General features: G+C 71.3%; 51 protein-coding genes and 2 tRNA genes (1 of these 53 cut by a window edge). 17 read left to right on the forward strand and 36 right to left on the reverse strand.

Features of this window, described 5'->3' with window-relative positions; translation table 11 throughout:
- Positions 1–138: 138 nt before the first annotated feature.
- A complete protein-coding gene (locus AB0I68_RS02880; RefSeq protein WP_363175730.1) occupies positions 139–714 on the reverse strand; it encodes a hypothetical protein in 576 nt (191 codons plus the stop codon).
- 241 nt (positions 715–955) lie between these two features.
- On the opposite strand from AB0I68_RS02880, the gene AB0I68_RS02885 reads away from it, so the two are divergent.
- The 3 genes from AB0I68_RS02885 (at position 956) to AB0I68_RS02895 (ending at position 4,807) form a co-directional block, all read left to right on the forward strand.
- Positions 956–2,140: a histidine kinase gene (locus AB0I68_RS02885; protein ID WP_363175731.1), complete on the forward strand. Its 1,185-nt coding sequence runs from the start codon at positions 956–958 to the stop codon at positions 2,138–2,140.
- The gene (locus AB0I68_RS02890; RefSeq protein WP_363175402.1) at positions 2,137–2,790 is read left to right on the forward strand and encodes a response regulator transcription factor; all 654 of its coding nucleotides are present in this window, start codon (positions 2,137–2,139) and stop codon (positions 2,788–2,790) included. Before AB0I68_RS02885 ends, AB0I68_RS02890 begins: the two co-directional genes overlap by 4 nt.
- A 193-nt stretch (positions 2,791–2,983) precedes the next feature.
- Entirely contained in the window at positions 2,984–4,807 is a 1,824-nt protein-coding gene (locus AB0I68_RS02895) for a glycosyl hydrolase family 18 protein (protein ID WP_363175732.1), read from the forward strand.
- Positions 4,808–5,004: 197 nt separating this feature from the next.
- Here AB0I68_RS02895 and AB0I68_RS02900 read toward each other — a convergent pair whose 3' ends face one another.
- From AB0I68_RS02900 to AB0I68_RS03020, 25 genes are all read right to left on the reverse strand, one after another.
- Complete coding sequence (locus tag AB0I68_RS02900; protein WP_030153784.1) at positions 5,005–5,451, reverse strand: DUF2550 domain-containing protein; 447 nt, start codon at positions 5,449–5,451, stop codon at positions 5,005–5,007.
- Positions 5,452–5,581: 130 nt separating this feature from the next.
- Positions 5,582–5,956, reverse strand: a complete 375-nt coding sequence (locus tag AB0I68_RS02905) for a F0F1 ATP synthase subunit epsilon (RefSeq protein WP_008738187.1) — start codon at positions 5,954–5,956, stop codon at positions 5,582–5,584.
- Between the two features lie 129 nt (positions 5,957–6,085).
- Positions 6,086–7,528, reverse strand: a complete 1,443-nt coding sequence (atpD, locus tag AB0I68_RS02910) for a F0F1 ATP synthase subunit beta (RefSeq protein WP_363175403.1) — start codon at positions 7,526–7,528, stop codon at positions 6,086–6,088.
- The gene (locus tag AB0I68_RS02915) at positions 7,528–8,445 is read right to left on the reverse strand and encodes a F0F1 ATP synthase subunit gamma (protein ID WP_363175404.1); all 918 of its coding nucleotides are present in this window, start codon (positions 8,443–8,445) and stop codon (positions 7,528–7,530) included. The genes atpD and AB0I68_RS02915 overlap by 1 nt, the downstream gene beginning before the upstream one ends.
- 20 nt (positions 8,446–8,465) lie before the next feature.
- Entirely contained in the window at positions 8,466–10,061 is a 1,596-nt protein-coding gene (gene atpA / locus AB0I68_RS02920; protein WP_266625406.1) for a F0F1 ATP synthase subunit alpha, read from the reverse strand.
- Positions 10,062–10,190: 129 nt separating this feature from the next.
- The gene (locus AB0I68_RS02925) at positions 10,191–11,006 is read right to left on the reverse strand and encodes a F0F1 ATP synthase subunit delta (RefSeq protein WP_363175405.1); all 816 of its coding nucleotides are present in this window, start codon (positions 11,004–11,006) and stop codon (positions 10,191–10,193) included.
- Entirely contained in the window at positions 11,003–11,542 is a 540-nt protein-coding gene (locus tag AB0I68_RS02930; RefSeq protein ID WP_030857149.1) for a F0F1 ATP synthase subunit B, read from the reverse strand. The genes AB0I68_RS02925 and AB0I68_RS02930 overlap by 4 nt, the downstream gene beginning before the upstream one ends.
- 43 nt (positions 11,543–11,585) lie before the next feature.
- Positions 11,586–11,819, reverse strand: a complete 234-nt coding sequence (atpE, locus tag AB0I68_RS02935) for an ATP synthase F0 subunit C (protein ID WP_030857147.1) — start codon at positions 11,817–11,819, stop codon at positions 11,586–11,588.
- Positions 11,820–11,895: 76 nt separating this feature from the next.
- Positions 11,896–12,720: a F0F1 ATP synthase subunit A gene (gene atpB / locus AB0I68_RS02940; RefSeq protein WP_363175406.1), complete on the reverse strand. Its 825-nt coding sequence runs from the start codon at positions 12,718–12,720 to the stop codon at positions 11,896–11,898.
- Between the two features lie 225 nt (positions 12,721–12,945).
- Entirely contained in the window at positions 12,946–13,383 is a 438-nt protein-coding gene (locus tag AB0I68_RS02945) for a hypothetical protein (protein WP_363175407.1), read from the reverse strand.
- 283 nt (positions 13,384–13,666) lie between these two features.
- Positions 13,667–15,001, reverse strand: coding sequence for an MraY family glycosyltransferase (locus tag AB0I68_RS02950; RefSeq protein ID WP_363175733.1), 1,335 nt, complete (start codon positions 14,999–15,001; stop codon positions 13,667–13,669).
- Between the two features lie 104 nt (positions 15,002–15,105).
- On the reverse strand, positions 15,106–16,335 hold the full coding sequence (glyA, locus tag AB0I68_RS02955; protein WP_363175408.1) for a serine hydroxymethyltransferase: 1,230 nt from the start codon (positions 16,333–16,335) through the stop codon (positions 15,106–15,108).
- A gap of 206 nt (positions 16,336–16,541) precedes the next feature.
- Positions 16,542–17,198: a protein-tyrosine-phosphatase gene (locus tag AB0I68_RS02960; protein WP_363175409.1), complete on the reverse strand. Its 657-nt coding sequence runs from the start codon at positions 17,196–17,198 to the stop codon at positions 16,542–16,544.
- Positions 17,195–17,842 carry an L-threonylcarbamoyladenylate synthase gene (locus AB0I68_RS02965; RefSeq protein ID WP_363175410.1) on the reverse strand — a complete coding sequence of 216 codons (648 nt, stop codon included), beginning with the start codon at positions 17,840–17,842 and terminating at the stop codon, positions 17,195–17,197. Before AB0I68_RS02965 ends, AB0I68_RS02960 begins: the two co-directional genes overlap by 4 nt.
- Before the next feature lie 49 nt (positions 17,843–17,891).
- The gene (prmC, locus tag AB0I68_RS02970) at positions 17,892–18,737 is read right to left on the reverse strand and encodes a peptide chain release factor N(5)-glutamine methyltransferase (RefSeq protein ID WP_363175411.1); all 846 of its coding nucleotides are present in this window, start codon (positions 18,735–18,737) and stop codon (positions 17,892–17,894) included.
- 73 nt (positions 18,738–18,810) lie between these two features.
- Positions 18,811–19,890 (reverse strand): peptide chain release factor 1, encoded by a 1,080-nt coding sequence (gene prfA / locus AB0I68_RS02975; protein WP_363175412.1) that lies wholly within the window; start codon positions 19,888–19,890, stop codon positions 18,811–18,813.
- Positions 19,891–20,001: 111 nt separating this feature from the next.
- Entirely contained in the window at positions 20,002–20,220 is a 219-nt protein-coding gene (gene rpmE, locus AB0I68_RS02980; protein WP_030153765.1) for a 50S ribosomal protein L31, read from the reverse strand.
- A 197-nt stretch (positions 20,221–20,417) separates the two neighbouring features.
- Positions 20,418–21,524 carry an LCP family protein gene (locus AB0I68_RS02985; RefSeq protein WP_363175413.1) on the reverse strand — a complete coding sequence of 369 codons (1,107 nt, stop codon included), beginning with the start codon at positions 21,522–21,524 and terminating at the stop codon, positions 20,418–20,420.
- A 330-nt stretch (positions 21,525–21,854) separates the two neighbouring features.
- A complete protein-coding gene (gene rho, locus AB0I68_RS02990; protein ID WP_363175414.1) occupies positions 21,855–23,981 on the reverse strand; it encodes a transcription termination factor Rho in 2,127 nt (708 codons plus the stop codon).
- 434 nt (positions 23,982–24,415) lie between these two features.
- Positions 24,416–25,342, reverse strand: coding sequence for a homoserine kinase (gene thrB, locus AB0I68_RS02995; protein ID WP_363175415.1), 927 nt, complete (start codon positions 25,340–25,342; stop codon positions 24,416–24,418).
- A gap of 329 nt (positions 25,343–25,671) precedes the next feature.
- Complete coding sequence (gene thrC, locus AB0I68_RS03000) at positions 25,672–26,742, reverse strand: threonine synthase (RefSeq protein WP_363175416.1); 1,071 nt, start codon at positions 26,740–26,742, stop codon at positions 25,672–25,674.
- A 6-nt stretch (positions 26,743–26,748) separates the two neighbouring features.
- Positions 26,749–28,053 (reverse strand): homoserine dehydrogenase, encoded by a 1,305-nt coding sequence (locus AB0I68_RS03005; RefSeq protein WP_363175417.1) that lies wholly within the window; start codon positions 28,051–28,053, stop codon positions 26,749–26,751.
- 157 nt (positions 28,054–28,210) lie between these two features.
- A complete protein-coding gene (lysA, locus tag AB0I68_RS03010) occupies positions 28,211–29,602 on the reverse strand; it encodes a diaminopimelate decarboxylase (RefSeq protein ID WP_363175418.1) in 1,392 nt (463 codons plus the stop codon).
- Positions 29,603–29,621: 19 nt separating this feature from the next.
- Complete coding sequence (gene nrtL / locus AB0I68_RS03015; protein WP_363175419.1) at positions 29,622–30,560, reverse strand: ArgS-related anticodon-binding protein NrtL; 939 nt, start codon at positions 30,558–30,560, stop codon at positions 29,622–29,624.
- A 68-nt stretch (positions 30,561–30,628) separates the two neighbouring features.
- Complete coding sequence (locus AB0I68_RS03020; RefSeq protein WP_363175420.1) at positions 30,629–31,123, reverse strand: response regulator; 495 nt, start codon at positions 31,121–31,123, stop codon at positions 30,629–30,631.
- An 81-nt stretch (positions 31,124–31,204) separates the two neighbouring features.
- On the opposite strand from AB0I68_RS03020, the gene AB0I68_RS03025 reads away from it, so the two are divergent.
- The 5 genes from AB0I68_RS03025 (at position 31,205) to AB0I68_RS03045 (ending at position 37,459) form a co-directional block, all read left to right on the forward strand.
- A tRNA-Arg gene (locus AB0I68_RS03025) sits at positions 31,205–31,276 on the forward strand.
- 738 nt (positions 31,277–32,014) lie between these two features.
- A complete protein-coding gene (locus AB0I68_RS03030; protein WP_363175421.1) occupies positions 32,015–34,084 on the forward strand; it encodes a hypothetical protein in 2,070 nt (689 codons plus the stop codon).
- Positions 34,085–34,202: 118 nt separating this feature from the next.
- Positions 34,203–35,378: a hypothetical protein gene (locus AB0I68_RS03035; RefSeq protein WP_363175422.1), complete on the forward strand. Its 1,176-nt coding sequence runs from the start codon at positions 34,203–34,205 to the stop codon at positions 35,376–35,378.
- 299 nt (positions 35,379–35,677) lie between these two features.
- The gene (locus AB0I68_RS03040) at positions 35,678–37,144 is read left to right on the forward strand and encodes an ATP-binding protein (protein ID WP_363175423.1); all 1,467 of its coding nucleotides are present in this window, start codon (positions 35,678–35,680) and stop codon (positions 37,142–37,144) included.
- Positions 37,145–37,386: 242 nt separating this feature from the next.
- A tRNA-Ser gene (locus AB0I68_RS03045) sits at positions 37,387–37,459 on the forward strand.
- 260 nt (positions 37,460–37,719) lie between these two features.
- Here the strand turns inward: AB0I68_RS03045 and AB0I68_RS03050 are convergent.
- Complete coding sequence (locus AB0I68_RS03050) at positions 37,720–40,200, reverse strand: helicase-associated domain-containing protein (protein WP_363175424.1); 2,481 nt, start codon at positions 40,198–40,200, stop codon at positions 37,720–37,722.
- A 561-nt stretch (positions 40,201–40,761) separates the two neighbouring features.
- On the opposite strand from AB0I68_RS03050, the gene AB0I68_RS03055 reads away from it, so the two are divergent.
- Together AB0I68_RS03055 and AB0I68_RS03060 are read left to right on the forward strand one after the other, a co-directional pair.
- On the forward strand, positions 40,762–41,346 hold the full coding sequence (locus tag AB0I68_RS03055; protein ID WP_363175425.1) for a tetratricopeptide repeat protein: 585 nt from the start codon (positions 40,762–40,764) through the stop codon (positions 41,344–41,346).
- Positions 41,343–42,617, forward strand: coding sequence for a glycosyltransferase (locus tag AB0I68_RS03060; protein ID WP_363175426.1), 1,275 nt, complete (start codon positions 41,343–41,345; stop codon positions 42,615–42,617). The genes AB0I68_RS03055 and AB0I68_RS03060 overlap by 4 nt, the downstream gene beginning before the upstream one ends.
- Positions 42,618–42,693: 76 nt before the next feature.
- Here AB0I68_RS03060 and AB0I68_RS03065 read toward each other — a convergent pair whose 3' ends face one another.
- Together AB0I68_RS03065 and AB0I68_RS03070 are read right to left on the reverse strand one after the other, a co-directional pair.
- Positions 42,694–43,191, reverse strand: a complete 498-nt coding sequence (locus AB0I68_RS03065; protein ID WP_363175427.1) for a hypothetical protein — start codon at positions 43,189–43,191, stop codon at positions 42,694–42,696.
- A 361-nt stretch (positions 43,192–43,552) separates the two neighbouring features.
- A complete protein-coding gene (locus AB0I68_RS03070; protein ID WP_363175428.1) occupies positions 43,553–44,821 on the reverse strand; it encodes an alpha/beta family hydrolase in 1,269 nt (422 codons plus the stop codon).
- 236 nt (positions 44,822–45,057) lie between these two features.
- On the opposite strand from AB0I68_RS03070, the gene AB0I68_RS03075 reads away from it, so the two are divergent.
- Complete coding sequence (locus AB0I68_RS03075) at positions 45,058–46,038, forward strand: XdhC family protein (protein WP_363175429.1); 981 nt, start codon at positions 45,058–45,060, stop codon at positions 46,036–46,038.
- Positions 46,039–46,080: 42 nt separating this feature from the next.
- On the opposite strand, the gene AB0I68_RS03080 is transcribed toward AB0I68_RS03075, so the two are convergent.
- Positions 46,081–46,404, reverse strand: a complete 324-nt coding sequence (locus AB0I68_RS03080) for a plasmid stabilization protein (RefSeq protein ID WP_363175430.1) — start codon at positions 46,402–46,404, stop codon at positions 46,081–46,083.
- 131 nt (positions 46,405–46,535) lie between these two features.
- Here AB0I68_RS03080 and AB0I68_RS03085 point away from each other — a divergent pair, with 131 nt between their 5' ends.
- On the forward strand, positions 46,536–46,937 hold the full coding sequence (locus AB0I68_RS03085) for a DUF6479 family protein (RefSeq protein WP_363175431.1): 402 nt from the start codon (positions 46,536–46,538) through the stop codon (positions 46,935–46,937).
- 86 nt (positions 46,938–47,023) lie between these two features.
- Here AB0I68_RS03085 and AB0I68_RS03090 read toward each other — a convergent pair whose 3' ends face one another.
- Together AB0I68_RS03090 and ligD are read right to left on the reverse strand one after the other, a co-directional pair.
- The gene (locus tag AB0I68_RS03090) at positions 47,024–47,917 is read right to left on the reverse strand and encodes an ATP-dependent DNA ligase (RefSeq protein ID WP_363175734.1); all 894 of its coding nucleotides are present in this window, start codon (positions 47,915–47,917) and stop codon (positions 47,024–47,026) included.
- A complete protein-coding gene (gene ligD, locus AB0I68_RS03095; protein WP_363175432.1) occupies positions 47,917–48,816 on the reverse strand; it encodes a non-homologous end-joining DNA ligase in 900 nt (299 codons plus the stop codon). The genes AB0I68_RS03090 and ligD overlap by 1 nt, the downstream gene beginning before the upstream one ends.
- Positions 48,817–48,847: 31 nt before the next feature.
- Between ligD and AB0I68_RS03100 the strand changes: the two genes are divergently transcribed.
- A complete protein-coding gene (locus tag AB0I68_RS03100) occupies positions 48,848–49,927 on the forward strand; it encodes a Ku protein (protein WP_363175433.1) in 1,080 nt (359 codons plus the stop codon).
- A gap of 265 nt (positions 49,928–50,192) precedes the next feature.
- Here AB0I68_RS03100 and AB0I68_RS03105 read toward each other — a convergent pair whose 3' ends face one another.
- Positions 50,193–51,050, reverse strand: coding sequence for a nuclease-related domain-containing protein (locus AB0I68_RS03105; RefSeq protein ID WP_363175434.1), 858 nt, complete (start codon positions 51,048–51,050; stop codon positions 50,193–50,195).
- Positions 51,051–51,232: 182 nt separating this feature from the next.
- On the opposite strand from AB0I68_RS03105, the gene AB0I68_RS03110 reads away from it, so the two are divergent.
- The 3 genes from AB0I68_RS03110 (at position 51,233) to AB0I68_RS03120 (ending at position 53,983) form a co-directional block, all read left to right on the forward strand.
- The gene (locus tag AB0I68_RS03110; RefSeq protein ID WP_363175435.1) at positions 51,233–51,835 is read left to right on the forward strand and encodes a hypothetical protein; all 603 of its coding nucleotides are present in this window, start codon (positions 51,233–51,235) and stop codon (positions 51,833–51,835) included.
- A 100-nt stretch (positions 51,836–51,935) separates the two neighbouring features.
- Positions 51,936–52,730, forward strand: a complete 795-nt coding sequence (locus tag AB0I68_RS03115; RefSeq protein ID WP_363175436.1) for a hypothetical protein — start codon at positions 51,936–51,938, stop codon at positions 52,728–52,730.
- Positions 52,727–53,983: a HAMP domain-containing sensor histidine kinase gene (locus tag AB0I68_RS03120; RefSeq protein ID WP_363175437.1), complete on the forward strand. Its 1,257-nt coding sequence runs from the start codon at positions 52,727–52,729 to the stop codon at positions 53,981–53,983. Before AB0I68_RS03115 ends, AB0I68_RS03120 begins: the two co-directional genes overlap by 4 nt.
- A gap of 131 nt (positions 53,984–54,114) precedes the next feature.
- Here the strand turns inward: AB0I68_RS03120 and AB0I68_RS03125 are convergent, their stop codons facing one another.
- Genes AB0I68_RS03125 through AB0I68_RS03135 form a run of 3 tightly spaced genes read right to left on the reverse strand, consistent with a single transcriptional unit; the run spans position 54,115 to position 56,109 of the window.
- On the reverse strand, positions 54,115–54,390 hold the full coding sequence (locus tag AB0I68_RS03125; RefSeq protein ID WP_363175438.1) for a hypothetical protein: 276 nt from the start codon (positions 54,388–54,390) through the stop codon (positions 54,115–54,117).
- 10 nt (positions 54,391–54,400) lie between these two features.
- Positions 54,401–55,117 carry a helix-turn-helix domain-containing protein gene (locus tag AB0I68_RS03130; RefSeq protein WP_363175439.1) on the reverse strand — a complete coding sequence of 239 codons (717 nt, stop codon included), beginning with the start codon at positions 55,115–55,117 and terminating at the stop codon, positions 54,401–54,403.
- 29 nt (positions 55,118–55,146) lie between these two features.
- Entirely contained in the window at positions 55,147–56,109 is a 963-nt protein-coding gene (locus tag AB0I68_RS03135) for a diiron oxygenase (RefSeq protein ID WP_363175440.1), read from the reverse strand.
- 184 nt (positions 56,110–56,293) lie between these two features.
- Here AB0I68_RS03135 and AB0I68_RS03140 point away from each other — a divergent pair, with 184 nt between their 5' ends.
- Positions 56,294–57,398 carry the 5' portion of a ferritin-like domain-containing protein gene (locus tag AB0I68_RS03140; protein WP_363175441.1) on the forward strand. It continues 38 nt past the right edge of the window, so 1,105 of the gene's 1,143 nt are visible here — the first part of the coding sequence; its start codon is at positions 56,294–56,296; the stop codon falls past the right edge of the window.

Genomic DNA, 57,398 nt, shown 5'->3' on the forward strand with positions numbered 1-57,398 from the left:
GGGGGTCGCCCCCGGGCCGGCACAGCATTTTGGCCCGTACGGCCAACAAGGAGCTCGGCGACGTCCTCTGGGTACCGGGCGGCGAGCGCTAGGGGGTGTCCGGCGGCCCGGGCCCGGCCAGGATCCGCCGGACACCCCCTAGCGGCGGCGCTCGGCCACGGCGGGCTCCTTCTGCGCGTCCGCCACCGGGGGCTTGCGCGGCCAGATGGTGTACGTGGCGGCGACGACGGCCTGGATGCCGAGCACCCGCAGAGCGGCGAACTGCCAGGTCTGCAGGCCGCCGGTGTCGGCCGCGTCGCCGACGTACCAGATCGCACCCTGGAGCAGCCCGAGCGCGACGACGGCGCCGACGAGGGTGCGGGTCCACAGCTTCCACTCGTGGACCGCCCTGGCCTTGCCGTACTTCGGGCCGGGCGGCTTCGGGCCCCCGCCGAAGCGGTACGCCGCGTGCCGGTCGAGCCACTTCACCGTGTAGTGGCCGTAGCCGGCGGTGTAGCCGATGTACAGCGCGGCCAGGCCGTGCGTCCAGCTCGGCTCGCCCCCGTTCTTCAGGTCCAGGGTGGTGACCGCCAGCAGGACCAGCTCCAGCAGCGGCTCGCACAGCAGGACCGCCGCCCCGAGCCGGGGCATCTTCGCGAGGTAGCGCAGCGCCAGTCCTCCGGCCAGCAGCACCCAGAAGCCGATCTCGCAGGCGATGATCAGGGCGACGAGCACGGGGATCTCCATTCCGCTCCGGCCGGCACTTCCACGGCGACCACTGCATCCAGGCTCCCGCCCGCTCCGCGCCCCTTCGTCATCACCGGTGACGAACCGTGACTGCATCCTTCGGTGTAGTGCCACGGCGCCCGGTCTCCGCCCCGGCGGCGAGGCCCGGCCCTCGCCCACCCTGTTGGATAGGACCGTGACCCCGACCCCGACCCCGGCCCCAACCCCGGCCCCGGCGACTGCGCGCGCCGTGATCTTCCGCCTCCACCGCGACGACGTCCTGCTCGCCGTGTCCAGCGTGCTCGCGGGCCTGCTGCTCTGGTCGCTCGGCATCTACAGCACCGGCAACCGGCACTTCTTCCCCGCCTGGGCGGCCCTGGTCCCGCTCCTCGCGCTCGGCCCGATGGAGCTGCTGCGCCGCAGTGCGCCCCGCGTCACCCTGGCCGTCGGCACCCTCGGGGTGGTCGCCGACCAGTTCACCGTGGGCAACCTCGGCACCGTCCTGATCTTCACGGACCTGATGTACGCGGCCGTCGTCTACGGCAAACCCGCCATGGCCCGGCGGCTCCCGGTCTCCACCGGCCTGGTCACCATCGCCGTCACCGTCGCCTCGGTGGCCTGGCTGCGCACCCCCCAGTCCCTGATGATCGGCGTGATCACCGGCATCGTGAGCTTCGGCCCGGCCCTGACCGGCGCCACCCTGCGCAACCACCGCGAGGCCGCGGAGGCCGCCCGGCTGCGCGCCGAGCAGACCGCGCTGCTGGCCGAGATGGACCGCAGCCAGGCCGTCGTCGCCGAGCGCGCCCGGATGGCCCGCGAGCTGCACGACATGGTGGCCAACCACCTGTCCGCCATCGCCATCCACTCCACCGCCGCGCTCTCCATCGACTCCCCCGCGACGAGCCGGGAGGCCCTCGGGGTGATCCGGGAGAACAGCGTGCAGGGGCTGGCCGAGATGCGCCGGCTGATCGGGCTGCTGCGGGACGCGGGCGCGGGGCAGGAGGCGGTCGCCACGCCCTCCCTCGGCGGGCTCGACGCCCTGCTGGGGCAGGCCCGTGTCAACGGCGCCGCGAGCGGGCTGGACTTCGTACTCCTCGACGACCGGCCGCCCGCGGAGCCATTGCCGGCCCCCGTGGAGCTGGCGGCGTACCGGATCGTCCAGGAGTCGCTGACGAACGCCCTCAAGCACGCCGTCCCGGGCACGGTCCGGGTCCGCGTGGGCCGCGGCGGCGCGGAAGGGGGGACGCTGACCGTCCGGGTGGACTCCCCGTACGGGGACCGCCCGGGCCCCCGCGCCCCCGGCTCGGGGGCCGGCCTGATCGGCATGCGGGAGCGGACGGAACTGCTGGGCGGGGAGTTCACGGCGGGCCGGTCGGGACCGGTGTGGCTGGTGCGGGCGGACCTGCCCGCGGACGAGAAGGCGGTGGCCGGATGAGCATCCGGGTCGTGGTGGCCGAGGACCAGAGCGCGGTGAGGGCCGGGCTGGTGCTGATCCTGCGCAGCGCGGGCGACATCGAGGTCGCGGGCGAGGCGGCGGACGGTGAGGAGGCGGTGCGCCTGGCCAGGGAGCTGCGGCCGGATCTCGTGCTCATGGATGTGCAGATGCCGCGGCTCGACGGGGTGTCGGCGACCCGCCAGGTCGTCGCGGAGGGGCTGGCCGATGTGCTGGTGCTGACCACGTTCGACCTGGACGAGTACGTGTTCGGCGCCCTGCGCGCGGGGGCGGCGGGCTTCCTGCTGAAGAACGCGGACGCGGCGGAGCTGATCGAGGCGGTACGGACCGTCGCGCGCGGGGAGGGTCTGATCGCCCCGGCGGTGACCCGGCGGCTGATCGCCGAGTTCGCGGCTCCGCGGCCCGTGAAGGCCCCCGTGGCGCCGGAAACAGCCGCGGCGGTGGCCTCGCTGACGCGGCGGGAGCGGGAGGTGCTCGGCTGTCTGGGCGAGGGGTTGTCGAACGCGGAGGTCGCGGTGCGGCTGGAGATGGCGGAGACGACGGTGAAGACCCATGTCAGCAAGCTGCTGGGGAAGCTGGAGCTGCGCAGCCGTCTCCAAGCGGCGGTGCTGGCCCAGGAGTTGGGCCTCTAGCGGCGCACCGGAGTGAAGGTCTGGACCTCTTGACGGTTGGTCCAGACCTTTCTACGCTCACGGCAACTGTGGTGAGCGTGCCATGACAAGCGTGCTCACGGGCGGCGCAGGTCCCACCCCCATGTCGTGATCGGCCCCACGGCCACGACGGACCTACGGAGGAGCACCCTTGAGCACAGCACCCCCACCCCGCATCCGTCTGTTCAGAAGGCTCGCCGCGACCGTGGCCGCCTTCGCCCTGCCCGTCGCCGGACTCATGGCCCTGGCCGGCCCCGCCCAGGCCGCCGCCTCCGCGACGGCCACGTACACGAAGGTCTCCGACTGGGGCACCGGCTTCGAGGGCAAGTGGACGGTGAAGAACACCGGCACCACCACCCTCACCAGCTGGACCGTGGAGTGGGACTACCCCTCGGGCACGACGGTCACCTCCGCCTGGGACGCCACCGTCACCAGCTCCGGCACCCACTGGACCGGCAAGAACGTCGGCTGGAACGGCACCCTGGCCCCCGGCGCCACGATCAGCTTCGGCTTCAACGGCGCCGGCCCCGGCGCCCCCGGCGGCTGCAAGGTCAACGGCGGCTCCTGCGACGGCGGCACGACCCCCACCGACAGCCCGCCGTCGGCCCCCGGCACCCCCACCGCGAGCGGGGTCACCGACACCTCGCTCACCATCGGCTGGGCCGCCGCCACCGACGACAAGGGCGTCAAGAACTACGACGTCTACCGCGGCGGCGCCAAGGTCGCGACCGTCACGAGCACGAGCTACACCGACTCCGGCCTGACCAAGGGCACGACGTACACGTACGGCGTCGTCGCGCGCGACACCGTCGACCAGACGGGGCCGGCCTCCGGCTCCGTCTCGGTGACCACGACCGGCGGCGGCACCACTCCCCCGGACCCGGGCGGAAAGGTCAAACTCGGCTACTTCACCGACTGGGGCGTCTACCAGCGCAATTACCACGTGAAGAACCTGGTCACCTCCGGCTCCGCCGCGAAGATCACCCACATCAACTACGCGTTCGGCAACGTCCAGGGCGGCAAGTGCACCATCGGTGACGCCTACGCCGACTACGACAAGGCCTACACCGCCGACCAGAGCGTCGACGGCGTCGCCGACACCTGGGACCAGCCGCTGCGCGGCAGCTTCAACCAGCTGCGCAAGCTCAAGGCGAAGTACCCGAACATCAAGGTGGTGTGGTCCTTCGGCGGCTGGACCTGGTCCGGCGGCTTCGGCCAGGCCGCGGCGAACCCGGCCGCCTTCGCCGACTCCTGCTACAGCCTGGTCGAGGACCCGCGCTGGGCGGACGTCTTCGACGGCATCGACATCGACTGGGAGTACCCGAACGCCTGCGGCCTGTCCTGCGACACCAGCGGCGCCGCCTCCCTGAAGAACGTCCTGTCCGCGCTGCGCAGCAGGTTCGGCAGCAGCAACCTGGTGACCGCCGCGATCTCCGCCGACGGCTCGGGCGGCGGCAAGCTCGACCTCGCCGACTACGCGGGCGCCTCCCAGTACGTCGACTTCTACAACGTCATGACGTACGACTTCTTCGGCGCGTGGGACGCCAAGGGCCCGACCGCCCCGCACTCCCCGCTCACCTCCTACGCCGGCATCCCGATCGCCGGCTTCAACTCCGAGGCCGCGATCACCAAGCTCAAGGGCAAGGGCATCGCCGGCTCCAAGCTCAACCTCGGCATCGGCTTCTACGGCCGCGGCTGGACCGGCGTCACCCAGGACGCCCCCGGCGGCACCGCCACCGGGCCCGCCCCGGGCACGTACGAGCAGGGCATCGAGGACTACAAGGTGCTGAAGGGAAGCTGCCCGGCCACCGGCACCGCCGCCGGCACGGCCTACGCCAACTGCGGCGGCAACTGGTGGAGCTACGACACCCCGGCCACCATCGCCGGGAAGATGAGCTGGACCAAGCAGCAGGGCCTCAGGGGCGCCTTCTTCTGGGAGTTCAGCGGCGACACCGCGAACGGCGAGCTGGCCGCCGCGATCCACACCGGCCTTCAGTAGCCCCCACGTACTGAACCGGTGAACGACGAAGCCGGGGAGACGGGGTCCGCCCCCCGTCTCCCCGGCTTCTCCTTCTCTACGCGCCACTCGCACGGCTCGGCCCCTGGGGGCCTCCCCGGCTTCGCGCCGCTGCGCTGGGGGCACCTCCCGGCGGTAGCTGGGGGAGACGCCGTCCGCGGGGACGAACGCACCGGCCCTCAGGCCACGTTCACCCTCTGCCCCGGAGGCGCCGCCTCCAGCCAGGCCAGGAAACCGGTCAGCGCGTCCTCGCTCATCGCCAGCTCCAGGCGGGTCCCGCGGTGGAGACAGCCGAGCACGACCGCGTCGGACAGCAGTGCCAGCTCCTCCTCACCCTCGGGGGCGCGGCGGGCGACCACCTCGATGGAGGAGCGTTCCAGCAGCCGGCGCGGCCGCGGGGAGTACGAGAAGACGCGGAACCACTCGATGCGGTCGCCGCTGTAGCGGGCGACCCCGTACACCCAGCCCTTGCCGGAGATGTCGGGTTCCTCGGACACGCCCCAGCGCAGGCTGCAGTCGAAGGTGCCGCCGGAACGCTGGATGAGTCTGCGGCGCAGCCCGAAGACAAACAGCCCGATCACCACCAGGGCTACGACCAGGCCGCTCACAAGCAGAGCGAGGAGCATCTTCACCGACCTCCTCGCTCATCGAATCCCGCACCAACGAAAAACGGACGTACATCGCCTCAGCCGCGACCCGGTCTGGAAAATTCCAGAACGGACCGCGGCTGAGGTCGCACACTCTTCGGAACGGGGCTCAGTGCCCCGTTACCGCGCGCAGCCGGACATCGGCGCGACGCTCGGCGGCCGCATCGGCCTCCGACTTCGCGCGCTCCAGTGCCCGCTCCGCCCGCTGGACGTCAATCTCGTCAGCGAGCTCGGCGATCTCGGCCAGCAGGGACAGCTTGTTGTCCGCGAACGAGATGAATCCGCCGTGTACCGCGGCGACGACAGTGTTGCCCTCGCTGGTACGGATGGTCACCGGGCCCGATTCCAGCACACCGAGAAGCGGCTGGTGACCGGGCATGACGCCGATGTCGCCGGACGTGGTGCGGGCGACAACAAGGGTGGCCTCGCCGGACCAGACATTGCGGTCCGCCGCGACCAGCTCGACGTGCAGCTCAGCAGCCAAGGTGGCTCCTCGGGTCACCACCCGGCGGGTCAGCCGGGTGTTGGGTCAAATTCTAATGGGCGTGGGGAGAGGGACGGGACACACCCCGTCCCTCTCCGTCAGTCAGCTCTGCTCACGAGGAGCGGGGCTTCAGGAGACGCCCAGCTCCTTGGCGTTGGCCTTGAGGTCCTCAATGCCACCGCACAGGAAGAACGCCTGCTCGGGGAAGTGGTCGTAGTCACCGTCGCAGATCGCGTTGAACGCGGTGATCGACTCGTCGAGCGGAACGTCCGAACCGTCCACGCCGGTGAACTGCTTCGCCACGTGGGTGTTCTGCGACAGGAAGCGCTCGACGCGACGGGCACGGTGGACAACGAGCTTGTCCTCCTCGCCCAGCTCGTCGATACCGAGGATCGCGATGATGTCCTGGAGGTCCTTGTACTTCTGCAGGATCCCCTTGACGCGCATCGCCGTGGCGTAGTGGTCCGCCGCGATGTACCGCGGGTCGAGGATGCGGGACGTCGAGTCCAGCGGGTCCACGGCCGGGTAGATGCCCTTCTCGGAGATCGGACGGGAAAGAACCGTCGTCGCGTCGAGGTGGGCGAAGGTGGTCGCCGGCGCCGGGTCGGTCAGGTCGTCCGCGGGGACGTAGATCGCCTGCATCGAGGTGATCGAGTGACCACGGGTCGAGGTGATGCGCTCCTGGAGGAGACCCATCTCGTCGGCCAGGTTCGGCTGGTAACCCACCGCGGAGGGCATACGGCCGAGCAGGGTCGACACCTCGGAACCCGCCTGGGTGTACCGGAAGATGTTGTCGATGAAGAACAGCACGTCCTGCTTCTGCACATCGCGGAAGTACTCCGCCATGGTCAGACCGGCAAGCGCGACGCGCAGACGGGTGCCCGGGGGCTCGTCCATCTGGCCGAAGACAAGCGCCGTCTTGTCGATGACGCCCGAGTCGGCCATTTCCTCGATGAGGTCGTTGCCCTCACGGGTACGCTCACCGACGCCCGCGAAGACCGACACACCGTCGTGGTTGTTGGCGACGCGGTAGATCATTTCCTGGATCAGAACGGTCTTGCCGACACCGGCACCACCGAACAGACCGATCTTTCCACCCTTGACGTACGGGGTGAGAAGGTCGATGACCTTGACGCCGGTCTCGAACATCTCGGTCTTCGACTCGAGCTCGTCGAAGTTCGGCGCCTTGCGGTGGATCGGCCAGCGCTCGGTGACCTCGGCGTTCGCCTCGGGGTAGTTCAGCACCTCACCCAGCGTGTTGAACACCTTGCCCTTGGTGAAGTCACCGACGGGGACGGTGATGCCCGCGCCCGTGTCGGTCACCGAGGCCTGGCGGACCAGACCGTCGGTCGGCTGCATCGAGATGGTACGGACGAGGCCGTCACCCAGGTGCTGCGCGACCTCGAGGGTCAGGGTCTTGAGCTTGCCGTCCTCGGCCGGGTCGGCGACCTGGACCTTGAGGGCGTTGTAGATCTCGGGCATGGCGTCGACGGGGAACTCCACGTCGACGACCGGGCCGATGACCCGGGCGACGCGGCCCGTGGCGGCGGCCGTCTCAACAGTGGTCGTCATTACTTGTCACTCCCCGCGGTCGCGTCAGCCATGGCGCTCGCGCCACCGACGATCTCGCTGATTTCCTGGGTGATTTCGGCCTGGCGGGCCGCGTTGGCAAGCCGGGAGAGGCTCTTGATGAGATCTCCGGCGTTGTCGGTCGCCGACTTCATCGCGCGGCGGCGGGCGGCGTGCTCGGAAGCAGCCGACTGCAGCAGTGCGTTGTAGATACGGCTCTCGACGTAGCGCGGCAGCAGGGCGTCGAGGACGTCCTCCGCCGACGGCTCGAAGTCGAACAGCGGAAGGATCTCGCCCTTCGCGCCGGACTCTTCTTCGACCTTGTCGAGGCTGAGCGGCAGCATCCGGCCGTCCACCGCGTTCTGCGTCATCATCGACACGAATTCCGTGTAGACGATGTGCAGCTCGTCGACGCCGCCCTCGGCCGTCTCGGTCTGGACGGCCTCGATCAGCGGCCCCGCGACGCGCTTGGCGTCGGCGTAGGCCGGGCTGTCGGTGAAGCCGGTCCACGAATCCGCGACCTTGCGCTCGCGGAAGCCGAAGTAGGCCAGACCCTTACGGCCGACGATGTACGTGTCGACCTCCTTGCCCTCGCCGCGCAGCCGCTCGGTGAGCCGCTCCGCCTGCTTGATGGCGTTGGAGGAGTAGCCGCCGGCCAGACCGCGGTCGCTCGTGATGAGCAGGACCGCGGCGCGCACCGGCGCCTCGACCTCGGTGGTCAGGGCGTGCTTGGTGTTCGAACCGGTCGCCACCGCGGTCACCGCTCGGGTGAGCTCGGTCGCGTACGGCATCGATGCCGCCACCTTGCGCTGCGCCTTGACGATGCGCGAGGCGGCGATCATCTCCATCGCCTTGGTGATCTTCTTGGTCGCCGTGACGGCACGGATGCGACGCTTGTAGACCCGGAGCTGCGCTCCCATGAGTCAGGTCCCTTCCGTCGTCACTTGGAGACGTTGACGGCCGGCGCGTCCTCGCCCAGGAGCTTGCCGTCCGAGGTCTCGAACTGCTGCTTGAAGCCGGCGATGGCGTCCGCGATGGAGGACAGGGTGTCGTCCGACATCTTGCCGCCGTCGGCGATGGAGGTGAGGAGGTCCTTGCGCTCGCGGCGCAGGTGCTCCAGCAGCTCCGACTCGAAGCGACGGATGTCGTTGACCGGGACGTCGTCCATCTTGCCGGTGGTGCCGGCCCAGACGGAGACGACCTGCTCCTCGACGGGCATCGGCTGGTACTGGCCCTGCTTGAGCAGCTCGACCAGACGCTTGCCGCGCTCCAGCGAGGCCTTCGACGCGGCGTCCAGGTCGGAACCGAAGGCGGCGAACGCCTCCAGCTCGCGGTACTGGGCGAGGTCGAGGCGCAGACGGCCGGAAACCTGCTTCATGGCCTTGTGCTGGGCGGAGCCACCGACGCGGGAGACCGAGATACCGACGTTCAGCGCCGGGCGCTGGCCCGCGTTGAACAGGTCGGACTCCAGGAAGCACTGACCGTCGGTGATGGAGATGACGTTGGTCGGGATGAACGCCGACACGTCGTTCGCCTTGGTCTCGACGATCGGCAGACCGGTCATCGAACCGGCACCCATGTCGTCGGAGAGCTTCGCGCAGCGCTCCAGCAGACGGGAGTGCAGGTAGAAGACGTCGCCCGGGTAGGCCTCACGGCCCGGCGGGCGGCGCAGCAGCAGCGACACGGCGCGGTAGGCGTCGGCCTGCTTCGACAGGTCGTCGAAGATGATCAGGACGTGCTTGCCGGCGTACATCCAGTGCTGGCCGATGGCGGAACCGGTGTACGGCGCCAGGTACTTGAAGCCGGCCGGGTCGGACGCCGGGGCGGCGACGATCGTCGTGTACTCGAGCGCACCGGCGTCTTCCAGGGCGCCGCGAACGGACGCGATGGTCGAGCCCTTCTGGCCGATGGCGACGTAGATGCAGCGCACCTGCTTGTTCACGTCGCCCGAGCGCCAGTTGTCGCGCTGGTTGATGATCGTGTCGACGGCCAGAGCGGTCTTGCCGGTCTGACGGTCGCCAATGATCAGCTGACGCTGGCCACGGCCGACGGGCACCATCGCGTCGATGGCCTTGTAGCCGGTCTGCATGGGCTCGTGGACCGACTTGCGGACCATGACGCCGGGGGCCTGCAGCTCGAGGGCGCGGCGGCCCTCGGTCGCGATCTCGCCGAGACCGTCGATCGGGTTGCCGAGCGGGTCGACAACGCGGCCGAGGTAGCCCTCGCCGACGCCGACGGAGAGAACCTCACCGGTGCGCTGCACCGGCTGGCCCTCCTCGATACCGCTGAACTCGCCGAGGACGACCGCACCGATCTCGCGCTCCTCGAGGTTGAGGGCGAGACCGAGGGTGCCGTCCTCGAACTTCAGCAGCTCGTTCGCCATGGCGGAGGGCAGGCCCTCCACCTTCGCGATGCCGTCGCCGGCAACGCTGACCGTTCCGACCTCCTCGCGCGAGGCCGCGTCCGGCTGGTACGACTGGACAAAGTTCTCCAGTGCGTCCCGGATCTCCTCCGGCCGGATCGTGAGCTCCGCCATCTGGGTTCCCTGCTCTCCTTGTTGGGCCTGAAGCTTCTTAGGGGTCTGGGGGCGACCCCCAGGAATCTTCTGCAAGTTCTGCACGGCCCAACCGGGCCGCTGGACATGCTTTGTTCTATTGGTGGCTGGTCAGCCGGCCATGCGGCGGGACGCCTCGGCGAGACGGTCCGCGATGGTGCCGTCGATGACCTCGTCACCGACCCGCACCGAGATCCCGCCGAGGACCGCGGGGTCCACGTCCAGGTTCAGGTGCATCTGGCGGCCGTACAGCTTGGCCAGCACCGCGCCGAGACGCTGCCGCTGCACGTCGCTGAGCGGAACCGCGCTGGTCACGGTGGCGACCATGCGGTCACGGCGCTCGGCGGCGAGCTTGGAAAGGGACTCGAGTCCCGCTTCCAGGCTACGTCCACGCGGGTGCGTGACGAGACGCGTGACCAGACGCTCGGTGACGGCTTCCGCCTTGCCGCCGAGCAGGCTGTTCAGCAGCGTGCTCTTCGCGGAGGCGGTGGCCGCCCGGTCGGTCAGCGCGGCGCGCAGCCCGGTGTTCGAGGCGACGATCCGGCCGAAGCGGAACAGCTCGTCCTCGACGTTGTCGAGCGCGCCGCTCTGCTGGGCCGCCGTGAGGTCGGCGGTGGCCGCCAGCTCCTCGAGCGAGTCCACCAGGTCGCGGGACTGCGACCAGCGGGACCGGGCCATGCCCGACACCAGGTCGAGGGTTTCCCCGCTGACCTGGGCGCCCAGCAGTCGACGCACCAGCTCGGCCTTGGCCTCGCCGGCCTGCGCCGGGTCCGTGATGACCCGACGCAGCGAGACCTCACGGTCGAGCAGCGCGGTGACGGCTGCCAGCTCACCGGCGAGCTTCGCCGCGTCGACGGACGTGTTGTCCGTCAGCGCGTCGAGACGCTCGCGCGCGGAGGCCAGCGCCTCGCGGCTCGCTCCGTTCATCGGGCCGCCTCGGCCTTCTCCTCGAGCTCGCTGAGGAAGCGGTCGATCGTGCGGCTCTGCCGGGCGGCGTCCTCGAGGGACTCGCCGACGAGCTTGCCGGCCAGGTCGGTGGCGAGCTTGCCCACGTCCTGGCGCAGCGCCTGAGAGGCGGCCTTGCGGTCGGCCTCGATCTGGGCGTGGCCGGCAGCGATGATCTCCTCACGCTGCCGCTGGCCCTCTGCGCGCAGTTCTTCCTTGAGCGCAGTGCCCTGCTCCAGCGCTTCCTGGCGCAGGCGCGCGGCCTCGTGCCGGGCTTCGGCGAGCTGGGCCTTGTACTGCTCCAGCACGCTCTGGGCCTCGGTCTGAGCGGCCTCAGCCTTCTCGATACCGCCCTCGATCTGCTCGCGGCGCTCGTCCAGAACCTTGTTGATGTTCGGGAGGAGCTTCTTCGCGAGGAAACCGAAGACGATGACGAAGGCGATCAGACCGATGACGAGCTCGGGGATCGGCGGAACGAGAGGGTTTTCCGTCTCGGCCGCGAGAACCAGGAGGTTCACATCAGTGCCTTTCGTCTAATCGGACTAGTGGTCGTGGCTCGTCTTAGTAGACGAACGGCATGACCAGACCGATGAGGGCGAGCGCCTCACAGAAGGCGAAGCCGAGGATCTGGTTGGCGCGGATCAGACCGGCAGCCTCGGGCTGACGGGCGAGAGCCTGCGTGCCGTTACCGAAGATGATGCCGACGCCGACACCCGGGCCGATGGCCGCGAGACCGTAACCAACGGAGCTGAGGGAACCGGTGACGCCTTCGGCGGCAGCGAGGATCTGGGACATGCCAGTTCTTCCTTCTCTTTCACGGACCGGTGGGGGTTGGCCACCGGACGACAGGGGGTTTGGGGGAGGGCCTGACTCAGTGGTGCTCGGCGAGCGCGCCCTGGATGAAGCTGCAGGCCAGGAGGACGAAGACGTAGGCCTGGACAGCCTGGATGAAGAGCTCGAAGGCCGTCATCACGATGACCATGACGAACGAGACGCCGGCGTAGGCGATCCCGATCCCGTTCAGCAGGTACCAGCTGGCGATGGTGAACAGCAGCAGCAGGGTGTGACCGGCGAACATGTTCGCGAACAGTCGGACCGCGTGGGTGAACGGGCGCACCAGGACGTTCGAGAAGAACTCGATGACCATGACGAGCGGGAGAACCGCGCCGAGCGACTTGTCGTAGCCCGTCAGGTTCTTGAGTCCGCCGACGAAGCCGTGACGCTTGAACGTCACCGACATCCAGATGAGGTAGACGACCAGCGCGAGCGCCGCCGGGTACGCGATGATCGCGGTCACCGGGAACTGGGCCACGGGGACGATCGACCAGACGTTCAGGACCCAGACGAAGAAGAACAGCGACACCATGAAGGGGACGTACTTCTCGCCCTCCTTCTTGCCCAGGGTCTCGTAGACGATGCCGCGGCGCACGAAGTCGTAGCCGGCCTCGGCGACCATCTGCAGCTTGCCCGGAACGACCTTCGGCTTCCGGAACGCGGCCCAGAAGAAGGCGACGATGACCAGCGAGCCCAGCAGGGCCAGCAGCATCGGCTTGTTGAAGTACACACTGGTGGTGCCGGCTTCGCCCCACAGCGGCTCGAAGAGGAACGAGTGCAGGCCCGGACCGGGGAAGCCACATCCGTCGAAGATGTGACAGTCGGTCTCGAAAGCGAGCACCTGCGTCAGGTCAGCACTCACCGCGGGCTCCTTCAGCGTGGCGCATAGGTACGGCAACCTCGTTGTGTCGGCGCGGCGCACAGCCGCTGTTCGGCACTGGACTGGTGTTACGGGTGTGGGGGCGGCGATCAGGCATCGAGCCTCGCGATGGAACAGGCGTCAGCTCAGATGCCCGCGCCCGCAATGCCGCAGTTGGAACCGGACGATAGCAGCATCTCGAACGCTCACTTATCCCGGCCCTACCCCTCACGACTTCGGCCCCGAATTTTCGGGCTTGTCGCCCTTGGTCGAGTCCGGTTCGACATAGAGGATCTTGGCCTTCATGTGAGCACGCGTCTGTGCGCCGATCCACACGAGGGTGGTGGCGACGAGCGTGATCGCGAAGGCCCTGGGGTTGAACAACGTCGTGTTCTTGAACACGGCGAGAAAGACGAAGAGCAGCAAGATCTGAGCCGTGTAGAGCATCAGCCCCATGGCTTGGAACAAGTGCGGCAGCGATTTCGCGGTGCGTTGCAGAACGACGAATCCGATGCCCATGAACAGCATCACGACCAGCGTGGCAATGACGGCGCCAAGGGCCCCCTTGCCACCTGCCACCACGGCGCTGATGACGGCGGCAAGAGCGCCGGCGGCAGCTGTGGGTACGGCGGCGTGCAGGAGGGATCGGACGTCATCTGACCGCATGGCGGGTTGCTCCGCGTGGTGGTGGGGGCACGGACTCGTACGGACTCGTACGGGACGAGCGTAAGCCCGGTCCGAGATCGAGCCTCGGGCCAATGGACCGTCGCACTACGGTCCTTCGGCTCTGTCGCCGGGTTTAGTGAACGGTATCACAAACTATTTGATGAGAGCTTTACCTGCGAAGTGTGCTGACTGTCACACATGAGAGCTAACCCGCCCGTGTGTGCGCGACAAGCCGTCATTGTGTGTGGTAAAGGCATTCCATATCCGACATGTACCGCGGGCGTCAGCGCGACGACTCCGCCTTACGCCGGTCGGGGAAGCGCGAACGGGGGCCTACGGCGGTCGCTCCGTTGACGCCCGAGACGCCGGCCCCGATCGGCCTGGCGGGCTCCGGCTCCCGGCCCGAGGCGTCCAGTGCGGCTGCCTCCGCGGCGCGCTCCGCGTGCCGGTAGCGCGGCGGGACCAGACCCTCGGCCCACCGCGGGGCGCGCGGGGTGAAGCGCGGCAGGAGCAGCAGGACCAGGCCCACCGCACTGAGCGCGACGATGGCGAGCACGATCCACATCGAGGCGGAAGACACCGAATAGGCCACCGCGCCGAAGGCGATCAGCCCTGACCAGAAGTACATGATCAGCACCGCGCGACTGTGCGAATGCCCGAGTTCCAGCAGTCGGTGGTGCAGGTGCCCGCGGTCGGCCGCGAACGGCGACTGGCCCTTCCACGTACGCCGCACGATGGCCAGGATCAGGTCCGCCATCGGGATCGCGATGATCGTCAGCGGGAGCAGAAGCGGAATGAAGACCGGGAGCATCGCGTGCGTCGCGTTGCGCTCACCGCCGGCGAACAGGGCCATGGTGTCCGGGTCCACCTGCCCGGTGATGGAGATCGCCGCGGCGGCGAGCACCAGGCCGATGAGCATCGATCCGGAGTCGCCCATGAAGATCCGGGCCGGGTGCATGTTGTGCGGCAGGAAGCCGAGGCACATGCCCATCAGGATCGCCGCGAAGAGGGTTGCGGGCGCGGCCGCCTCGATCCCGTAGCCGAACCAGATCCGGTACGAGTAGAGGAAGAACGCCGCGGAGGCGATGCAGACCATGCCGGCGGCCAGGCCGTCGAGGCCGTCCACGAAGTTGACCGCGTTGATGGTGATCACGACGAGGGCCACGGTGAGCAGGTTGCCCTGCCACTGGGTCAGCGCGACCGTCCCGATCCCCGGGACGGGGATCCACAGCATGGTCAGACCCTGCATGACCATCACACCTGCGGCGATCATCTGCGCGCCGAGCTTGATCAGTGCGTCGATCTCGAACTTGTCGTCGAGCACGCCGATCAGCCAGATCAGGGCGGCTCCGGAGAGCAGCGCCCGCGGTTCGTTCGACAGCTCGAAGACGCCGTTGAGGTTGCGCAGGTGGTCGGCGACCAGCAGGCCCGCGCACAGTCCGCCGAACATGGCGATGCCGCCGAGCCGCGGAGTCGGCTCGCGGTGCACGTCGCGGGCGCGGATCTCCGGCATCGCACCGGCCGCGATCGCGAACTTCCGCACGGGCCCGGTGAGCAGGTAGGTCACCGCGACCGTGACGCAAAGCGTCAGCAGATATTCACGCACGGGCTGCCCCAGATGTATCGCCGGCCATCTCAGCCCCACACATTAGCTGCGATGTACCCCTCACCGAGGACGCGAGGGGGCGGTATCACGGTTGCGGTACGCCCCGTTTGCCCCTTTTACGCCCCGTACGGGGGAAATCCGCGCGTCAGCTCGGCCACTTCCGCGCGGGTACCCGCCCCTTCCCCGTGCAGTGCGGCGGTGAACAGGGCGGCGATCCGGGCCATCTCCGGCTCCCGCATGCCCTGGGTGGTGACGGCGGCCGTGCCGAGCCGGATCCCGCGCTGGTCCCCGTACGGGAGGGCGCAGGTGTCCAGCACGATCCCGGCGGCGGCGAGCCGGCCGCGCGCGGTCGGACCGTCGACGCCGAGCGGCGCCGGGTCGGCGGTGATCAGGTGGGTGTCGGTCCCGCCCGTCGTCACCGCGAACCCGTTGGCCGCCAGCGCATCGGCCAGCACCCGCGCATTGGCGACCACCCGGTGCGCGTACGTGGTGAACGCCGGCGCCGCGGCCTCGCCGAAGGCCACGGCCTTGGCGGCGATGGTGTGCATCTGGGCGCCGCCCTGGGTGAAGGGGAACACGGCCCGGTCGATCCGCTCGGCGAACTCGGCGCCGCACAGGACCATCCCGCCGCGCGGCCCGCGCAGCACCTTGTGGGTCGTCGCGCAGACGATGTCGGCGTACGGGACGGGGCTGGGCGCGGCCCCGCCGGCGACGAGCCCGATCGGATGGGCGGCGTCCGCGATGAGGTACGCCCCCACCTCGTCGGCGATCTCCCGGAACACCGAGTACTCCAGGTGCCTCGGATAGGAGATCGACCCGCAGACGATCGCCTTGGGCCGGTGCGCCCGCGCCAGGTCCTGCACCTGGCGGTAGTCGATGAGGCCCGTCTCGGCGTCCACCCCGTACCCGACGAAGTCGAACCAGCGTCCCGAGAAGTTGGCGGGCGAACCGTGCGTGAGGTGCCCCCCGTACGGGAGCCCCATCGCCAGCACGGTGTCCCCGGGCCGCAGCAGCGCGGCGTACGCCGCCAGCACGGCGGCGGAACCGGAATGCGGCTGCACGTTGGCGTGCTCGACCCCGAACAGCGCCCGGGCCCGCTCGGCGGCCAGGCCCTCGGCGAGGTCCGCGTACTCGCAGCCGCCGTGGTAGCGCGCACCGGGATAGCCCTCGGCGTACTTGTTGGCGAGCGCCGAGCCGAGCGCTGCGAGCACGGCGGGCGAGGTGAAGTTCTCGGCGGCGATCAGCTGCAACGTGGTGGCCTGGCGCTGCGCCTCCCCTGCGAGCACGTCGGCCATCTGCGGATCCTGCTGCCGCAGCAGGTCCGTGGGCGGGGTGATGACGCTCATGGCGCGACTCCAGTGGGCTGTCCCGGTACTCGCCACTCTAGGCCCGCGGCCTCGATCCCGCCCTGCGGACCGCCCCTGGATTGTGTGCGGCGCCGCTGCGGGGCGGTGCCCCCCGGGCCTCCCCGGACTCCGCCGGGGCCCCCGGCGCCTCAATCGCCGGCGGGGCTGGATGTGCCCGCCGCGCCGGCGTCCGGCCGGCCGGACGCTCAGCGGGAGGCGGTGACGCCCGTCAGGGCCGTGACCACGGGGTCCAGCGCCTGGTTGATCTCGTCGCCGATCGAGCGGAAGAAGGTGATCGGCGCCCCGTACGGGTCGTACACCTCGTCCGCGTCGGGCGAGGGGGCCAGCAGCCAGCCGCGCAGCGCCGCCGCGGCCCGTACCAGCGCGCGCGCCCGCTCCGCCACCCCGTCGCCCAGCGGCGGCAGCGTGGCCGGGTCTATCTCCCGCACCAGCCGCGTGAACTCCTTCAGCGTGAACGTCCGCAGGCCCGCCGAGTGCCCCATCGAGATGACCTGCGCACGGTGGTCGCGGGTGGCCGTCAGCACCAGGTCCGCCCGTATGACGTGCTCGTCGAGCAGCTCCCGCCCGGTGAACCCGGACGCGTCCGCGCCGAAGTCCGCGAGCACGGCCGCCGCGTTCGCCTCCATGGGTGCGCCCTCGTGGCCCCAGGTCCCCGCGCTCTCCACGATCAGGTCGGTCGCCGGGATGCCGCCCAGCCGGTGCGCCAGCGCATGCCGGGTCAGCCGCTCGGTGATGGGCGAGCGGCACACGTTGCCGGTGCTGACGTGGAGGATGCGGAAGGTGTCCCCTCCGGCTGCCGCCGGGGAGTGCCCGCTTGCTATGCCACGCCCCTCAGGGCTCACGGGGCCACCTCGAGGTCGGGTACGACCTCCCGCAGCTGCTCGGCGGTCAGCGCCCCCTCGCGCAGCAGGACGGGAACCTTCCCGGTGACGTCGACGATCGACGAGGGCTGGATGCCCGGGGTCGGACCGCCGTCCAGGTACACGGACACGGAGTCGCCCAGCATCTCGCGCGCCGCGTCGCAGTCCTCCGGCGCCGGGTGCCCGGACAGGTTCGCCGAGGACACGGCCATCGGGCCGACCTCGGTGAGCAGCTCGATGGCGACGGGGTGCAGCGGCATGCGCACGGCCACGGTGCCGCGGGTCTCGCCCAGGTCCCAGGCGAGCGAGGGCTGGTGCCTGGCGACCAGCGTCAGCGCGCCCGGCCAGAAGGCGTCGACGAGCTCCCAGGCCTGCTCGGAGAAGTCCGTGACGAGGCCGTGCAGGGTGTTCGGGGAGCCGATGAGCACCGGGGTCGGCATGTTGCGTCCGCGGCCCTTGGCGGCGAGCAGGTCGCCGACGGCCTCCGCGCTGAAGGCGTCCGCGCCGATCCCGTAGAGGGTGTCGGTGGGCAGCACGACAAGCTCGCCGCGGCGCACGGCGGATGCGGCTTCACGCAGACCCGTCTTGCGGTCCGTCGCGTCGTTGCAGTCGTATCGCCGGGCCATCAGCGGGACTCCTCGTGCAGCAGGGGGGTGGCGGGATTGGTCGCGCCCGTCACGGCAGGGCCTTGCGGGCGGTGGCGAAGCGCGGGCGGTTGTTCAGGTCGGGGTGGTCGGCGGCGTCGGCCCAGCCCCGCTCCTCGGCGAAGATCCACGGGACCTGGCCGCCCTGCGTGTCGGCGTGCTCGATGACGACGATGCCGCCGGGCCGCAGCAGCCGGTGCGCGGTGCGCTCGATGCCGCGGATGGTGTCGAGGCCGTCCTCGCCGGAGAACAGCGCCATCTCGGGGTCGTGGTCCCGGGCCTCGGGGGCGACGTACTCCCACTCGGTGAGCGGGATGTACGGCGGGTTCGAGATCACCAGGTCGACCTGGCCGTCCAGCTCGGGCAGGGCGCTCAGCGCGTCGCCCTGGTGGACGGCGACCCGGGAGCCCTCGGCGTTCTTGCGGGTCCACCGCAGCGCGTCCTCGGACAGCTCGACCGCGTGCACGCGCGAGCGCGGCACCTCCTGCGCCATGGCCAGCGCGATGGCGCCGGACCCGGTGCACAGGTCCACGATCATCGGCTCGACGACGTCCATCGCCCGGACGGCCTGTATGGCCCAGTCCACGACCGACTCGGTCTCGGGCCGGGGCACGAAGACCCCGGGGCCGACCTGGAGCTCGAGGTACCGGAAGAAAGCGCGGCCGGTGATGTGCTGGAGCGGCTCGCGCGCCTCGCGGCGGGCGACGGCCTCCCAGTAGCGGGCGTCGAAGTCCGCGTCCTTGACGTGGTGCAGTTCCCCCCGCTTGACGCCGTGCACGAAGGCCGCGAGCTCCTCCGCGTCGAAGCGCGGTGAGGGCACGCCGGCGGCGGCCAGCCGCTGGGTGGCCTGGGCCACCTCGGCAAGCAGCAAGTTCACGCTGGTCCTCCGGGCTGCTGTCGTACGGGGGTGGAGCGGGGGTCGGACAGGGTCGAGCGGGGTCGGGCGGAGATCAGTGCGCGGACGCCAGCTTCGCGGCCGAGTCCGCGTCGACGCAGGCCTGGATCATCGGATCGAGGTCGCCGTCGAGCACCTGGTCCAAGTTGTACGCCTTGAAACCGGTCCGGTGGTCCGAGATCCGGTTTTCCGGGAAGTTGTACGTGCGGATCTTCTCGGAGCGGTCCACCGAGCGCACCTGGCTGCGGCGCACGTCGGAGGCCTCCTGCTCGGCGGCCTCCTGGGCCGCGGCCAGCAGGCGCGACCGGAGGATGCGCATCGCCTGCTCCTTGTTCTGGAGCTGGCTCTTCTCGTTCTGGCAGGAGGCGACCACACCGGTCGGGATGTGCGTGATGCGCACGGCCGAGTCGGTGGTGTTCACGGACTGGCCGCCGGGGCCCGACGAGCGGTACACGTCGATCCGGAGGTCGTTCGGGTTGACCTCGACCTCGACCTCCTCGGCCTCCGGGGTGACGAGCACGCCCGCGGCGGAGGTGTGGATGCGGCCCTGGGACTCGGTGGCCGGAACACGCTGGACGCGGTGCACGCCGCCCTCGTACTTCAGACGGGCCCAGACGCCCTGGCCGGGCTCGGTCGCGCCGTTGCCGCCCTTGGTGCGGACGGAGACCTGGACGTCCTTGTAGCCGCCGAGCTCGGACTCGGTGGCGTCGATGATCTCGGTCTTCCAGCCCACGCGCTCGGCGTAGCGCAGGTACATGCGCAGCAGGTCGCCTGCGAACAGGGCCGACTCGTCGCCGCCCGCGCCCGCCTTGACCTCCAGGAGCACGTCCTTGTCGTCGCTGGGGTCGCGCGGGACGAGCAGCAGGCGCAGCTTCTCGGTGAGCTCCTCGCGCTGGGCGCTCAGTTCCTTCGCCTCGGCCGCGAAGTCCGGGTCGTCGGCCGCGAACTCCTTCGCCGTCTCGATGTCCTCGGCGGACTGCTTCCAGGCTCGGAAGGTCGCGACGATCGGGGTCAGCTCCGCGTAGCGCTTGTTGAGCTTGCGCGCGTTGGCCTGATCCGAGTGGACCGAAGGGTCGGCGAGCTTCTTCTCAAGGTCGGCGTGCTCGCCGACCAGTTCCTCGACCGCCTCGAACATCGGGGGCTCCTGGGGTGAAAAGTACGAAAAAGGGCTGCGGGACGACAAAGGCGCCGGTCCGGCCGCCCCCGTGTGGACAGGGTGCAGCCGGGGTCCGGCGCCGTGGGCTCGCTACTTCGAGCCGGCAGCCTTGCCGAAGCGGGCCTCGAAGCGGGCGACACGGCCACCGGTGTCGAGGATCTTCTGCTTGCCCGTGTAGAACGGGTGGCACTCGGAGCAGACCTCGGCACGGATGGTGCCCTCGGTCAGGGTGCTACGGGTGGTGAACGACGCGCCACAGGTGCAGCTGACCTGGGTCTCGACGTACTCGGGGTGAACATCGCGCTTCAAGGTGTCTCCTAGATTCGGGAGGGCGCCGGGTCGCAGGAGCCGAATTGCGCACTGCGTGAACCGGGGCCGACAGACCAGTCTGCCAGGACCGGGCTGCCTGTCAAAATTCTGAGGACGCCTCCCTCAACGGGGCGGCAACGGCATCTATTCCGCATCCTTGCAGAATGCCCCTGAGCAGGCCTTTCGCGGCAGGCCTTTTACGGCTGCCGGACGATCGACCCGGCCGTGCCCTTGTCACCCATCGAGTCCTTGGTGGCGTCCGCGGGGACGGGCTGGTCGGCCAGGAGGGCGTCCCAGACCATCTTGCATTCCTTGGTCAGCGGGGCGACCCGGTCGGCGTCGCGGGCGTCCGGGCCCACCGGCAGGGTGATCATCTTCATGTCCTGGGCGTCGATGCCCTGGAGGCTCTGCGCGAAGCCCATCAGGGACTTCACGTCGCCGAGCGCCTTGTCGGTGGTGAGCGCCTTGGTGCCGGTGTCGGCGAGGTCGAGCAGCCGCTTGGGGTTGTCGAAGATGCCGATGCCCTTGACCTGCTTGATCAGGGCCTTCATGAACGCCTGCTGGAGCTGTATTCGGCCCAGGTCGGAGCCGTCGCCGACGCTCTTGCGGGTCCGTACGAGGCCCAGGGCCTGCTCGCCGTTGAGCTTGTTCTGACCGGCCGGGAGGTCGAGGTGGCTCGATCCGTCCTTGATCGGCTTGGTGGTGGTGAGCTCGACGCCGCCGAGGTTGTCGATGATCTTCTTGAAGCCCGTGAAGTCGACCTCGATGTAGTGGTCCATGCGGATCCCCGACATCTTTTCGACGGTCTTGACCGCGCAGGCGGCCCCGCCGATGGTGAACGACTCGTTGAACTGGGAGCGCGAGCTGCCGCGGTCGGTCTTGCCGTTGCTCAGCGTGCACGACGGCCGGTTGACCATGGTGTCGCGCGGGATCGACACGACGGTCGCCTTCTTGTGGCCGTCGTACAGGTGGACGATCATCGCCGTGTCGGAGCGGGCAGAGCCGCCGTCGTCCTGGCCGTACTCGGAATTCGCGCCGCCGCGGGAGTCGGAGCCGAGGACGAGGATGTCCATCGAGCCGTTGTCCACGTTCTGCGGGCGGTCGGTGCCGAGCGCCTGGTCGATGTCGACCGTCTTCAGGTTCCCGTTCAGGTGGTAGTAGAACCAGCCGAGACCCGCCCCGCCCAGGAGGACGACGCCGGCAGCGCTCCACGCGGCGATGACGAGGGCCTTGCGGCGGCTCGAGGGTTTCCGTCGGCGCCGGCCCGCGGCACGCCGGCCGCTGCCCCTGCTGTCCTCGCTCATGCTCTCCTCAGTCCTGAGTACGTTCCCGGCCGGATGTCCGGCCCGGTGGCCTCCCCGCACCGCCCTCTGACACAGACGGCCGAATGTCCTCCAGGGTTCCACGGCCGACGCGGACCCTGTGCAGGTGCCCTGCGGTGACCGCGGCGGGATGAGGCACGCCGCGATGCCGCTCCTGCCTGCGGTTTCCCAGGGGAACGCACGGGAAGGCCGGCGGGTTCACCGGAACCGCAAGTGTGGCGAAGCTCGCACCTGCGCAAACGTCCGGAAAACGCGGGACCGCCCCCGCCGCGGGTGCGGCGGGGGCGGTCTCGGCGATGCGGAGCGGCGACGTCAGTCGTCGTTCTTGCCCGACGGGGTCGTCTTGGCGATCTGCATCAGGAACTCGGCGTTCGACTTCGTCTGCTTCATCTTGTCGAGCAGCAGCTCGATGGCCTGCTGCGAGTCGAGCGCGTGCAGCACCCGGCGCAGCTTCCAGACGATGGCGAGCTCCTCGCTGTTGAGGAGGATCTCCTCCTTGCGGGTGCCCGACGGGTCGACGTCGACGGCCGGGAAGATGCGCTTGTCGGCGAGCTTCCGGTCGAGCTTGAGCTCCATGTTGCCGGTGCCCTTGAACTCCTCGAAGATCACCTCGTCCATGCGCGAGCCGGTGTCGACCAGCGCGGTGGCCAGGATGGTCAGCGAGCCGCCGTCCTCGATGTTGCGCGCGGCACCGAAGAAGCGCTTCGGCGGGTACAGCGCGGTCGAGTCGACACCACCGGACAGGATGCGGCCGGAGGCGGGCGCCGCGAGGTTGTACGCGCGGCCCAGACGGGTGATGGAGTCCAGCAGGACGACCACGTCGTGACCCAGCTCGACGAGGCGCTTGGCGCGCTCGATGGCCAGCTCGGCGACGGTGGTGTGGTCCTCGGCCGGGCGGTCGAAGGTCGAGGAGATGACCTCGCCCTTGACCGACCGCTGCATGTCGGTGACCTCTTCCGGACGCTCGTCGACCAGGACGACCATCAGGTGGCACTCGGGGTTGTTGGTGGTGATCGCGTTGGCGATCGCCTGCATGATCATGGTCTTGCCGGTCTTCGGCGGGGCCACGATCAGGCCTCGCTGGCCCTTGCCGATCGGCGACACGAGGTCGATGATGCGGGTCGTCAGCACGCCCGGGTCGGTCTCCAGACGGAGCCGGTCCTGGGGGTACAGCGGGGTCAGCTTCTGGAACTCCGGTCGGCCGCGGCCGGATTCGGGCGCCATGCCGTTCACCGAGTCCAGACGCACGAGGGCGTTGAACTTCTCGCGGCGCTCGCCGTCCTTGGGCTGGCGCACGGCACCGGTGGTGTGGTCACCCTTGCGCAGGCCGGCCTTGCGGACCTGGGCGAGGGAGACGTACACGTCGTTGGGGCCGGGCAGGTAGCCCGAGGTCCGGATGAACGCGTAGTTGTCGAGGATGTCCAGGATGCCCGCGACGGGGATCAGGACGTCGTCGTCGGCGACCTGCGGCTCGTTCGGCGCGAACTCGTCGCGGCCACGACGGCCACGGCGGTCGCGGTAGCGGCCGCGCCGGCCGCGCCGGCCGCCCTCGTCGTCGAAGTCGTCCTGCGGGCCGTTGTCCTGGCGGTCCTGGCGACCCTGCTGGCCCTGCTGCTGACGGTCCTGGCGGCCGCCCTGCTGCTGGCGGTCCTGACGGCCGCCGCCCTGGCCCGCGCCCTGGCCCGCGCCCTGGCCTGCGCCCTGACCCGCGCCCTGGGCGCCCTGGCCCTGCTCGTCGGCCTTGGCGCCGCGGTCGCGGCGGTCGCGCTGGCGGTCGCCGCGCTCGGCACGGTCACCGCGGTCGCGGCGGTCGCGCCGGCCGCGGCCCTCGCCCTCCTGGGCGGGCGCGGAGACGGCGGTCGCGGCCTCGGCCTTGGCCTCGGTCGGCGCGGTGGCGGTGGTCTCGGTCTTCGCCTCGACCTGCACGGCGGCGGGGGCCGTGGCCTCCGGGCTGCCGGAGGGGGCCGTGGCCCGACGGCGGCGGCGCTCGCCGACCGGGGCGTCGTCTCCCGCACGCTCGGCTTCGCTCGCGCGGGAGGGGCCCCCAGCCGGCTGGCCCGGGATCTCGATCTGCGCCTGCGCGGCAGGCTTCTCGGCGGGCGCCTCGGCGGCGGCCTCGCCCGTACGGGCCTTGCTGGTGGCGCGGCGCTTCGGCTTGGCCTCGGCGGCCTCGGCGGCGGGAGCCGCGGCCTTGGGGGCACTGCCGCCCCCGGCCTGCGTCTCCTTGATGACCTCGATCAGCTGGCTCTTGCGCATCCGCGCGGTGCCCCTGATACCGAGGCCCGACGCGACCTGCTGCAGCTCGGCCAGGACCATGCCCTCGAGGCCGGTGCCGGAGCGGCGCCGACGTCCGGCAGTGGTCGCCGCGGCGCCCGCGGCGGGGGCACTGGTGTCGACATTGGTGTCGGCAGCGCCCATCAGATCGGTGGTGTCGCTCACGAAGGGTCCTTCCCTGGAGCGGACGTCGGCCTGTCTGGCTCGGCGACCGGTTGTGCTGTCCGACAACGGACCATGACTTGATGGGTCGTGGACCGCGGCCGGGGCGGTGGTCCGCCGGTAGAGATACGGCGGAGAGAAACGTGCATGAGTGGTTCCGGCGAGAAGCCCCCGAGCTGGAAGCGTGGGAATGTCACGCCGATTCCGGAGCGTGCTCGAAACTGCTGGCAGCGATCAAAGCAGTCGGGGAGGCTCCCGGAAGAAAGGTGGTCCCGGAAAGGGACACTGAGCAACAAGCCATGGCGGCTTCGGCTGCACACTTGAGAGTAACACTACCGGATCCAACAGATATTCCCCCTCTCAATCACCGGCAATCGCGCCTTCCGCGCGGGCGGCCTGCCCTGACCGCCCGCCCCTGGCCGGTATGCCCGTACGGCCTAGCCGCCCTGGGTGCCCAGCGGAAGCACGCTCGCGCCCGCGGCGTCGAGGGCGAGCCGGTTCGCCGCCCATCCCCCGCCCGCGAGCTGCGCGACCTTGTCGGCCGCGCCGTTGTCGACCAGCGCGAGGACCGTGGGGCCCGCGCCGGAGATGACCGCGGGGATACCGTCCGCCCGCAGCCGGTTGACGAGTGCCACGCTCTCGGGCATCGCCGGGGACCGGTACTCCTGGTGGAGCCGGTCTTCGGTGGCCGGCAGCAGCAACTCGGGACGCCTGGTCAGGGCTTCGACGAGCAGGGCCGCGCGACCTGCGTTGACGGCCGCGTCCACGTGCGGGACGTTGCGCGGCAGCAGGCCGCGCGCGGTCTCCGTCAGGACCGGCTTGGAGGGGACGAACACCACCGGGACGATGGAGTCGGCGGGCTCCATGCGGATCGCCTTGGCGCTGCCGCCGTCCATCCAGGCGAGGGTGAAGCCGCCGAGGAGACAGGCGGCGACGTTGTCGGGGTGGCCCTCGATCTCGGTGGCCAGTTCGAGCAGGGCCGCGTCGTCGAGCTTGGCCTCTGCGCCTATGGTCACGGCGCGGGCGGCGACGATCCCGGCGCAGATGGCGGCCGAGGAGGACCCGAGGCCGCGGCCGTGCGGGATGCGGTTGGCGCAGACGACCTCGAGGCCGCGCGGCTGCCCGCCCAGCAGGTCGAAGGCAGTGCGCATCGAGCGTACGAGCAGGTGGCTCTCGTCCCGCGGGAGGGTGTCGGCACCCTCACCCGCGATGTCGATGTTCAGGCCGGAGTCGGCCACCCGGACGACCACGTCGTCGTAGAGCCCCAGGGCCAGGCCCAGGGCGTCGAAGCCCGGGCCGAGGTTGGCACTGCTGGCGGGGACGCGCACCCGTACGGCGGCGGCGCGGAACGCTGGACCGGCCATCGTCCGATGACACTCCTTGTGACTGTGCGAGACGAGGTCTTCGCTGGCTCGCTGCGAATGTACTGGAGAACGTACGACACCCGAAGGCCCTCTGGGCAGCACCACGGTCATATGCGCGGTGGCGGATGTAAGTACAGCCTATCGAAGGAAGGTTCTCTCGCGACATAGGGCGCACAGGAGGCGCACGATGCGAGTCGGTGCCTTCCGGTGGATTCGGCTGACAGTCGATGACTTTTGTGTCGTACGGCCCGAGTTGCCGGATTCCGGAAGCCTTCCGGAACCGGCGACTCGGGGTGGTGCCACAGGGGCGGACCCTGGCCGGGCCCGGGTCAGACCAGGCCGAGGCGGACGGCCGCGACCTCCGCGTCCACCGGGACGGTGACCGGCTGCGGAGCGCCGGCGACCGCCCAGTCGGGGTCCTTGAGGCCGTTTCCGGTGACGGTGCATACGATCTTCTGGCCGGGGTCGACCAGGCCCAGCTCGGCGGCCTTGAGCAGGCCGGCGACGGACGCGGCCGAGGCGGGCTCGACGAAGACGCCCTCCTGCGCGGCCAACAGGCGGTAGGCGGCCAGGATCTGGCGGTCCGTCACCTCGTCGATGAAGCCGCCCGACTCGTCACGCGCGGCGAGCGCGTAGTCCCACGAGGCCGGGTTGCCGATGCGGATCGCGGTGGCGATGGTGTGCGGCTCCTTGACGACCTCGCCGCGCACGATGGGCGCGGACCCGGAGGCCTGGAAACCCCACACGCGGGGCGTACGGGAGGCCAGGCCGTCGGCCTTGTACTCCTTGAAGCCCTTCCAGTACGCGGTGATGTTGCCGGCGTTGCCGACGGGCAGCACGTGGATGTCGGGGGCGTCGCCGAGCGCGTCGACGATCTCGAACGCGGCCGTCTTCTGGCCCTCGATGCGCACCGGGTTGACGGAATTGACCAGCGCGACAGGGTAGTTGTCGGACAGCGCGCGGGCCAGGTCCAGGCAGTCGTCGAAGTTGCCGTCCACCTGGAGGATCTTGGCGCCGTGCACGAGGGCCTGGCCCATCTTGCCGAGCGCGATCTTGCCGCGGGGCACGAGGACGGCCGACACCATCCCGGCACGCACCGCGTACGCGGCGGCGGAGGCCGAGGTGTTGCCCGTGGAGGCGCAGATGACGGCCTTGGCGCCGTCCTCCTTCGCCTTGCTGATCGCCATGGTCATGCCGCGGTCCTTGAAGGACCCGGTGGGGTTCGCGCCCTCGACCTTGAGGTGTACCTCGCAGCCGGTGCGCTCGGAGAGCACCTGGGCGGGGACGAGGGGAGTGCCGCCCTCGCGGAGCGTGACCACGGGAGTCGCGTCCGTCACCGGCAGGCGGTCCCGGTACTCCTCGATGATGCCGCGCCACTGGTGGGTGCGATTGCTGCTCATGGGTCCTTACTCCCCTTCAACACGCATGATGCTGGCGACACCGCGCACGGTGTCCAGCTTCCGCAGCGCCTCGACGGTCCCGGAGAGGGAGGCGTCGGGTGCGCGGTGGGTGACGACGACGAGGGAGGCCTCATTGCCGACCCCGTCCGGACGTCCTTGCTGTCGTACGGTATCGATCGAGACACCGTGCTCCGCGAACGTCGTCGCCACCTGGGCGAGGACGCCCGGCTTGTCGGCCACATCGAGGCTGATGTGGTACCGCGTGACGACGTCGCCCATGGGGCTGACCGGCAGCTGGGTGTACGCCGAATCGCCGGGCCCCGTTGCCTCGGCGAGCTTGTTGCGGCATACGGCGACGAGGTCGCCCAGGACCGCCGAGGCGGTCGGCGAACCGCCCGCGCCGGGCCCGTAGAACATGAGCCGCCCGGCGGCCTCCGCCTCGACGAAGACGGCGTTGTACGCCTCGCGCACAGAGGCGAGGGGGTGGCTGAGCGGGATCATCGCCGGGTGCACGCGGGCGGTGACGGACTCCCCGTCCGCGGCGCGCTCCAGGATCGCGAGGAGCTTGATGGTGCAGCCCATGCGCTTGGCGGAGGCGAAGTCCGCGGCGCTGACCTCGGTCATGCCCTCGCGGTAGACGTCGTCGAGGCGGACCCGGGTGTGGAAGGCGATGCCGGCCAGGATCGCGGCCTTGGCGGCGGCGTCGTAGCCCTCGACGTCGGCGGTCGGGTCGGCCTCGGCGTACCCGAGGGCGGTGGCCTCGTCGAGCGCCTCCTGGTAGCCGGCGCCGGTCGAGTCCATCTTGTCGAGGATGAAGTTCGTCGTGCCGTTGACGATGCCCATCACCCGGTTGATCTTGTCGCCGGCGAGGGACTCGCGCATCGGGCGGACCAGCGGGATGGCGCCGGCGACGGCGGCCTCGTAGTACAGGTCCAGCCCGTGCTGGTCGGCTGCGGCGTGCAGCGCGGCGCCGTCCTGGGCGAGCAGCGCCTTGTTCGCCGAGACGACGGAGATGCCGTGCTCGAATGCGGTGGTGATGAGGGTGCGGGCGGGCTCGATGCCGCCGATGACCTCGATGGCGACGTCGATGTCGCCCCGTTTGAGGAGGGCGGTCGCATCGGTGGTGACCAGCTCGGGGTCGATGCCCTCGCGCACCTTGGAGGGACGGCGCACGGCCACGCCGGCGAGCTCGACGGGCGCGCCGATCCTGGCCGTCAGATCGTCGGCGTGCGTCGTCATGATGCGCGCCACCTCTGAGCCGACCACTCCACAGCCCAGCAGCGCCACCTTCAGCGGACGCGTACGCATCATTCGACCTACGCCTTTCGATCTTCCATCACCACCCGGCGCGCGGGTTGCGCACCGGGTCTCAACCAGTCTCACTCAATGGACAGCACTTTCCATCCCCGGTCCAGTGAGTGAGACACCTATTTTGGGGGCCTGGGGCCTTCCCCCAGAAACATGGAGATCATCCGAGGTCGAGGCGCAGGAGATCTTCCTCCGTCTCGCGCCGGACGATCACTCGGGCCTGTCCGTCGCGCACGGCGACGACGGGCGGCCGGAGCGCGTGGTTGTAGTTGCTGGCCATGGAGCGGCAGTACGCCCCGGTGGCGGGTACGGCGAGGAGGTCTCCCGGGGCCAGGTCGGCCGGCAGGAAGGCGTCCTTCACCACGATGTCACCGCTCTCGCAGTGCTTGCCGACGACGCGGACGAGCATGGGCTCGGCGTCGGAGACGCGGGAGACGAGGGTGACCGCGTATTCGGCGTCGTAGAGGGCGGTGCGGATGTTGTCGGACATGCCGCCGTCGACGGAGACGTACGTACGCAGCCCCTCGAGCGGCTTGATCGTCCCGACCTCGTACAGCGTGAAGGCGGTGGGCCCGACGATGGCCCGGCCGGGCTCGACGGAGATCCGGGGCGCGCGCAGCCCTGCGGACTCGCATTCGCGGGCGACGATCTCGTGCAGGGCCTTGGCGATCTCGTGGGGCTCGCGCGGGTCGTCGGAGGACGTGTACGCGATGCCGAGGCCGCCGCCGAGGTCGATCTCGGGCAGCTCGACCCCGTGCTCGTCGCGCACGGCGGCCAGCAGGCGGACCACCCGCTTGGCGGACACCTCGAAGCCGGCCATGTCGAAGATCTGCGACCCGATGTGGGAGTGGACGCCGAGCAGTTCGAGGCTGTCGTGCCCCAGCGCACGCCGGACCGCCTCCGCCGCGGATCCGTCGGCGACGGCGATGCCGAACTTCTGGTCCTCGTGCGCGGTCGCGATGAACTCGTGCGTGTGCGCCTCGACGCCGACCGTCACTCGGATCTGGACGGGCTGGCGGACGCCCAGCTCACGGGCGATGTGCGCGACTCGAGCGATCTCCTGGAAGGAGTCGAGCACGATTCGACCCACTCCCGCCTCGACGGCCCGGGTGATCTCCGCGACGGACTTGTTGTTCCCGTGGAAGGCGATCCGCTCGGCGGGCATCCCGGCGGCGAGGGCGGTGGCCAGCTCCCCGCCGGAACACACGTCGAGGTTCAGTCCTTCCTCCTTGAGCCACTTCACGACGGCCTTGGAGAGGAACGCCTTCCCGGCGTAGAACACATCGGCATCGGGCCCGAAGGCGTGCGCCCAGGCCCGGCACCGGGCCCGGAAGTCCTCCTCGTCGAGGAAGTAGGCGGGCGTCCCGAACTCCTCGGCGAGCGTGGTGACGGGGACGCCGCCGAGGGTCACGACACCGTCGTGGTTCCGCCGCACGGTCCGCGCCCAGACCTTCTCGTCGAGCGCGTTGAGGTCGGCGGGCGGCGGGGAGTAGTGCCCCTCGGGCAGGACGTCGGCGTGGCGGGGCCCGGCGGGGTGCGCGGAACGGCTCATCGGTATCTCTCTTCGCAGATCACAGGCAGTCAGGTGCGTCTATGCCGAGGAGGGCCAGGCCACCGGCCAGCACCGTCCCGGCGGCTTCGGCAAGAGCCAGCCGGGCGCGGTGGGCGGCCGAGGGTTTCTCGTCCCCCTTGGGCAGGACGCAGTGCTGAAAATCGAGCAGTTCGCCGGCGGCGCGGACGAGGAACCGGACGACCTGCTCCGGCGCCCGCCGATGCGCGGCGGCTTCGAGTACGAGGGGGTAGTCGGCGAGGGCGCGCACCAGCGGGCCGCCGTCGTCGTCCACCTCACCGGGCTCACTCCGGAACCCGAGCTGAGCGGCATTGCGCACCAGAGCCCGGCTCCGCGCGTAGGCGTACCGCACCCGGAAGAACTCGTTGGACTCGTCCTGCACGAGCAGCCGCTCGTCGAAGGCGGGCGTCTCGTGCGGCGCGACGGCGAGCATGGCCCAGGCGGCGGCGTCGCCCCCGTACACGGCGACGACATCACCGTCCCGCCTGGCCACGGGGGCGGCCCGCACGGGGGCGGCGCTGCTCCGGCCCTGGCTGAGCTCGATCCTCAGCACGGCCTCCGCCACGACCCGCGCGCGCAGCTCGAGGGCGGTGGTGAACCCGTACCGGAGCCCGCGCGCCTGTACGTCGCGCACGAGTACATCGGCGGGCAGCCGGTCCATCACGAAATTGAGGAACCCGGGACCGGTGATCTCGACACGCTCGATCCCGGGAACACGACCCAGCCGCCGGGCCAGCACATCGGCGACCTCGCGAGGAGAGGTCTTGGCCGCTTTGGCGACCTGAAAGGCCACGGGGGTGGCGTAGTCCCCCACCCCACCGGGCCGGGTCCGCTCGACGACGACCCGCTCGGGCACGCCCGCCTCGGCGGGCAGTTCCCCCTCCTCGACGGCGCAGCGCACGGCGCGTACGACGGTACGGGAGAGGTCGGCGGGGGTCACGGGACCAGCCTAGGGGAGAAGCCCACCCATCCCGCGAACGGTTTCGCCATGTGAACAGGTGACGGCCGCTACCCTCTCCCCCGCCCTGCGGGGGCACCCTTCCGCTCCCGCCGGTCCTTGCGCTCGATGAGCCGGCGTACGACCCGCACGAGCTCGGCGGGCTCGAAGGGCTTGGCGAGGAACGCATCCACCCCGGCCTCGATCCCGGCCTCCACCTCGTGCTGCGTACAGGCGCTCACGATGGCGACGGGCACGTGCCGCGTCCGCGGGTCGGCACGCAGCTGCGCGGCCGTCCCGAACCCGTCCAGCCGGGGCATGACCACATCAAGGGTGATCACGTCGGGGCAGACGCGATGCACGACGTCCAGACACTCGGCACCATCGTTCGCGGTCACTACCTCGAAGCCCTCCAGCTCGAGATTGACCTTGATCAGCTGCCGGATGACCTTGTTGTCGTCGACAACAAGCACCCGGCCCGAGGCGCCTGACACAACTCGAGAGTAGGTCCGCCTAAGCTCCCGCGTCCGGGTTTTCGCCACTTCCACCCCCTCCGGGCGACCCACCCCCCTCTACCCCGGAAACCGTTTCTGATCACCCCGCGGAAGCTGGTAGTGTTCAACCCGTCGCCGCAACGCGAACGACACGCCCCCGTAGCTCAGGGGATAGAGCAACGGCCTCCGGAGCCGTGTGCGCAGGTTCGAATCCTGCCGGGGGCACTCCGGATTAAGGCGCCGACCAGCAGAAATGCCGGTTGGCGCCTTTCTTGTACACGGTAAAAACGCACACGGCCCACGCTGCCGCGACTTCCACCCGGACCACTGCCTTGACCTGGCTCTTTGCAGCGCCAGGCACACGAGATCCGATATGCCCGATCCCGCAATACTGGCGCACGCGGGACATACGCGGGACGGAGTCGCTATGCGAAGCGCTTTCCGCAGTGACTGACAGACCCTAAACGCGGGCATATCGGGCAAACCTCAGGTGATGGCACACGGAGCCGCAGGCCGTTGCACTTACTGGGGGCGGAACCCGAGCGCACCGTGAGGCGGTAGCGGTCCCGTCCCCCACTTCTGATGGTTCTCCTGCGGGGGCAGCGGCAGCCTTCCTTGGCGGGTACCGCGCCTTGGCAAGAAGGGCGAGGATGCCTCGAAGTCTGACGTTTGACCAGACCGGGCGGCATCCTCACCTCCTGCACGGTCACATCCCGGCCGGGAGCAGGAATGGGCTGGGCGCGCCCGCCCAGGACACGTACAGCCGTCCCTGGACACCAGCGCCTGAGCCGCGTCCGTGACGCCCGTACCCCCGTACCGCGCATGAACCCGCGTGACGGGTGGGCCCGCCCACGGAGCGCGGACCGCCGCCGGTCGCCGCAGAGCGCCCACGCGGCGGGAGCGGGGCCGGTAGCGTACTCCGGGAGCCGACAGGTGGCCCCGGAACGGAACAGGCAGTCCGCCATGCGCATGCACTACGAGCCCGATGACGACGATTTCGAGGCAGCCCGTGACGTGCTCGTCGGGCGGCTGGAGCGGTGGGCCGGACAGGTCCAGGGCTCGGCCGCAGTGGACGCCTTCGCCGTGGCCGCCGCGCTCGATTACCGGCACGGTGCCACCGTCGACGGGCGGCTGGGCCTGTGGGAGCCGCGGCATGTCGAGGCGTTCCTGCTCGACTGGGCGCCGCGTTCGGTGACGGTCCTGCCCGGCGAGGAGTTGCCCGAGGCGCCGGAGGCGCTGCGGCTGCTGCTGCGCTACCTGGACGCCACCGGGCTGGCGGACCCGCGCGGGACAGCCCTGGAGACCTTGCTGGGCGCCGTCGACGACGCGGCGGCCGGCTATCCGCGGGCGATGGCCGACCGGACCCGCTGGGGGCTCGCGAAGTTCTGGACCACTCTCGCGGCCGAACAAGGCGTCGACCTGGGCAGCCCGTCGGCACTGGCCCGGTTCAGCGAACGCGCCCGGCGTGGCGAGGTCCCGTACGACGAGGACGTACTGCAGGCCATCGCCGCACGGCACATGACCGAGGGACCGCCCGGCGCCCTGCGCGCCGAGCCGCAGTTGCCCGTCATTCTCCCGTCGCCGGAGACGCTGAGGGCCGAGGCGGGGCGGGTGACACTGCTCGGAATGCTCCAGGGGCTCGCCGAGTGGGCGGGCAGGGAAGGCCGGCCGGTCACCGCGACCGGCCGGCTGAAGACCTCGGACGCGCGCGAGCTCGCCGAGCGGCTCGGCACCGGGGACAGCCCACCCGCCGCCGTGCGCTCCGTCGACGACCTGCCACGCCTGAGCCTGGTCTTCGAACTGGCCAAGGCGGCCCGCCTGGTACGCGTCGCCAAGGGCCGCCTGTACGCGGTCGGGAAGGCCGCCGGGGACCTGAAGGACCCGCTCGCCCTGTGGCGGCGCGCGTTCAGCGCCGTGTTCGGCATGCGGCGGCCGCTGCTCGGGGCGAAGAGCGGCTGGCATGCCGAGTCGATGCTCTTCGACGCGTACGAGGACGTCCTCCCCGACGTCCTCAACACCCTCTACAGCCTGCCCCACCCCATGCCCTGGCCCCGGCTGCGCGACTCCGTCGACCACGCCTACCGGGTCCGGTTCCAGCTCGACGGCGCCGCGCACCGGATGTGGTTCGACGACGCGCACCGCGACCTGCGCGTGGTGCTGGACCTGCTGGAGGAACTCGGCGCCGTCGAAAGGCCGGTGGGCCTGGCGGACCCCGTCTACCGGTCGCTCCCGCTCCCCACGGGTACCGTGGCCCCGGCGCCTGGCAGGCCCGCCGGGATCGCCGAACTCAGGGCGGGCCAGGCCCCTGTCCCCGTACCGGACACCGACGAACCGTCCGACGGCCCCGTGGAGCTGATCCGCTTGACCGCCCTGGGTGCCTGGGCGGTACGCGCCCGCCTGCTCGACGCGGGCCGCGACGCGCCTCTCGTCGGGGAACTCGCCCACGCGCCCGCCGCCGGCCTCCTGGGTATCCTCGCCGAGCACTACGACACCGAATCGGCCCGCCTCGAACTGGACCGGTGGGTCCAGTGCCACGGCGGCCCCGAGCACGCCTTCCCCCTCCTCCTGGACGCTATCCGCACCATGCCCTACCGCACCCGCGGACAGGCCATGCTCGAAACGCTTACCGCCGCGCTGCCCGAGGGTGAGGGCAACCGGTTCACCCTGCCCCTCCGCTACGACCCGCAGCTGGCGCCGTTCGCCATCGGTGTGCTCGTCAGCCGGGGCCTGCTCGCCCCCGAGGACCTCACCGAGGTCGAGAGTCTGGTCATGGTCGCGGAAGGCATGCTCCAGTTCCTGGAGGTCACCGGCCCGGACGGCTTCGGCGACGCCATCCGCGCACAGGGGGCCGACTTCCGCGAGGCCCTCGACGTGGCTCTGACCGCCCCGCACCCCGACCACGCCGCGATCCGGGATCTGCGCGAAGTCGCGGCCCGGCTGCCACGCACACCCGCGGCACGCGCCGGACGGCGACCGGGCACGACAGCCAGGCCCGCGCGCGGAGGAAAGCCGGGGCACGCACGCCGCCGATAGGCCCGCCCAGGTCATCCCGCCCGCCCGGGGTTCCGTGGGTGGCGCCACTCTCGCAGTGCCCCCAGCGGCTCCGGCGGCCCCGTCAGAGCCTCTCCTCCCCGCAGTAGGGTGTCCGGTCGTGAGCGAGTACCAGTACTACGAGTTCCTGGCCATCGACCGGCCGCTGGACGAGCGCGAGTTGGAGCAGGTGCGGGCGCTGTCCACCAGGGCCCACATCACGCACACGAGTTTCACCAACGAATACCACTGGGGCGACTTCCGCGGCGACACGACCCAGCTCGTCGAGCAGCTCTACGATGCCCACCTCTACTACGCGAACTGGGGCAGCCGCCGCCTGGTCCTGCGGCTGCCCGCCGGGCTCCTCGGTGCCGAGGCCGCCGCCCCCTACGCCCTGGAGGAGTCACTGAGTGTGTGGACCCGCTCCGGGCACACCCTCCTCGACTTCTCCCTCTCTTCGGAGGACGGCGCCGAGTGGGACTTCGAGTCCGACTTCTCGCTGTCCGTACTCGTGGGACTGCGCGCCGAACTCTCGGCCGGTGACCTGCGGGCGCTGTACGTCGCCTGGCTCGCCGGACTGAGCGTGTGGGAGCAGGCCGAGGACGACGAGGAGGAGTATGCCGGCGAGGCCGAGCCCCCCGTACCCGCCGGGCTGGCCACCCTCACCGGACCGCAGCGGGCGCTGGCCGGCTTCCTGGACGTGGACCCCGACCTCCTGGCCGTCGCCGCCCAGGCCAGCGCGCCCGCACCCCGGGCCGCCACCGTGGACCGCACGGCCCTGTCCGCATACATCGCGTCGCTGCCGACCGCGGAGAAGGACACCCTGCTGCTGGAGGCCGTACTCGGCATCGCTCCCCGGCCCGGCCCGGAGCTCCTCGGCCGCTACCACGCCACTCGCCGGCCCGGCCCGCACACCACCATCGAACGCCGCACCGCCGCCCAGCTCCTGGATGCCGCCCACCTGCGCCGCACCGAACGTACGCGGCGGCTGACGGAGGAGAAGGCCGCTGCCGTACGGGCGCGGGCCCTGGAGGTCAGCCGGGCGCGGGAGACGCGCCTGGACCAGCTCGCGCAGGGCAGTGAGCGGGCATGGCGGGACGTCGACCAGCTGATCGGGGAGAAGAAGGCCGGCCCGTACGACATCGCGGTCACCCTGCTCACCGACCTGCGCGAGATCCACGCCCGGGCGGGAACCAGCGGCGACTTCGAGGACCGGGTCGGCGCACTGCGCGCAACCCACCGAGGCAAGCCGTCTCTGATGCGCCGCTTCGACGCCGTCGGCCTGCCCAACCCCTGAAGCACCACGACCCCACGGCCCCACTGCCCGCCCGGCGAGCCCTGGTCCGGTCCGCGATCGAGGTCGTGCACGGGGACGCCGGGTCCGTCATGGGCGCCTGGGCACTCGCGGGTGCGGACAATCCCCCCTGTTGCTCGGCGGCGAGCTCGGCCATGTACGCCAGCCGTAGACCGCCGTGGTGACGCGCCCGTCCCCCGACGGTCAGCATGGTTCACGCGACCGGGTGATTCCCACTGCCGTGACCAGTCAGAGTGAATAACCCGAGTTATAATAGCTACAACTATCCAAAGGGAGGGTTCGTGGACAAGCCCGCCGAGATGTTCGACCGCACCTTCGAGTGGGCCGAGCTGACCAGGTTCGCAACCCTGCCGGGACCGCAGGCCATGCTCGGGGTGGTCTCGGGGCGCCGACGCCAGGGCAAGACGTTCCTGCTCGACGCGGTCACCCGCGCCGGCGGGGGCTTCATGTTCACCGCGACCGAGACGACCGAGGCGGACGCGCTGCGCCAGTTCGGCGAGGCCTTGGCCCGCTATCGTGGCCAGGCCACGCCGTTCCGCTTCGCGCACTGGGACGAGGCCGTCACCGAACTCCTGCGGCTCGCCGACCGCGGCCCGACCACCGCGGTCATCGACGAGTTTCCCTTCCTCGCCAAGGCGTCACCTGCCCTCCCCTCGATCATCCAGCGCGCCCTCGACCCGGCCGCCCAGCACACCAACACCCCCGTACGGCTCCTGCTTTGCGGATCGGCCCTGTCGTTCATGGGCAAACTGCTGTCCGGCAACGCCCCGCTGCGCGGTCGCGCCGGACTCGAACTCGTCGTCCCCACACTGGACTTCCGGCTCGCCGCCGAGTTCTGGGAGATCTCCGACCCGCGCACCGCCCTGATGACCAACGCCATCGTGGGCGGAACCCCCGCCTACCGCCGGGAATTCACCCAAGGGGACACACCGCGGGGACCGGACGACTTCGACGACTGGGTCGTCCGCGCCGTCCTCAACCCGGCCCGCCCCCTCTTCCGCGAAGCCCGCTATCTCCTGGCGGAGGAACCCGAACTCCACGACGTCGCGCTCTACCACTCCGTACTCGCGGCGATCGCCGCCGGCAACGCCTCCCGCGGCGGCATCGCCGACTACCTCGGCCGCAAATCCACCGACCTGGCCCACCCGCTCAGCGTCCTCCAGGACGTCGGCATGATCACGCACGAGACCGACGCGTTCCGCCGCAACCGCTCCGCGTACCGCATCGCCGAACCGCTCGTGACCTTCTACCACGCGGTCATGCGTCCCGTCTGGGGCGACCTGGAGCGCCCAGGGCGCGCCGCCGCCGTATGGACACGCGCCCAGTCCACCTTCCGCAGCAAGGTCATCGGCCCCCACTTCGAACAGGTCTGCCGGGAATGGTCCCGCTGGCATGCGGCCCCCAAGACCCACGGAGGCCAGGTCTCCCGCGTCGCCGGCGGCACCGTCAATGACCCCACGGCCAGAACCACCCACGAGGTCGACGCCGCCGTCTACGGGGATACGGGCGACGGCCGCGAAACCCTGCTCGCCATCGGCGAAGCCAAATGGAACGACGTTATGGGGACCGGCCACCTGGAACGCCTCCGGCACATCCGCGACCTCCTCGCCAAAGGCGGCACCTCGACTGACCACACCCGGCTGCAGTGCTTCAGCGGCGCGGGCTTCACCGACGATCTGCACCGCCTCGCCGACAAGGACCCGACCGTCCAACTCATCGACATCGACCGCCTTTACCACGGCACTTAGCTCGCCGGCCCACGCCATCTGGCAGGCCCCGCCGAGTCACATCCGGCCCGCGAGATCGCCGCACCGTTTTCGATCGAGCGGCCCCCCCTCCCCGTCACCCTGAAGGAAGACCGTGATCCGCATCACACGCCATTGAGCCGACCGTCACAATGGACAACAAGAACAGGGCACCCGAACAGGGCGCCACGTCTTCGCGAGCCATTTGCGGGACGGCAGGCCTGACGGCATGTCAGGCATACTGCTGACCTGCACAAACGCGCGGGAATCCAACGGCCTCCGGAGCCGTGTGCGCAGGTTCGAATCCTGCCGGGGCACTTCGCAGGGACCAGCGAGAACATCCGCTGACCAGCGCAAGTGCCAAAGAAGAAGCCCCGAACTCAGTCTCACTGAGTCCGGGGCTTTCTCGTTGTCTCTCACTGTCCACGCGTGAGTGGCGCGTGAGCTAACGGCGGGCGCTCCACTGCTCGTTGGTGGACTCGCTGCCCACACGGCTCTTCGATGCCACCCCCTGGTTCCAAGCCACCCGCTGCCACACCGACAGCCGACCGGCGTTGCGTGGATGAGCTCATGCCCTTCTACCCGGCCGCGGTGAGGGTGGTGGCCAGGGCGCGGGCGCTCGCCGGGACGCCGCGGGCGGGGGCTCCGTATACGGGGTGGGCCTCGTCCAGGGTGGGGAGGAGGCTCGGGGTGCGGTCGGTGGGGGCGCGGTCGAGGAGGGTGGTGCCGGTTTCGGCCTCCTGGGTGGGGGCGTAGCCGGCCGCGCGCAGGGCGGTGAGGGTCTCCTCGGGAGGCGCCGTGGAGATCAGGACGGTGGGGGCGATCCGGCGCAGGCGGAGCTTGGCCAGGCCGCGGGCCTGGGCCACCTCGGCGATCAGGCCGGTGTCGTCCGAGCGGATGCAGCAGGCCGAGCGCACGACCTTGAGCCGGCCGTGGGTGCGGGCGGTGTCCTTGATCGTGTAGGCGAGCGGCTGGGGCAGCGGGGTTCCGCGCTCGCTCGCCCCGGTCAGGCGGTCGAGGAGTTCGCCGGCGCTCCAGCCGGCGTCCAGGGCCCGGCGTACCGAGGTCGCGGTGATGCGCCAGACCACCGCGTGGCCCTCGGACTCGATGTCGCCCACGGCGGAGAGCAGGTCGGCGAGGGCGGGTGCGGGGGCGCCGGTGACGGTGGCGGTCAGGTCGCTCTGGAAGCGGGCCGTCGTGCTGGGCTCGGGCAGGGTGGCGTACAGGGCCTCGCGCAGCGCGGTCACCGCCCGGGCCAGGGCGGGGCGTGCGGTCAGGTCCGAGCCCAGGCCGTCGGTTCCGGTGGCGGCGGGGTCGGCGCCCGCGCCGGGTACGGCGGGGTAGTGGTGGGCGGCGCCCGCCTCCAGCAGACGGCACAGGGCGCGTCCGAGGGGGGTGAGGGCGCCGTGGGCGACCACGCCGAGCAGGGCTGCCTCCCCCAGGGTGGCCGCCAGGCGGTCGAGGAGTTCGTCTCCGCCGGTCAGCGCTCCGGTCGCGTCTGCGGCCAGGAGGGCGCGCAGCTCGGGCCGGAACCAAGCGGCCCGGTCGAGGAGTTCGGCGTATCCCAGCGCGTCCCCAGCCAGACCGTGCCCCTCGGGGAGGGTGGCGAGGGCGCGCAGCACGCCGGTGCGCAGGGTTACGGCGCCCTCGTCCTGCGGGCTGATGAGGGCGACGGGGGGCTCGTCGGCGTCCGGCCAGTGGCTGAGGACTTCGGGCACCACGGCCCAGGCGGCCAGCAGGGGCAGCAGCTTGCCCGCCGCCGGGGCGGCGGCCCAGGCGTCGTAGCGGTCGCTCGGGAGCAGTCGGGCGGAGGGCTTGGGGGCCTTGGAGTTCCGTCGGCGGCCGCGGGCGGTGGGAGCCGGCTCCTCGGCCTGGGGGGCGGCGAGCCCGGCGTTCACGGCGAGGTCGAGCCACAGCCGGGTGTCCGGCTCGCCCGCCCCGGCCGCCCTGGCCAGCCGCCGGGTGTCCCGTACGGCGATCCCGCCCGCTTTGCGGATCGCGACCGGCTGGGCGGCCAGCGCCCGCAGGACCAGTTCGGCGCGCCAGGCGGCGGCCGCGGCGGCTGTGCCTCCCTGCCCCTGCCAGTCAGGAGGCAGTGGCGCGATGGCGGTGAACGGCTCTGCCTCAAGGCGGGGGCCGGGTGCTGCTCCCGCGTCACGGAGCGCGCGGGCGACCTCGTAGGGCAGCTCCACCAGGTCGAGCCCGACGGGGATCAGCAGCCCGCGTGCGGCCAGCCAGTCGGTGCCCTCGTCACCGCTGCCGCCCTCCCGGAACAGGTACTTGGAGTCCGGGCGCACGTACTGCTCCCCGTCCCGGCTGACGAAGCAGCGGGTGCGCAGCTGGGGTGGGCCGGGCACCAGGTGGTCCAGCAGTTCCCGGGCGCGAGCGGGGGCGTCGGCGACGAGCGCCCGTACGTGGTCGGGATCGGCCAGGATCCCGGTGATCAGCTCTTGGGCCCGGTCGCGGGTCCGGGCCGCGCCCTCGCCGAAGAGGGTTGCGGCGATCCGCTTGACCTCGGGGGCGTTGTAGGCCGTGGTCAGCAGCCGGTCCGCGGTGCGGCCGTAGCCGTCGAACCCGGCGGCCCGGACGTGCAGCAGCGGTGGCAGTGCCAGCCGGCCCCGGGGTGCGGGAAGGAGCAGAGCGCGCTCCCGCAGCCGCGCGAGTGTGCGCTCGGCCCGCTGCCGGTCCTCCCCCGGCTCGAACCAGGCCAGTACGTCCTTCTCGGCCACCAGCCGGTCCGCCGGCTCCACCGCCGCCACGGGCCGGTGCTGCTGCCAGGGGTACCGGGGGCCGTCCTCGGCCTCGGCGCCCGGGGCGGGGCCGTGCCGCTCCAGGGCGAGGGCGGCGATGGAGGCCAGGAGCTCCAGCTCCCCGGCCGTGCCCGCCATCACGCCGTGGCCCACCGACTCGTCGGTGAGCAGGTGGTCGGCGAGCTCCCGCAGGGTGGTGATCCGCCGGAACTGTGCGGCGAGCGGCAGATCGCGGACCTCCAGCAGGGCGGTGAGCCGGTCCGTGTCGAGGGTGCCGAGCCATTTCACGAGGGCGGTGCGCGAGTTCACCCGGGCAGCGTAGCGCCGGCCCGTCGCCCCGCGAGGGTGAACCAAGCGCACCGGCTCAAGACATCACGCATCGGAACAGCCGGAGGGCCGTTGTGCGCGTCCGGGCGGGCCTCGGCCCGGAGGGCGGCTCACGCCGAGGGCCCTGTGGGTGCCGGTGCCCTGCGGGCGCCGGTGGGCTCCGGGGGTCGGTGGGCTCCGGGGGTCGGTGGGCTCGGCAACCGGTGCGAGGTCGCCGGAGACTTCTGGGCGTGAGGGGCGCCGCGAGGACTCTTGGGCGGCGCAGCGGGCGTTGAGCAGTGCGTCCAACCGCCTTATCCCAGAAGGAAATTCGCGAAATCCCTTTTTCGGTGAACCAGTTCTTTCATGCGTACATTCGAGTGGTCTTGGGTCCCCATTGCCTGCCATACGGCGGCATCATCCGAGCGGGCTCGTAACGTCGGCGGAAATGATGGGGTTTCGGCCTCCGGCGCGGCCGGGACCGTTGCCCGCATCTCCGCCCCTCCCGATTCCCCGAGATGTGAAACAGTGAAACGAAGGCGATGGTGGGCCGGGGTCGCCGGCGTGGCTGCGGCTTCCGCCGGAGTGGCCGTCTGGGCGATTCAGTTCCATTCGGGAGCCGCCCCGGAATCCGAGAACTCGTCGGCGACCCTGAAGACCCAGGAGGCAAATGCGCTGCTCCAGGGCGCCCTTGTGCAGGAGAACCAGCACGACCCCAAAGGGGCGGCTCGTACCTACCGGCGCGTCGTGGAACTGGACCCCCGCAACAAGCTCGCCTGGTACAACCTGGGGGTCATCGCGCAGCAGGACGGCGAGACGGCCGACGCCCTCGCGTCCTACGACAAGGCCCTGAAGATCGATCCTTCGTTCACGTCGGCTCTCTTCAACGAGGCGATCCTGCTGAAGCCGACCGAGCCCGACCGGGCCGTCGGACTCCTGAAGCGCGCCATCGCCGCCGATCCGCAGGCGGCCACGGCCCATTTGCAACTCGGACACATCCTGGCGGGCAAGGGCCGTACCGACGAGGCCGGCGGCGAGTTCCGTCGTGCCGTTGTCGCCGATCCCTCGCTCCGCTCCCAAGTCCCGGACGAGTTCCGCGACTTCGCAAGCCCTTCACCGACATCAACCCCCGCAGGGAGCACCAGATGACGTCGACCGCGACCCCGAGGTTCTCCGTTTTCACCCCCAGTCACCGGCCTCGTTTCCTCGACGAGTGCCTGGCGACGCTGCAGGCGCAGACCTGCCCGGACTGGGAGTGGATCGTCCTGCTCAACAACGGCGCCCGGTGGCGGCCGGAGCAGCCCGACGAGAGGGTCCGTGTGGAAATCGCGGACGACGTCCGAGGCGTCGGAGCGGCGAAGCGCAGGGCCTGCGAACTGGCCCGCGGCGAGATCCTCGTGGAACTCGACCACGACGACCTGCTGGCGAAGGCGTGCCTGGCCGAGGTCGGCACGGCGTTCGACGAGCACCCCGAGGCCGTCTTCGTCTACAGCAACACCGCGCAGATCACCGAGGACGGGAGCCGGGACGACACGCGGTGGGACGCGGCGTGCGGCTGGCAGTACGAGGAGGTGGACGTCGACGGCCGCAAACTGCAGCAGATCGTCTCCATGGCGCCGACACCGCACAACGTCTCCTACATCTGGTACGCGCCCAACCACGTGCGGGCCTTCCGCAAGGAGAGCTATGAGCAGGCCGGCGGGTACGACGCCGCCCGTACCGTCCTGGACGACCAGGACCTGATGTGCCGCCTCTTCCACATCGGCGACTTCCACCACATCAACCGCTGCCTGTACCTCCAGCGGGTGCACCCCGCGAACACCCAGAGCGACCCGGAGATCAACGCACACATCCAGCGTGAGACGGTCACCCTGTACGACAAGTACGTCGAGGCCAACGCCCTCGCCTGGACCCAGCGACGCGGGCTGCTCGCGCTGGACCTCGGCGCGGCCCACCGCAAGCCGCCCGGCTACCTCGGCGTCGACCAGTACCCGGGGGAGGGCGTCGACATCGTCGCGACCCTGCCCGGGAAGCTGGATCTGCCCGACGGTTCGGTCGGCCTGATGCGGGCGGTGGACTTCCTCGAGCACGTGCCCTCGAAGGTGCCGCTGATCAACGAGCTGTACCGGCTGCTGGCGCCCGGCGGCATGCTCCTCACCATGACCCCCAGCTCAGACGGCCGCGGCGCCTACCAGGACCCGACCCACGTCGCGTACTACAACGAGAACTCGTTCTGGTACTACACGGACGAGCAGTACCGCGCCTTCGTGCCCTCGATCGAAGCCCGGTTCCAGTCGTCGCGGCTGGTCACGTACTTCCCGACCGACTGGCACTCGAAGAACGACATCTCGTACGTGGTCGCCAACCTCATCGCGATGAAGGAAGGCGCCGCGCGGTGCGGCGGGCCGCTGCTGGTCTAGGCAGGTCTAGGCATGCACCACGAACGACGGTGCCCCGGGGCCGAAGCCTCGGGGCACCGTCGTTCGGTGAGGGACCTTACGGCGTCACGTCGACGCACACCACGTAGGCGGTGATGTCCTGCTCGGACGTGGTTTCGGCCTGCCACCCGTTGGGAGGAGTGCCGACGGGGCGGCTGGTGCGAATGGTGCCGGTGGCGACCTGGAATCCGCCGCCGGTGGCACGGTCGCCCGTGTTGCACGTGGCGATCACGCTGCCGTCGTCATCGGTGGCGCTGTTGACGTAGGTGGTGACCACGCCCGTCGCACCCTGGAAGCCCTGAGTGCCCTGGAAACCCTGGGTTCCCTGGTAGCCCTGCGGGCCCTGGGGGCCCGGCCGGCCCGGGTGACCTGGCTTGCCCTGCTTGCCCGGCTTGCCCTGGGGGCCTTGCTGACTGTGGCCCCTCCCGTCGTGGTCGCCACCGCTGACGACGCCGGCCGGGCCGGGCATCGCCACAGCGGTGTCGACGCCGGACCTGTGGATGGCATCGGCGATGGCCGTCGTTGCCGGGACGACGTTGAGCGCCACGGCGAGCACACCGGCCGAAACCAGTGTGGCCGACCTCAGGCGCGTGTTTCGGGTCGTTCGATGACTCAAGAGAATCTTCCTCACGGACTTGGAGGGGTCACGCCGCAAGCGCGCGCACTCCGTGCGCCTCATTTGAATGCGCGGCACCTCGCCTCTGGCTACGAACGAAGCCATTGTTGACGCTCGGTCATCGATTGATCACGTGACGGGGCATGTCTTGGCGAGGATCACCCGAGCGGCCTCATTGCATTGCATTCACGGAGGCGGCATTTCGATCAATCGCCCCGGCGGGAAAGAGACGGCTGCCCGTCCGGTGAATTCCGCTCGGCTGCAGGCAATACGGCGAGCCGCTCCTCAGCGTGTGGGGGGGCTACGGCCGGTGGGTGGTGAACCAGTGTTCCGCGAGGGCCGACACCTCTTGGAGGGCTCCCGGTTCCTCGAAGAGGTGGGTCGCGCCCTCGACGATTTCCAGGCGGTTTTCGCAGCGGAGGCGGCTCTGGGCCTCGCGGTTGAGGGTGAGGACCAGGGAGTCCTCCGAGCCGACCACGAGAAGGGTGGGGGCACGGACCGAGGCGAGGTGAGGGCCTGCCAGGTCCGGGCGGCCGCCGCGGGAGACCACCGCGTAGACGGGTGAATCCGGGGACGCCGCCGCGGCGAGGGCGGCTGCCGCGCCCGTGCTCGCGCCGAAGTAGGCGATCGGGACGGACGTGCGGGTTCCGAGCCAGGCGGTGGCCTCGGCGAGGCGGCCGGCCAGGGTCTCGATGTCGAAGACGTTGGCGCGGTTCGCCTCCTCGGCCGGGGTGAGCAGGTCGAACAGCAGGGTGCCCAGGCCGGCCCGGTTCAGGGTCGTGGCCACCTGGCGGTTGCGGGGGCTGTGGCGGCTGCTGCCCGAGCCGTGCGCGAACACGACCACTGCCTGCGCGGCCGGGGGGAGGGTGAGGTCGCCCGGGAGGTGGAGGCCTGCCGCGGAGACCGCGACTTCCTCCGCCGTGGCGGGTGGTGGCTGCCGGACGGCCTGGGCGAGGAGGGAGACGACCTCCTCGTCCGGGGTCTGGGAGAAGTCCCGGTACCACTGGCCGACCGAGGAGAAGCCCGGCGGTGTGGAGAGGCAGACCACCTCGTCGGCCACCGCGCCCACCCGGGCCACCGCGTCCGGCGGGGCCACCGGGGCCGCCATGACGACCCGGGTCGCGCCCTGCGCCCGTACGACCTGGCAGGCGGCCGCCGCGGTGGCGCCGGTCGCGATGCCGTCGTCCACCACGATGACCGTTCGGCCGCGGAGGTCCTGCTGCGGTCGGCCCGCGCGGTAACGGGCGGCCCGGCGGGTGAGTTCCGACTGCTCCGCCCGCTCGACGGATGCGATGTCCTGCGGGCTGAGCCGGCCGCGCCGGACGATGTCGTCGCTGATCACGCGTACGCCGCCTTCGCCGATGGCGCCGAACGCCAGCTCGGGCTGGTACGGGACCCCGAGCTTGCGGACGACGATGACGTCGAGCGGCGCGCCGAGGGCGTGTGCCACGTGGAAGGCCACCGGGACCCCGCCCCGGGGCAACCCCAGGACGACGGGGCCGTCCGCGGCGTACTTCCGGAGTACCTCGGCAAGCCGTCGTCCCGCTTCGTCGCGGTCTGTGAAGAGCATTCCGGGTCATCCCCAACGTTCTCTGCCGTACTTCGAAACGTACTTCGAAACAACTCCTTCCGGCGCCTGCGTGCAAGTCGGGGTCCGGTGGTCTGTACGAGGGAGGTGGGTCCGGGTCTGTGGGTTTTGGGGGATGGGTAGGGGTGAGAAGCGTGCGTAGGTTGGCCGTGAGGCCGCGTTGCGCTGCTGACCAGGTGCTTTGGGGCGGGCTCTGACGACGAGGATGGGGCAGCGCGATGCGTGAGCTGGTGGAGACGGCGCGGCGGTGGGTGGCCGAGGGGCGGGCCGGGTTCCTGGCCCGGCCGGTGGCCGAGCAGGGGTTCGGGCCGCGGGATCCCTCCGGGGCCCTGCTCGTCGATGCGCGCGGGGAATGTGTCGGGGCCCTGTACCGGGGGGTCTTCGACACCGAGTTGGCGGCGGAGGCCGCAGCCATGGCCGCCGGGACCACCGCGCGGGTCTGCGACGTTTCGGTGGGGGCCGATGAGGCCGTCGGTGCGAAGCTGACCTGCGGTGGGCGGGCCGAGATTCTGCTGCAGCCGCTGACGGCCGTGCCCGCCGAGTGGTGGGACCTGCTCGGGGAGGGCGCGGGCGTGGCCCTCGTGACCCGGCTCGACGAGCAGGCGGAGCACGCCGTGAGCGAGGTGGTACGGGCCGTCGACGTGCCCGCCAACGATGCCGAACGGCGGGCCGGCGAGCTGCTGGCCACGCGCCGGCCGGGGCGGGACGCGCTGTACGGGGAGCACGGGCTGGTGTTCGTGGAGGCGTACCCGTCCGCGCCGTACGTCGTCATCGGCGGGGGCGGGGAGCTCGCCGAGATCATCGAGGCGCAGGCCCTGCTGCTGGGGTGGGGGGCCGGGCTCGTCGGCTCCGTCGCCGAGGCCGAGAAGCTGCTGGCCGCGCGCCGGGACGCAGCCTGCCTGGTGATGCTGAGCCACGATCCGGAGTTCGACGTGCCGACCGTGCGCAGCGCGCTCGCGCTGGGGATTCCGTACGTCGGCACCCTCGGATCCCGCAAGACCACGGCCCGGCGGCGCGAGGGGCTGCTCGCCGCCGGGGTGTCCGAGGCGGACCTGGCACGGGTGCACGGGCCGATCGGGCTGGATCTGGGGGCCCGGACACCCGCGGAGACGGCGCTGGCCATCTGCGCGGAGATCCTGGCCGTGCTCGGGGGCCACGAGGTACGGGCGCTGCGGGATTGCGACGGGCCGCTGCGCTGAGGGCCGCTGCGCCGAGGCGCGCCGCCCGCGACACGGCTGGTCTCAGGTGCCGAGTGCGCGCTTGAGCTGCGTTTTGTTCATGTCGGAGCGGCCTCGGATGTTGCGGCGCCTGGCCTCCGCGTAGAGCTGTTCGTACGTCGGCCCCTGCGCGCCCGAGTGGGAGTGCAGGCCGCCGCGCCGGGCGGAGGACATGTCCTCCAGCGACTGCCTGCTCGCGGTCTCGGACTCGCCGGCCCGGGCCCGTTCCTTGTTGACGGTCCGGGCGGCGATCTCCTTGGCCCGCTCCTCGGACTCACCGCGCTGCTCGGCGCTCTCCTTGATGTGCTCGTACTGGCGTTCTCGTTTGGGTGAAGATCCGCGGGGCATTTTCGGGCTCCTCTCGGGGCGGTCGGCCCTGCGTCTGCCCCGGATTCGGTGCGGCAGTCGCACCGTGCTCAGATCAGAGGATCTCCCTCGCTTTCGGGTGAAACGTTCCACATTGCGGGAAAATAGTACGTATGGACATGACCCTGAGTCTGGACCAGACGCTGACCCACACCGCGTGGTTCCTGGTCGTCGGGATTGCCGTGGTCGGCTTCCTGCTCGGCGCCTTCAAGCTGGGCCAGCGGGTCCGGGCGAAGGAGCCCCCGCCGCCGACCGCCGAGAGCCAGCCCCACCTGCCGAACGGCGGCGCGGTCTACGAGGTCCGCGAGGAGCGCGACTCCGTGGAGATCCCCGAGGGCGGGCTGCGCCCGCACGAGATGCAGGGCTACGGGAACTTCGGCTCCACCACCTCCAGCCATCCCGACGACGTCAGGGAGGAGCGGGAGTCCGGGTACCGGAACCCGCCGCAGTACCCCGGGCCGCAGCAGCCTCCGAAGGGGGAGCCGCCGCGCTACAAGCCGACCGGGAACGCGTGACCCGGCCTGGCCCTCCCCGCCCGCCCCGCCTGTCCTGGCCCGGCCCCGCCCGGCCCCCTCTGGCCTGCTTCACCCCGCGGCGCAGGTCAGAGGTCCGTCCGCAGCCTGAGCACCTCCGGCGGCGGGTGCCGGGCCGACGCGTGCCGGACCTCCGCCGTCAGCGGCGGGTCGAGCGGGTGGAACGGGACCTCGCCGACTCCGATCGCGGTGACCGTGGCCCCGCCCGCCGGGGCCCCGGCGGGCGGGGCGCGCGAGGCCACCGCCGCCGCCACGTCCGCCCGCAGCGCGGCCGTCAGCGGGCTCGACACCATCGGGGTCTCGTCCCCGACGGGCAGCACCAGGACCAGCGCGAGGGGGCGGCGCGGGGTCCCGGTGTAGCCGACCACCGCCGCGTCCCGCACCTCCGTGTGCCGGAGCTTCTGCCAGCCGCGCCGGCCCTCCGGGTACGCCTGGTCCAGCCGCTTGACGACCAGGCCCTCGATCCCGCTGGCGGGCAGGGTCTCGTACCAGGTGGCGGCCAGTTCCGGATCGGTCGTCATCGGGACCGGCTGCAGCGGCGGGCCCAGCGGGAGCAGCAGGTCGACCAGGAGCGCCCTGCGGCGCTCGTACGGCCGCCCGCGCAGGTCCAGCCCGGCCAGTTCCAGCACGTCGAACGCCGCGTACGAGGCCGGCAGGTTCTGGGCGAGTACGGCGGCCCGCGCGGCCGTGGCCGCCGCCCGCCGCTGGACGAGGGCGAAGTCCGTACGGCCGCCGTGCCAGACCACCACCTCGCCGTCGAGGACGGTCTCGGCGGGCAACTGCCGGGCCGCGGCCGCCAGATCGGGGAACGCGCCGGTCACGATGCGGCCGGAGCGGGCCTGCAGCACGACGTCCTCGGCCGTGCGCACCATCACGAGGCGGTGGCCGTCGAACTTCGGCTCGTACGCCAGTCCCGCCGCGCGCGGGAGGGTGCGGACGGGGGCGGCGAGGGCGACGCGGATCACGGCGGGGCCTTCCTCGGCAGCCGGTGGGCCTGGTCGAGGTCGGTCAGCGGGCCGAAGAGGTCCCCGTCGCGGGCAAGCCGGGGCGGGATGTCGTCGGCGAGGAAGACCAGGTCGGAGGGGGTGCGGCAGGCGGCGACCTCCTCCCACGAGACGGGGGCGGAGACCGTCGGCCGGGCTCGCGCCCGCAGCGTGTAGGGGGCGGCGGTGGTCTTGGCGGCGGCGTTCTGACTGTGGTCGACGAAGACCTTGCCGGGGCGCAGGGCCTTGGCCATGCGGTGCAGGACGAGGTCGGGGAGCTCGCGCTCGGCCTCCTGGGCGAGGCCCTTCGCGTACGCGGACACGCGGTCGGACGGGGTCGGCTCCAGGGGCACGGCCAGGTGCATGCCCTTGGAGCCGGAGGTCTTGGCGTACGCGTACAGGCCGTCGGCGGCGAGGCGCTCGCGCAGCCACAGCGCGACGGCGCAGCATTCGACGACGGTGGCGGGCGGGCCGGGGTCGAGGTCGAGGATCAGCCGGTCGGCGGCGGCCGGGCTGCCGGCCGGCCACTGGGGGGTGTGGAACTCGACGACGAGGTTGGCGGCCCACATGAGGGAGGGCAGGTCCGCGACGACCACCTGTTCGGCGGAGAGGTCCTCGGAGCGGGGCACCGGGGTGGTCTTCACCCAGGCGGGTGTGCCGGGCGGCGGATTCTTCGTGAAGAAGCGCTGGCCGTCCGGGCCGTCGGGATAGCGCAGGAACGACACCGGCCGGTTGTGGATGTGGGCCAGCAGCGAACCCGCGACGGTGGCGTAGTAGTGCAGCACCTCGCCCTTGGTGAAGCCGGTGTCGGGGTACAGGACCTTGTCGAGATGGCTGAGCGGGATGCGACGCCCCTCCACCATGGTGATCGGCGTCATACGATGAGACTGCCATGAAACGGGAGGAACCGTGCGATCCATCTGGAACGGGGCAATCTCCTTCGGCTTGGTCAGCATTCCGATCAAGCTCGTGAACGCCACCGAGAGCCACTCGATCTCTTTTCGCCAGATCCACCTGAGCGACGGCGGCCGGATCCGCTACCGCAAGGTGTGCGAGCTGGACGGCGAGGAGGTGCCGGGCGCCGAGATCGCCAAGGGGTACGAGGAGGCGGACGGGTCGGTCATCCCGATCACGGACGAGGACCTGGCGCAGCTGCCGATCGCCACGGCGAAGACGATCGAGATCGTGTCCTTCGTACCGGCGGATGAGATCGACCCGCTGCAGATGGACACGGCGTACTACCTCGCGGCGAACGGGGCGACGGCGGCGAAGCCGTACACGCTGCTGCGGGAGGCGCTGAAGCGGAGCCGGCGGGTAGCCATCGCCAAGTACGCGCTGCGGGGGCGGGAGCGGCTGGGCATGCTGCGGGTCGTCGACGACGTGATCGCGATGCACGGGCTGCTGTGGCCGGACGAGATCCGGGTGCCGGAGGGGGTGGCTCCGGAGGGGAAGGTATCGGTACGGGAGGCCGAGCTGGACCTGGCGGACGCGCTGATGGCGACGTTGGGGGAGGTGGAGATGGCCTCGCTGACGGACGAGTACCGGGAGGCCGTGGAGGCGATGATCGCGGCGAAGTCGGAGGGGGCGTTCGAGCCTCCGGCGGAGGTGGGGGTGGAGCCGGCCGGCGGGAAGGTGATCGACCTGATGGCGGCGCTGGAGAAGAGCGTGCGGGCGGCGAAGGCTTCTCGGGGGGAGGCGGGGGCGGGGGCGGCCGGGGCCGCCGAGGCGGAGGCGGAAGTGACGCCGATTCGGCGGGGCGGTGGAGGGCGGAAGACCGGGTCGGCCGCGGCCGCACCGAAGGCGGTGGGCGGGAAGAAGTCGACTGCGGCGAAGAAGACGGCGTCGGGCACGAAGAAGACGACGTCCGCGTCGGCGTCGGGCAAGTCGGCTGCGGCCAAGTCCACTTCGAAGACGGCGTCGGCGAAGAAGACGACCGGGACGGGGGCTTCGACGAAGAAGGCGGCTCCGCGGAAGCGGACTTCGGCCTGAGGGCTGGGGGGGTGGAGGGTGGAGCCTGCGGCGCCGCTCCCCGCCCCGGCCCCCGGGCCGCAAGCACCGGGCGGGCTGGAAGGCGCAAGGGCTGCGGCTCAGGCCCCGGCGCGGCGGGGCGGTCGCGTCGTTTGCGGGGGGCTGCCGGCCAAGGCTCGGGGCGCGCGGCCTGTTCGCCGTTCCCGGGGATCCGCCCCGGCCCCGGGCCGCAAGCGCCGGGTGGGGTAGGGGGAGCCGGGGCGGCGCAGCCGATGCGGGTCGGGGTCTACGTGCCGTTTGCGGTCTTCCTCGGCGCGGACGCGCGCGGTCTGGCTCGAGGGGGCCGTGGGGGGAGCCAGGTGCGGGTGTTGCGGGCCTGGGTGAAGAGGGCTTCGATGTCCGGGGGTTTGAGGGTGGTGGGGACCGAGGCGAGCTGCGTCGGGGTCGTCGCCGGTTCCAGGACGCGGATGTCGCGGACCGTCGGGGCCACCTCGATGCGCGAGGCGTCGACCAGGGCCAGGGCCGGGAGCACCGGGGCCGCCAGGGCCCGGGTGGCCGCCGCGGCGGCACGGCGGATCCAGCGCGGGTCCGGGCGCGGCTCGGCGCGGCCCACCGTGAGCAGCAGGTCGCCGACGGCCGCGCGCTGCCGGCGTCCCGGGAGCGTACGGACGCAGAAGATCCCCGCCGGGCCGATGAGCAGGTGGTCGATGCGGCCCAGACCCGGGAGCGGGACGCAGTGCAGGACCCGCCAGTCGTCCGGCTCGAGGGAGTCGAGGAGGTCGCCCATGCGCTGCTGGGCGGTCAGGTCCTGGCGGAGGCGGTGCCGGGCCCGGGTGCCGGCCGAGCCGTGTTCCAGTTCGCCGAGCAGGGCTTCGCCGGGGCGGTTCGGGGCCAGGTCCTCGTCCGGTGGGAGGGTGAGTCTGCGCAGGTCCGCGGGCGTGGGCACCGGCGGCGGGCCGACCGTGTACGTGCCGGTCAGGTACGGGCGCAACGCCGCCAGGACCGCCTCGCGGTGCCGGTCGGCGAGCACGCTGATCCGGTTGGTCTGCCGGTCGTACCAGGCCACCGCCCGGCCGTCGGGCAGGTTGACGTAGAGCCGGCCGCGGCCGGGGCGGCCGCTCGGCAGCACCTTGAGTCCCCGCATGGACCTCACCCCCCGCCGTACATGGGAGCAGCCCGGGCGCCTTGCGGCAATCCCCCGGTGGAGTTCTCGGTCATGTAACGGCTTCTATGGAACTCTGCCGGGTTCCTGTTACAAGGGCATCGCACTACTGCAACGGCGGGCTCCTAGGTTTGTCGCACCTGGACCGGACCGAAGGATTTCCCGTGAGCACCGTCAGCCGCCGCACTCTCGTGCGAGCCGCCGCAGTGACCGTCTGCGCCGGATCCCTCCTTGCGCTGCCCGCCGCGGCCGCCCTCGCCGAAGGGGTGCCCGCCGCATCGGCCGCGCACTCCGCGGGCTCGGTCCGGACCCTGGTCAAGCGCCTCGCCCTCGCGGACGGCGTGTCCGAGGCGAACGTCTACCGCCTCGCCAAGGGCGGCTACCAGGCCGACATCCTGGCCGCGGACGGCACCAAGGCGGCCACCCTGACCAGCCGTGACGGCGCCGCCGGCTTCGGCGGCTCCGGCCCGCTGCACGCGGCGCTCCAGCCCGACGGCCGGCTCTCCTCCTGGACCGGCACCTCGGGCGACACCGGCGGCCACGCCGGTACGCCGGTCGGCGACGGGTACAAGACCGGGACCCGGGACGGCCGCGTCGTCCGGGCCTCGGCTCCGCACGCCCGCACGATCGCCGCCGGGACCCTGGACGCGCTGGCCGAGGGGCCGGGCGACGGGGTGCTGCTGCTCGCCGCGGGCGGCGGCATCGCGGCCGTGGGCGCCGCCGGGCTCGGCTTCGCCATGCTGCGCCGCGGGCGTACCGGGGGCTGATCCGCCAAGACCCCTTGGAAAAACGGGCATATCTCCGCATAAGGTTGGGGTGCGCCACCAGGCGTCGCGCCCGTGGAGTGGAGAGGAGACCCGGTCGACTGTGCGTGCGTTTCCCTTCCCGGCCGCCGCCTTCCGCGCCCGCGCCGCCCTGCCCGCGCTGCCGGCCCTGCCCGCCCTGCCCGCCCTGCCGCTGTTGCTCCTGCTCGTGACCCTGCTCGCGGGCTGCGGCGACACCGGCGGCCCGGTGGGCGCCGGTGCGACCCCCACCGCGAGCGGCCCCGTACACCTGTGGCCGGACCGCAAGGGGGCTTCCGTACCCCCCGCCGAACCGGGCGGCGCACCGCCGGAGTACGTGCAGGGGCTGCCGCCCGTCCGGGACCAGAACGTGCACGGGGTCGACCCGGTGGCCCTCGTCCAGGCGGAGCTGCGCGCCCGCCCGAACACGACGGTCGGCCCCGACGGGATGCCCCCGGAGACCGTCGCCGCGATCAAGGCGTGCGGGCAGGAGGAGCAGCGGCCGGGGAAGTGCCCGGTGCTGGCGCCGTACTACCGGGACCTGACGGGCAACGGCCTGGACGAGCTCGTCGTCGGCATCGAGATGCCGGACCGGATGATGTCCGTACGGGCGTACACGGCGGACCCGGACGGGCGCCTCAACCGGATCATGGCGACGACGCAGACCGTGGTCGGCGTCGAGCTGGCGGGGCAGGACGTGATCCTGCGGGTGCCGAGCGGCAATCCGGGCTACGAGCTGATCACCGCGTGGTCCTGGGACGAGAAGCAGCGGACGATGCTGCCGGCGCGCGAGCAGATCGTACGGCTGCCGGGGACGGGTCAGACGCCGGTGCCGGCCTCGCCGCAGCCGCTGAGGCCCTCCGCGGAGGGGACGCCGTGAAGGGGCGGCTGCCCGCGTGGACGGCCACGCTGACGTGGAAGTCGGGGTGCTTCATCGTCGTGATGTGCTGTTCGCTGGCGGCCGTGCTGGGTGCGCTGGTGCACGTGGAGGTGACCCGGCAGACCGTCGCGACGGCGCGGGGGAAGGCCCTCGACAAACTGCGCGACGTCGCACGGGAGTACGAGGACGGCGAGGCCCTCCCGCCCGACTCGGGGCTCGACCCGGCGGGGCTGCCGCCGGCGCTGCGGGCGCTGGCGATGTCGGGGCACCGCGGGACGATGGTGGCCGAGTACGAGGGCCGGCCGACGATGTGGGCGGCGGCCCCGGCGGACGGGAAGGCCCTGGCCACGGCCATCGACTACGCGCAGAGCGCGCGGACGATCAGCGGCCTCGACCACGCGATCATCGGGTCGTCCGTGCTGGCGATCGGCGGAACGCTGCTGGTGGGAGCCTTCGCGGTGACCCGGGTGACACGGCGGCTGCACCAGACGGCGACCGTGGCCCGGCGGATCACGCAGGGTGATCTGGACGCGCGCGTGGACGACCCCCGGACGAAGGACCCCGCGCGGCACCAGGACGAGGTGGCGACCGTGGCGGGGGCGCTCGACACGATGGCCGGGACCTTGCAGGCGAAGCTGCTGAGCGAGCAGCGGTTCACGGCGGACGTCGCGCACGAGCTGCGCACGCCGCTGACGGGGTTGCAGGCGGCGTCGGAGCTGCTGCCGGAGGGGCGGGCGACGCAGCTGGTGCAGGAGCGGGTACGGACGATGCGGGGGCTGACGGAGGACCTGCTGGAGATCTCGCGGCTGGACTCGGGGCGCGAGGTGGTGGAGACGGATCTGCACCAGCTGGGGCGGCTCGTGCGGCGGGTGGTGCGGGCGTCCGGGTCGCAGACGGAGGTGGTGATCGTCCGGGACGCGCACGTGGAGACGGACCGGCGCAGGCTCGAGCGGGTGCTGGGGAACCTGGTGGCCAACGCGCACAAGCACGGGCGGCCGCCGGTGGTCCTCACGGTGGACGGGCCGGTGGTGACGGTACGCGACCACGGTGACGGTTTTCCGGAGTACCTGATGGCGCACGGCCCGCAGCGGTTCCGGACCGGGGGCGTGGGGTCGGACAAGGGGCACGGGCTCGGGCTGACGATCGCGGTGGGGCAGGCGGAGGTCATCGGCGCGCGGCTGGTGTTCCGGGGCGCGGAGGGCGGCGGGGCGCTGGCCGTCCTGACCCTCCCGGAGCCCCCGCCGATGCCGTAGCCCCCGGGCCCGGATCGGCACCCGGACCCGGATCGGGACCCGGGCCCGAAGCCGCCCCGACGCCGACGCCGAACCCGCCCCCGCTGCCGCCCGGGTCCCCGCGCCCGGCGCCTTGGGGACCGTCTTCCGGGTCAGGCCGGCGGCGGGGTCGGCTTGGTCCAGGGCCAGCGGAGCTTGGGTTTCTGGGCCGACGGGGCGTACGTGTACTTCCAGCCCTTCTGGAGGTGCAGCCGCTTCGAATAGCCCGCCGGGACCCGCTCGTAGAGCAGGACCGTCGCAGGGCCGCCGTCGGCGGACGGGACCGGGATCTCGTACCACTTCGGGGGGTGGCCGGTCGGGCCGACGAGGATCGGGAGGACCCGGCCGTCCATCGGGCCGCCCTCGAAGGGGGTGGGTTCGCTTCTCACCCCACCAGTGTCACAGCAGGTGGGCGGCCTCGGAGACCACCGGGATCACGCGTCGGGCCAGTACCCCGACCGGACCGTCCGCCGATTCCAGGGCCAGCGCGGCCCGCGCCGCGGCGGCGGTCTCCGGGTCGGTGGCGGCCGTCGCCGTCAGCAGGGCTATGAACTGGTCGACCAGCCAGTCGCGCAGGGCCGAGACGTCCGGCTGCTTGCCCTCGTCGATCCAGATCAGGGAGGCCGCCTCGACCGCCGTGATCCAGGTGCGGACCATCATCCGCAGCCGCGGGCCGGGGGACGGGACGGCCAGGTGGTAGAGGATCTGCTGCGCCGCCGCCCGGCGGATGCCGTCCACCGTCGCCGTCGTCCGGGAGGTCTCGACGACGCTGCCGCCCTGGAGGAGGGCCGAGAAGCCCGCGTCGTGCTCGTCCACGAAGGCCAGGTAGCGGTCCAGGGCCCGGGAGAGGCGCTGGGTCAGGGGGCCGGCCTGCGGTTCGGCGAAGCACTGCTGGAGGAGGTCCGCCGCCGAGCGCAGGGCCGCCTCGTACAGTTGCTGCTTGCCGCCCGGGAAGTAGCGGTAGACCAGGGGCCGCGAGACGCCCGCCGCCTCGGCGACGTCGTCGAGCGAGACCTCCTCCGGGGCCCGGTGCGCGAACAGCGACAAGGCGGCGTCGAGGAGCTGGGCCCGCCGCTCCTCGACGCTCAGCCTGCGGTACGCGCGTACGGTCGTCATGCCCGCAGGGTAGCCCCGAAACAGCCGGTTCAGGGGAGGAGTCCGGAGCTCTTCCAGAGCTTGCGGCCGACCCCGCGCAGCACTCCGATGTCGTCGAGGAAGTCGGTGAGCCGCTCGGCGCCCGTCTGCATGACCTCGCGGCGGTGGCCGCTCGCCTTGACCTGGGCGACGGCTTCGCGCCGGTCGAGGCCGATGTTCTCGTATACCTGGGGGTTGACGAAGGCCACGGCGAAGACGCGGGCGGCCTGGCCGCAGCTGACGCGCGTGAGCTCCTGCTCCCAGCGCGGGGCGGTCAGCATCTGGCGGCGCAGTTCCTCGCGGGCGTACCGGACGTGCCGGGCCTCCTCGATGACGTGGATGCGGGTCACCCCCCGCACCAGGGGCTGGACGCGCTCGTCCGGGAAGGTGAGGCGCTGCATCCAGTCGAGGACCTCCTCGCCGAGCAGGGTGCAGGCGAAGGAACCCGGGGTCGTGGAGACCGTCTTGAGGATGCGGGCGAGGTTGTGGTTGACGCGGGAGACCGGGTAGGCGGGAGCGCCGGCCTTCTGGATCATGCGGGCGAACATCATCGAGTGGCGGCACTCGTCGGCTATCTCGGTGAGCGCGTAGCGGACGTGATTGCTGGTCAGGGACTTGTCGTAGATGTGCCGGACCATGAGCTGCATCAGGATGATCTCGAACCAGATGCCGAGCGAGCCGAGCGCCGCCGCCTCGTGGCGGGAGAGGTCGATGCGCTGCTCCTCGCCCATCTTCTTCCACAGCGGGGTGTCGTAGAGGGACAGCAGCTCGGGCGGCCAGAAGTACTTGCCGTCGACCGTCGGGGCGTCCCAGTCGAGTTCCTTGTCGGGGTCGAAGGAGTGCTTGGCCGAGGATTCGAGCAGCCGGGCGGCGATCTGCTCGCGGTCCTTCAGGACGCCGAGCGCGTCCTCGAGGACGCGGTCGGCGCGGTCGGCTTGCTCGGCGCGGTCGGCTCGGTCGGTCGTGGTCGTCATGGCGGGGGTACCTCGCCCAGTTCCGGGGTGAGTAGGGGGCACTGCTGCAGTCACCAGTTATAAGACTGCTTGTCAGCAAGGGCGTCAATCCCCTGCGCGCGACTTGTTGACCCCGCGTCTACCAACGTGTGACGCTGCCAACCATCCAGTCCTGTACGGAAGTACACGAGCCGAGGGGGCGTCAGTGTCGACGCACGAGCTCTACACCAAGGACCCGGGCGAGGACGTCTGGCAGGTTCCGGCGTCCGGCGCGGCCCGCTTCAGCTGGGAGTACGCCGGAGGCCGGGAGCGGCTCCTCGCGCTGTACCAGAAGGGCAAGGACAAGCAGTGGGACGGTGCCAAGCGCATCGACTGGGACCTGGAGGTGGACCCGTACAACCCGCTCGGCACCCCGGACGAGGCGCTGACCCTCTACGGCACCCGCCACTGGTCCAGACTCACCGAGAAGGACAAGGGCGAGCTGCGCCGGCACTACACCGCCTGGAACTTCAGCCAGTTCCTGCACGGCGAGCAGGGCGCGATGGTCTGCGCGGCACGCATCGTGGAGTCGGTGCCGGACCTGGACGCGAAGTTCTACTCCGCGACCCAGACCATGGACGAGGCCCGGCACGCCGAGATCTTCGGCCGCTTCCTGCACGAGAAGGTCGGGATGCTCTACCCGATCAACGACAGCCTCCAGGGGCTGCTCGGCGACACCCTGCGCGACTCCCGCTGGGACATGCCGTACCTGGGCATGCAGGTGCTCATCGAGGGGCTGGCGCTGGCCGCCTTCGGGATGATCCGCGACACGACCGGCAAGCCGCTGCCGAAGCAGATCCTGGCGTACGTCATGCAGGACGAGGCCCGGCACGTGGCGTTCGGGCGGATGGCGCTGCGCGACCACTACAAGCAGTTGACGGACGCCGAGCTGCGCGAGCGCGAGGAGTTCGTGATCGAGGGCTGCTACCTGATGCGGGACCGGCTGCGCGGGGTGGAGGTGCTGGAGAACTTCGGCATCCCGCGGAAGGAGGCCGAGCAGCTCAGCGAGCAGTCGGAGTTCCTGCACCTGTTCCGCAGGCTGCTGTTCAGCCGGATCGTGCCGTGCGTGAAGGACATCGGACTGTGGGGCGAGCGGCTGCAGAAGGCGTACCTGGACATGGGCGTCTTCGAGATGGGCGACTCCAACCTGGACCTGCTGATGACGCAGGACGAGGAGATCGCCGAGGCCCTCGACCGCGAGCGGTTCGCGGCCGAGGAGGCGGACCGGGTGGCGGAGGTGCAGGCGGCCATCACCGAGGGCGCCGATGCCG

This window comes from Streptomyces sp. NPDC050448 (assembly GCF_040655295.1).
GTDB lineage: Bacteria > Actinomycetota > Actinomycetes > Streptomycetales > Streptomycetaceae > Streptomyces.

Bases quoted from the DNA above. Each gene is read 5' to 3' on its own strand.
- AB0I68_RS02915 (WP_363175404.1), bottom strand. From the start codon at position 8,445: ATGGGAGCGCAGCTCCGGGTCTACAAGCGTCGCATCCGTGCCGTCACG.
- AB0I68_RS03135 (WP_363175440.1), bottom strand. From the start codon at position 56,109: ATGACGACCACGACCGACCGAGCCGACCGCGCCGAGCAAGCCGACCGC.
- AB0I68_RS02925 (WP_363175405.1), bottom strand. From the start codon at position 11,006: ATGAACGGAGCGAGCCGCGAGGCGCTGGCCTCCGCGCGCGAGCGTCTC.
- lysA (WP_363175418.1), bottom strand. From the start codon at position 29,602: ATGAGCCGTTCCGCGCACCCCGCCGGGCCCCGCCACGCCGACGTCCTG.
- AB0I68_RS03005 (WP_363175417.1), bottom strand. From the start codon at position 28,053: ATGATGCGTACGCGTCCGCTGAAGGTGGCGCTGCTGGGCTGTGGAGTG.
- AB0I68_RS03060 (WP_363175426.1), top strand. From the start codon at position 41,343: ATGACGTCGACCGCGACCCCGAGGTTCTCCGTTTTCACCCCCAGTCAC.
- AB0I68_RS02965 (WP_363175410.1), bottom strand. From the start codon at position 17,842: ATGGCCCGGCGATACGACTGCAACGACGCGACGGACCGCAAGACGGGT.
- atpE (WP_030857147.1), bottom strand. From the start codon at position 11,819: ATGTCCCAGATCCTCGCTGCCGCCGAAGGCGTCACCGGTTCCCTCAGC.
- AB0I68_RS03085 (WP_363175431.1), top strand. From the start codon at position 46,536: ATGGACATGACCCTGAGTCTGGACCAGACGCTGACCCACACCGCGTGG.
- AB0I68_RS02890 (WP_363175402.1), top strand. From the start codon at position 2,137: ATGAGCATCCGGGTCGTGGTGGCCGAGGACCAGAGCGCGGTGAGGGCC.
- glyA (WP_363175408.1), bottom strand. From the start codon at position 16,335: ATGAGCGTCATCACCCCGCCCACGGACCTGCTGCGGCAGCAGGATCCG.
- AB0I68_RS03075 (WP_363175429.1), top strand. From the start codon at position 45,058: ATGCGTGAGCTGGTGGAGACGGCGCGGCGGTGGGTGGCCGAGGGGCGG.
- atpA (WP_266625406.1), bottom strand. From the start codon at position 10,061: ATGGCGGAGCTCACGATCCGGCCGGAGGAGATCCGGGACGCACTGGAG.
- AB0I68_RS03070 (WP_363175428.1), bottom strand. From the start codon at position 44,821: ATGCTCTTCACAGACCGCGACGAAGCGGGACGACGGCTTGCCGAGGTA.
- AB0I68_RS03105 (WP_363175434.1), bottom strand. From the start codon at position 51,050: ATGCGGGGACTCAAGGTGCTGCCGAGCGGCCGCCCCGGCCGCGGCCGG.
- prfA (WP_363175412.1), bottom strand. From the start codon at position 19,890: ATGTTCGAGGCGGTCGAGGAACTGGTCGGCGAGCACGCCGACCTTGAG.
- AB0I68_RS02985 (WP_363175413.1), bottom strand. From the start codon at position 21,524: ATGAGCGAGGACAGCAGGGGCAGCGGCCGGCGTGCCGCGGGCCGGCGC.
- thrB (WP_363175415.1), bottom strand. From the start codon at position 25,342: ATGGCCGGTCCAGCGTTCCGCGCCGCCGCCGTACGGGTGCGCGTCCCC.
- AB0I68_RS03130 (WP_363175439.1), bottom strand. From the start codon at position 55,117: ATGACGACCGTACGCGCGTACCGCAGGCTGAGCGTCGAGGAGCGGCGG.
- AB0I68_RS02945 (WP_363175407.1), bottom strand. From the start codon at position 13,383: ATGCGGTCAGATGACGTCCGATCCCTCCTGCACGCCGCCGTACCCACA.
- AB0I68_RS03080 (WP_363175430.1), bottom strand. From the start codon at position 46,404: ATGCCCCGCGGATCTTCACCCAAACGAGAACGCCAGTACGAGCACATC.
- thrC (WP_363175416.1), bottom strand. From the start codon at position 26,742: ATGAGCAGCAATCGCACCCACCAGTGGCGCGGCATCATCGAGGAGTAC.
- ligD (WP_363175432.1), bottom strand. From the start codon at position 48,816: ATGACGCCGATCACCATGGTGGAGGGGCGTCGCATCCCGCTCAGCCAT.
- AB0I68_RS03030 (WP_363175421.1), top strand. From the start codon at position 32,015: ATGCGCATGCACTACGAGCCCGATGACGACGATTTCGAGGCAGCCCGT.
- AB0I68_RS02900 (WP_030153784.1), bottom strand. From the start codon at position 5,451: ATGCTCCTCGCTCTGCTTGTGAGCGGCCTGGTCGTAGCCCTGGTGGTG.
- atpD (WP_363175403.1), bottom strand. From the start codon at position 7,528: ATGACGACCACTGTTGAGACGGCCGCCGCCACGGGCCGCGTCGCCCGG.